This window comes from Pseudomonas parasichuanensis, assembly GCF_021601385.1.
GTDB lineage: Bacteria > Pseudomonadota > Gammaproteobacteria > Pseudomonadales > Pseudomonadaceae > Aquipseudomonas > Aquipseudomonas parasichuanensis.
In genome coordinates, this window is sequence record NZ_BQHO01000038.1 from 1 (window position 1) to 51,576 (window position 51,576).

Below are 51,576 nucleotides of genomic sequence, written 5' to 3' on the forward strand. Positions count from 1 at the left end.
AGGCCCACCCCCAGGAACCGTCGACGATGGAACACCGTGAGGCGCTGAACGCGCTGCGCACCTTTCTCTCTTCCCAGATCCTTGGCCAGGAAAAACTGGTCGAGCGCCTGCTGATCGTGCTGCTGGCCGACGGCCACATGCTGGTTGAAGGGGCTCCGGGCCTGGCCAAGACCAAGGCCATCAAAGAGCTCGCCGAGGGCATCGAAGCCGAGTTCCATCGCATCCAGTTCACCCCCGACCTGCTCCCCGCCGACATCACCGGCACCGAAATCTACCGCCCGGAAACCGGCAGCTTCGTGTTCCAGCAGGGGCCGATCTTCCACAACCTGGTACTGGCCGACGAAATCAACCGGGCCCCGGCCAAGGTCCAGTCGGCACTGCTCGAAGCCATGGCCGAGCGCCAGGTCAGCGTCGGGCGCAGCACCTACGAGCTGTCGCCGCTGTTCCTGGTAATGGCCACGCAGAACCCGATCGAACAGGAAGGCACCTACCCGCTGCCCGAAGCCCAGCTCGACCGCTTCCTGATGCATGTGAAGATCGGCTTCCCCGACGCCGCAGTCGAGCGGCGCATCCTCCAGCAGGCCCGCGGCGAAGCGCTGGGCGGCGAGGTGAAGCCGGAGCGGCGGGTGAGCCAGCAGGCCATCTTCGCCGCGCGCAAGGAAATCCTCGGCCTGTACATGGCCGATGCCGTGGAGGAATACCTGGTGCAACTGGTCATGGCCACGCGCACCCCGGCCAAGTTCGACAGCGAACTGGCCGACTGGATCGCCTATGGCGCCAGCCCGCGCGGCTCGATCGCCCTGGACCGCTGCGCACGCGCCCACGCCTGGCTGGCCGGGCGCGACTTCGTCAGCCCCGAGGACATCCAGGCGGTACTGTTCGATGTACTGCGCCACCGCATCATCCTGTCGTTCGAGGCCGAGGCCGCGGGGGTCGACCAGGACCGCGTGGTGCAGCGCATCCTCGACGTCGTCGCCGTCGCCTGACCCCATGCCCACCCGCTCGCTGGCCGACTCCGGCATCCGCATCGGCCTCGCCGACCTGATCGACATGCGCCACCGCGTGCGCGAGATCCAGCTGTTCTCGCGGCCCGGCCAGCGTAGCCCGCTGGTGGGCCTGCACCACTCGAAACTGCGCGGGCGCGGGGTGGACTTCGACCAGGTGCGCGTCTACCAGGCCGGCGACGATGTGCGCAACATCGACTGGCGCGTCACCGCGCGCACCCAGGAGCCGCACACCAAGCTGTTCCATGAAGAGCGCGAGCGGCCGATCTTCATCATGGTCGAACAGAGCCAGCGGCTGTTCTTCGGCTCCGGGCTGATGTTCAAGTCGGTGCTGGCGGCCCAGGCCGCCGCCCTGTTCGGCTGGGCCGCGCTGGGCCACAACGACCGCATCGGCGGGCTGGTGTTCGGCGACAACGAGCACCTGGAAATCAAGCCACGGCGCAGCAAGCAAAGCCTGCTGCAGTTGCTCAACCGCCTGGCCAAGGTCAACCAGGCCCTGCACACCGAAGCCCTGCCCCAGGCCGACAGCCTGGGCCTGGCCCTGCGCCGGGCACGCGAGGTGCTGCGCCCAGGCAGCCTGGCCATCGTCATTTGCGACGAACGCGCGCTCAGCGCCAGCGTCGAGCAACACCTGGCGATGCTCTCGCGCCATTGCGATGTGCTGCTGTTGCCGGTCAGCGACCCGCTCGACCACGCCCTGCCCGCCGCCGGCCTGCTGCGCTTCGCCCAGCGCAGTGCACAGCTGGAACTCGACACCCTCGACGCCAATTTACGCCAGGCCTACCGCCAGCAGGCCGAGGCACGTATCGAGCGCTGGGAGCTGCTGGCGCAAAAGCTGCGGGTAGTGCTGATGCCGCTGAGCACCCAGAGCGAAATGATTGAACAACTGCGCGAATACCTGAATGCCCAGCGCCCCGGGAGCCGCCAATGAACCCGCTGGATCAGCTGCAACCGCTGATCGCCCCGGCGCCGATCGGCCTGTGGCCACCGGCGCCTGGCTGGTGGCTGCTGCTCGCCCTGCTGCCGCTGCTGGCCTGGGGCGCCTGGCGCCTGCGCCGCTGGCGGCCAGGCAAGCGCAAGGTGGTACGCGCCGAACAACCGCTGGACCCGGTGCGTGTCGAAGCGCTGGCAGAACTGGCGCGCCTGCCGCGTCCCTACGACGGCGTCCCGGCCGGTGCCTGGCTGCAGCAGATCAACGCCCTGCTCAAGCGCCTGTGCCGCAACCACTACCCCGGCGCCAACAGCCATACCCTCAACGGCCGGCAATGGCTGGCCTTCCTCGACAACCGCTGCCCGGCCGCCGGCCTGACGCGCTGGATGGTGCTGGTCGAAGGCGCCTACAAGCCCGAGTGCAAGCTCGACGACAAAGCCATCGCCGGGCTCGCCCAGGCGGTCGAAACCTGGATCCGCAAGCATGTTTGAACTGGCCTGGCCGTGGCTTCTGGCGCTGTTCCCGCTGCCCTGGCTGGCGCGCCTGGTGCTGCCCGCCGCCGACAGTGGCGAGCCGGTGCTCAAGGTGGGCTTTCTCGACGAGCTCGAAGGCCTGGCCGGGCGCCGCGCACGGCTGAACCTGCCGACCTGGCGCCAGCAGGCGCCGTTCATCCTGATCTGGCTGCTGTTGCTGCTGGCCGCCGCCCGCCCGCAATGGCTGGGTGACCCGGTGCCGGTCTCGGCCAGCGGCCGCGACCTGTTGGTGGCGGTGGACGTGTCCGGCTCCATGGACTTCCCCGACATGCAGTGGCAAGGCGATGAGATCAGCCGGCTCGACCTGGTCAAGGCGTTGATGGGCGATTTCCTGCAAGACCGCCAGGGCGACCGGGTCGGGTTGATCCTGTTCGGCAGCCAGGCCTACCTGCAGGCCCCGCTGACCTTCGACCGGCGTACCGTGCGCACCTTCCTCGACGAAGCGCAGATCGGCATCGCCGGCAAGAACACCGCCGTCGGCGACGCCATCGGCCTGGCGGTCAAGCGCCTGCGCCAACGCCCGGCGCAAAGCCGGGTGCTGGTGCTGATCACCGACGGCGCCAACAACGGCGGGCAGATCCACCCACTGACCGCCGCCCGCCTGGCGGCGCAGGAAGGCGTGCGCATCTACACCATCGGCATCGGCGCCAACCCCGAGGCCAGCGGCACCCCAGGCCTGATCGGCCTGAACCCGAGCCTGGACCTGGACGAAGCCTCGCTCAAGGAGATCGCCGACATCACCCACGGCAGCTATTTCCGTGCCCATGACGGCGCTGAGCTCAACGCCATCGGCGACACCCTCGACCAGCTGGAACCGGTGGCCCAGCAACCCACCCAGGCCCGCACCGCCAGCGAACTGTACGCCTGGCCACTGGCCCTGGCCCTGCTGCTCAGCGTGCTGCTGGTGGTGGCCGTGCAGTGGCCGGACAACCGGCTGCAACGCCTGCTGCGCAAGCCACGCTTTTTGCAGCCGCATCCCGAATGGCGCCAGCGCCTCAAGCGCCTGCGCCTGAGGAGGCGGCGATGATCGAACTCTGGCCACAATGGCTGCGCCCACTCTGGCTGCTGGTACTGCCCCTGCTCGGCTGGCTGCTGTTCAAGCTCTGGCACCGGCGCAAGCGTGCCGGGCGCTGGCAACTGATCCTGCCCCAGCAGTTCCACGCTGTGCTGCTCGGAGGCGGCAGCGGCAGCACCAGCAAATTGCCGTGGGTCGCCCTGGGCCTGGCCTGGCTGCTGGTGCTGCTGGCCCTGCTCGGGCCAAGCTGGCAGCGCCTGGAAGAAACCCGCCAGCGCCCCGCCGACCCGCTGGTGATCCTGCTCGAGCTCACCCCGCAGATGCTCGCCGAAGACAGCGCGCCCAACCGTCTGGAGCAGGCCCGGCGCAAGATCCTCGACCTGCTCGAACACCGCCGTGACAGCCAGACCGCACTGGTGGTCTACGCCGGCTCCGCGCACACGCTGGTGCCGCTGTCCGACGACCTGGGCACCACGCGCAACCTGCTCGAATCGGTCGACCCCTCGATCATGCCGCAGCCCGGCCAGCGCGCCGACCTGGCCGTGCAGAAGGGCCTGTCGCTGCTGGCCCAGAGCGGACTGGGCCAGGGCCGCCTGCTGCTGATCGGTTCGGCCCTGAGCGAGCAGGAGCGCGACGGCATCACCAAGGCCCTGGGCCGCCAAGGCCCAAGCCTGCTGATGCTGGGCATCGGCAGCAGCGAGGGCGCGCCCGTGCGCCAGGCCAGCGGCGAATACCTCAAGGACGACCAGGGCGGCATCCTCCTGCCGCGTCTGGACAGTGCCGCGCTCAAGCGCTTCATCAATGGCACCGGCGGGCGCTACCGCCACGCCCGCATCGACGACCTCGACCTGCGCGGCCTCGGTCTGTTCGACAACCCACGCCAACTGCGCAACGACGGCCAGACCGTGCAACTGGACAGCTGGGCCGACCAGGGTTACTGGCTGTTGCTGCCCCTGCTGCTGCTGGCCGCCTGTGCCGGGCGACGCGGCTGGCTGTTCTGCCTGCCGCTGCTGCTGGCGCTGCCGCAGCCGAGCCAGGCCTTCGAGTTCAACGACCTGTGGTTAAGGCCAGACCAGCAGGGCCAGCAGTTGCTCCAGCGCCAACAACCGGCAGCGGCGGCGCGCCGCTTCCAGGACCCGCAATGGCGCGGCATGGCCCTGTACCAGGCCGGTGACTTCGCTGGCGCCGCGGCCGCATTCGCCCAGGGCAGCGACGCTACCGCCCACTACAATCGAGGCAATGCCCTGGCCCGCGCCGGCGAGCTTGAAGCGGCGCTGGACGCCTACGAGCAGGCCCTGGAGCGCCAGCCCGACCTCAAGCCTGCGCTGGACAACCAGGCACTGGTCCAGCAGCTGCTGCAACAGCGCGAGGCCAAGGCGGAGGATCCGCCGACCCATGCCGATGCCCAGGACTCACCTGGCACCGACAACGAAGGCAACAGCAGCTCAGCCAGCGCCCAGGGTACCCCTGGCGCCGAGGAACAGGCCCAGCCCGAGCAGTCCGGCGACAACGCCAATGGCAACCCCAGCCAGACAACGCCAGGTACTGTCGGGGGCGACGACGACAGTGTCACCCAGCCGCCGCAGCGGCCGGTCTCCACCAGCCTTGACGCCGAACAGCGCCAGGCCCTGGAACAATGGCTGCGCGAGATCCCCGACAACCCGGCGGAACTGTTGCGGCGCAAATTCTGGTATGAACAGCAATTGCATCAGGAAACCTCACGATGAGTCGCCTCGGCGTCTTGATTTTCACCCTGCTGTGGGCCCTGGTGGCCCACGCCGAGCTCACCCTCAAGGCCAGTGTCGACCGCACGCGCCTGGAGGCCGGCGAAACCCTCGAGCTCACCCTCGAGAGCCAGGACGTCACCCAGTTCGGCAAACCCGACCTGCACGCCCTCGACGCCGACTTCGAGGTACGTGGCACGCGCCAGCTCAACAGCCTGCACAGCCTTGACGGCGAGACCCGCGCCAGCACCCGCTGGATCATCACCCTGCTGCCCCGGCGCAGTGGCAGCCTGCGCATCCCCGAACTGCAACTGGGGCAGTCCCACAGCCAGGCCATCGACCTGCAGGTGCAGCAGGCTGACAGCCAACGCCCGGACGTGGCCTCACAGGTGTTCGTCGAGACCGCCCTGGACAGCAACGAGGTGTACGTCCAGGCCCAGGCCGTGCTGACCGTGCGCATTTATCACTCGGTGGCGCTGTACGACGACTCAAGCCTCAGCCCACTGCAGCTGGACAACGCCAAGGTCGACCCGCTGGGCGAGTCGCGCACCTATGAAAAAGACATCAACGGCGTGCGCCATGGGGTGATCGAGACGCGCTATGCGGTCTACCCGCAGCAAAGCGGCGAGCTCGAAATTCCACCGCTGCGGTTCACCGCCACCGCGGCCGACAACGGCACGCAACCCGCCGGCGCCCCTCGGGTAGGCCGCCAGGTGCAGGTCAGCTCACTGCCCCTGCGCCTTACCGTAAAGCCGATCCCCGCCAACTACCCGAAAGACCGCCCCTGGCTGCCAGCACGCAACCTGACCCTGGAAGAGCACTGGTACCCTGACCCTGCCAGCCAGCCCACGCAGATCGGCGACTCGCTGACGCGCAACGTCACCCTGCGCGCCGACGGGCTGTCGAGCACCCAGCTGCCGCCACTGCCGGCCACCGAAGCGGTCGGCTTGCGCCGCTACCCGGACCAGCCGCTGCTGCGCAACGAGATCAGCGAACGCGGCATGGTCGCCAACCGCGAAGAGCGCGAGGCGCTGGTGCCCACCCACAGTGGCGAGCTGGCCTTGCCGGCGCTGGAAGTGACCTGGTGGAACACCCTCGAAGACCATCTGCAACAAAGCAGCCTGCCGGCACGCACCCTCAGCGTGTTGGACAACCCGGCACTGAGCGCCGACACCCCGGTGGGCGACAGCAGCAGCGCCAGCCGCCTGCTGTGGCCCTGGCAACTGGCCACGCTGGTCCTGGCCCTGACCACCCTGCTCGGCTTCACCCTGTGGTGGCGTGCCCGCTCGCAGCCGGCGGTGCTGCGTGCCGCACAGACTGGCCCTAGCCCGCGCACCCTGCTCGACGACCTCAAGCGCGCCTGCCAGGCCAACGACCCCCAGGCCACTCGCCAGGCGCTTGACGCCTGGGCGCGGCAGCAGCCGGAGACCCTGGCCGAGATGGCGGCGCGCTTCGTGCCGTTGTCCGATGCGCTGGATGGGTTGAATGGGGCGCTGTACAGCGAGAGTGGCCAGTACTGGCATGGGGATGAGCTGTGGCGGGCGATTGGTGATATTCCCAGGGCTGAGCAAGTGCTGACGCCGACGGGTGAGGTGGGGAGTTTGCCGCCGTTGTATCCGAAGTAGCGGGGGTGGTCTTTCGAGGGCCTTGGGATCAATCGCGTGAGGGCGGCCAGGTGCCAGGCGAAAGCCTTGCAGCGCCCTCAAGATCGAGCGCCGCCCGCGCGGCGCATCGCTGGCAAGCCAGCTCCCACATCTGTTTCGGGCCAATTATTCCTGTGAAGGTACCGCTGCACGCCTTGGTGCATGTCTCAAGTCAGGTGGGGCGCCAGTGGTGCCCACCTCAATATCGAGTCGAACCAACAAGGCGGACAGTGATGACCTTGCAGGAGTAACTGGCCCGAAATAAATGTGGGAGCTGGCTTGCCAGCGATGCGCCGCGCGGGCGGCGCTCGATCTTGTAGGCGCCACAACCCTTCAGGCGAACACATCGCGAGCAAAACCCTGACCCAACCAAGCCCTGAAACCTTCGCACCACACACCTGGCTTCAAGTCCCCCACGATGGGTTACCATACCGCCCTTGCCCTATAGCCCCCTTGCCGCTCATCCAACGGATTTTCCATGCGTCTGTTTCACACCTCCGACTGGCACCTTGGCCAGAGCCTGCATGGCCAGGAACGCGACTTCGAACATGCCTGCTTCCTCGACTGGCTGCTCGGCCAGCTGCACCTGCGCCAGCCCGATGCGCTGTTGATCGCCGGCGACATCTTCGACACCGTCAACCCGCCGGTCAAAGCCCAGGAGCGCCTGTACGACTTCATTGTCCAGGCCCACGAACAGCAGCCCAAGCTGGATATCGTGATGATCGCCGGCAACCACGACTCCGGCTCGCGCATCGAGCTGCCGGCGCCATTGATGCGCCGCCTGCGCACCCACGCCCTGGGCCGGGTGCACTGGCTGGACGAAGGCCAGCTGGACGCCGAGCGCCTGTTGATCCCGCTGACCAACGCCCGCGGCAAGGTGGCGGCCTGGTGCCTGGCCCTGCCCTTCCTGCGCCCGGCCGAAGTCACCGGCCCGGCGCTGGGGGACGACTACCTGCAAGGCATCACCCAGGTGCACGAGCAACTGATCGCGGCAGCGCAGAAAAAACGCAAGAAGGACCAGGCCCTGGTCGCCATCAGCCATGCGCACATGGCCGGCGGCAGCATCTCGGAAGACTCCGAGCGCAGCCTGATCATCGGCAATGCCGAAGCCCTGCCGGCGCGGCTGTTCGACAAGGCCATCGGCTACGTTGCCCTGGGCCACCTGCACAAGCCGCAGAAGGTCAACCGCGAGAACCGCATCCGCTACAGCGGCGCGCCGATCCCGCTATCGTTCGCCGAGATCAACTACCCACACCAGGTGCTGGAAGTGGAGCTCGACGGCAGCGAGCTGGTCAGCGTCGAGCCACGCCTGGTACCGCGCGCAGTGGCCTTGCAGCGGGTCGGCCCGGCCCCGCTGGGCGAACTGCTGGTGCAGCTCGGCGAGCTGCCGGTGATCGACCTGCTCGATGACCCCAACCGCCAGCCCTGGCTTGAAGTGCGGGTGGTGCTGGACGAGCCACAGCCCGACCTGCGCCAGCAGATCGAGGGTGCGCTGCAGGGCAAGGCGGTGCGCCTGGTGCGCATCAGCGCCGAATACGCAGGCGCGGGGCGTGAGGAGGAGGATGAACTCGCGTTCGTCGAACTGGCGCAGATGACCCCGCAGGACCTGTTCGGCCGCGCCTGGCAGCAGGCCTACGGCAACCCCGCCGACGAGCAGGCCCTGGCCGATTTTGCCGAGCTGCTGCAGGACGTCCTGCAGGAAGAGGAGCAGCCATGAAGATTCTTGCCATCCGCCTGAAAAACCTCGCCTCGCTGGCCGGGCCGATCGACATCGACTTCACCGCGGAACCCTTGGCCAGCGCCGGCCTGTTCGCCATCACCGGGCCCACCGGTGCCGGCAAGAGCACCCTGCTCGATGCCCTGTGCCTGGCCCTGTTCGGCACTGTGCCGCGGCTGAACGACATCGCCCGGGAAGCCAAGGTGCCGGATGCCGACGGCGACATCCCTACCTCGGACCCGCGCAACCTGCTACGCCGCGGCACCGGCAGCGGGTTTGCCGAAGTCGACTTCGTTGGCATCGACGGCCGCCGCTACCGCGCCCGCTGGGAGGCCAACCGCGCCCGCGAGAAAGCCAACGGCAAGCTGCAGCACAGCCGCCAGAGCCTGTACGACCTGGACAGCGAGCAGCTGCTGGGCAGCGGCAAGAACGAATACAAGCAGCTGATCGAAGCGCGCCTGGGGCTGAACTTCGAACAGTTCACCCGCGCGGTGATGCTGGCCCAGAGCGAGTTCGGCGCCTTCCTCAAGGCCGACGACAAAGAGCGCAGCGAACTGCTGGAAAAGCTCACCAACACGGCAATCTACACCCGCCTCGGCCAGCGCGCCTTCAGCAAGGCGCGGGAAACCGGCGAACGCCACAACGACCTGAAGAAGCAGGCCGAGCACCTGCTGCCCATGGCCAGCGACGCCCGCGCCCTGCTCGACCAGCAACTGGAACAGGCCCAACAGCAGTTCAAGGCTGACCAGGCCCGCCAGCGCCAACTGGAGCAGCAGCGCACCTGGTTCGACGAACAACGCCAGTTGCAGGCCCAGCACGGCGAAGCCCAGGCAGCCTTGCAAGCCGCCGAGCACAGCTGGCAACAACTGGCCGAACAACGCCTCGACCTGCAGCGCCTGGAACGCCTTGCGCCGCAGCGCCACCAGTTCCATCGCCAGCAGGATCTGGCCGGGCAATTGGCGCCGCTGGCCGTGGCGATTGCCGAACAGCAGCGCCAGCAGGGCGAACTGCTTACCCGAACCAGCGAACTGGAGCAGCTACTGGAGTCGGCGCGCCAGGCCCTGGCCCTGCATCAAGCCCAGCACAGCGATAACGCCCCGCGCCTGCGCCAGGCATTCGCCGCCCAGGGCGATTTGGCCCGCCTTGACAAAGAGCTGGGCGAACAACGCGCAGCCTGTCAGCAGGCCGAGCAGGAAGTCGGTGACGCTCAGCAACACCTGCAGCAACTGGAGGAAAACCAGCTGCGCAGCCAGCAGCAACTGGCGCAGATCGATGCGGCACTGGCCGACAGTGAACACCTGGGCAGCCTGGCCAACGCCTGGCAGGCCTACCTGCCGCAATTGAAACAGGTGATGCTGATCGGCGGCCGGCTGGCCAAGGGCCGCGAGGAGCTGCCCGGCCTGCAGGCCCAGGTGAGCCAGGCCAATGCCCAGTTGCAGGCCCAGCGCGACAGCTTCGAGGTGCTGTTCCGTGAAGCCGGGGCCGAACCCCACGCGCTGGCCGAACAGATCGACCTGCTCGGCGGCATGCTCCAGGACAACCGCAAGCAGCAGCGCGCCGTCGAGGAACTAGCCCGCCTGCATGGCCGTGAGCTGGAACTGCGACAGACCCTCGACGCCCTGCGTGATCGCCAGCAGCAGGCCATGCAGCAGCGCCAGCAACTGATCGGCGCAGGCACCGCGGCCAAGGCCGAGCTGGAAAGCGCCGAACAGGCACTGACCCTGACCCGCCAGTTGCTCGAACGCCAGCGCCTGGCGCGCAACACCAGCGTCGAAGAGCTGCGCGCCCAGTTGCGCGATGGCGAGCCGTGCCCGGTATGCGGCAGCGCCGAGCACCCGTTCCACCAGCCAGAAGCGTTGTTGCACAGCCTGGGTCGCCACGACCAGGCCGAGGAGGCGGCCGCGCAGAAACAGGTCGAACAGCTCAACGCCAGGTTGGTGGAACTGCGTACCGAGCTGGGCGTGGTCAACGCCCAGCTCAAGGACTATCAGCAGCAACAGCTCAAGCTGGGCGAACAGCTGCAGCCATTGCTCGAGCAGGTTCAGGCCCACGCCCTGTGGCCGGCGCTCGCGCCCCAGGACGACAAAGCCCGTAGCGCCTGGCTCGACGGCCAGCTGCGCCGCCTGGGCGAAGAGATCGACCGCGACGAGAAACGCCAGGGCACCCTGCTCGCCTTGCAGAAGGACGCCGCCCGCCTCACCCAGCAGCTACAGGCCGCCAACCAGGCTCAGGAGCAGGCCCAGCGCCATCTTGACCAGCAACACCAGGCCCTGGCCGCCGACCAACAGCAACTGGAGCAGGGCCTGAACGACCTGGCCAGCGTGCTGCCCCAGGATATTCTCCAGGCCCTGCGCGACGACCCGGCCCAGGCCTTCCTCGGCCTTGACCAGCAGATTGCCCTGCGCCGCCAGCAACTCGACCAGCGCAAGGACGAGCAGGAAGAACAACAGGCACGCCAGCAACAGCTGGACAAGCTGCGCGACCAGCAACAGGCCCGCCAGCACAATCAGCAGCAACTGCTGCAGAAAATCACCGCACTGGACGAACAGCGCCAGCAGGCCCAGGCCACCCTCGGCGAACTGCTCGGCGAACAGGCCAGCGCCGAAGCCTGGCAGCAACATATGGAGACGCAGCTGGAACAGGCTCGCGCCGCTGACGCCGACACTGCCCAGCGCTTGCAGGCCTTGCATACCCAAGGCGTGCAACTGGCCGCTGAACTCAATGCCAACAGCCAGCGCCAGCAAGCCCTGGAGCACGAGCACCAGCAACTGCAGGGCGCAATCGCCCAATGGCGCAGCGCCCACCCTGAACTGGACGACGCTGGCCTCGACCGCTTGCTGGCCATCGACGACGCTCAACTCGGTGACTTGCGCCAACACCTGCAGGCAGCGGAAAAGGCCATCGAGCAAGGCCGGGTACTGTTGCAGGAGCGCGAGCAGCGCCTGCAGCAACATGCTGCCCAAGCCCATGGCGAACTACCGGTCGAGACATTGGAGCAGAGCCTCGCCGAGCTGCAGCAGCAGCTTGTCACCCAGGAGCATCAATGCGCCGAACTGCGCGCCCAGCAGGCCGACGATCAACGCCGCCAGCAGGCACACCAGGCCCTGGCCGAGCAGATCGAGCAGGCCTATCAGCAGTGGCAACGCTGGGCACGCCTGAACGCCTTGATCGGCTCCGCCTCGGGCGATGTGTTCCGCAAGATCGCCCAGGGCTACAACCTCGACCTGTTGCTGCACCACGCCAACAGCCAACTGCGCCAACTGGCCCGGCGCTATCGCCTCAAGCGCGGCGGCAGTGCCCTGGGCCTGCTGGTGCTGGACACCGAGATGGGCGACGAACTGCGCTCGGTGCATTCGCTGTCGGGCGGCGAAACCTTCCTGGTCTCGCTGGCACTGGCCCTGGGCCTGGCCTCGATGGCCTCCAGCACCCTGCGCATCGAATCGCTGTTCATCGACGAGGGCTTCGGCAGCCTCGACCCCGAGTCGCTGCAACTGGCCATGGATGCCCTCGGCGGCCTGCAGGCCCAGGGCCGCAAGGTGGCGGTGATTTCCCACGTACAAGAGATGCATGAGCGCATCCCGGTGCAGATCCAGGTGCGCCGCCAAGGTAACGGCCTGAGCGATGTCGAGGTGAGCGGGTGATCCTCTACTCGTTCCGCCGCTGCCCCTGGGCCATGCGCGCACGCCTGGCATTGCGCTACGCGCAGTGCCCGGTGGCAATTGTCGAGGTGGCAATGAAGAACAAGCCGGCCGAGCTGCTGGCCCTGTCGCCCAAGGGCACGGTGCCGGTGCTCGATACCGGGGATGGGGTACTGGAGGAGAGCCTGGATATCATGCGCTGGGCCCTTGCCCGGCATGATCCCGAGGACTGGCGCCTGCTGGCCGACCCGGCGGCGGCGCAACGGGCCGATGCGCTGATCGCGCGCAACGACAGCACGTTCAAGGCCCAGGTGAACCTGTACAAGTATGCCGAGCGCTACCCCGAGCATTCCCGTGAGCACTACCGGCAACAGGCCGAAGCGTGGCTCGTGGAGCTGGAAAGCCTGCTCGAAGGCAGGCCATACCTGCTGGCCGATCACCCGAGCCTGGCCGATGCCGCCTTGCTGCCCTTGATGCGCCAGTTTGCCGGGGTCGAACCGCAGTGGTTCGCCGAGGCGGCTTATCCGCGGGTGCGGAGCTGGTTGCAGGGCTGGCTGGAATCGGACCTGTTCAAGGCCATCATGGCCAAGTGAGGCAGCTTCAAGTAACGAGCCTCAAGCGCCAAGTCGAGCGGTTGACTCGGTTCTTTCTTGTAGCTTGAAACTTTTAGCTTGTAGCTCAGAGCGCCAGGATCGGCGCCGACATCAACAACAGCACTACCGCCGTGATACGCCACATCATGCTCAGCCCCTTTGGTGAGTCAAAAATTTAGCGTCAAATTAAATCACATGGCGTTGTGCTATTACCAATGGCTTTACACACTCAATTGGAGTGCTTGCTCAGGGCAGCGTGGAAGTGCGCGCTCTGTTGCAGGTACTTGTCGGTGTAGCTGTGGGTGGTGGAAGGCTTGCTGCTGTGTTCGGCTTGCGCGTGCGCTGGCAGCACGACCGAGGCGGAAATGGCGGAAGCGGCGATGAGCGAGAAGATGTTGAAGTTCATGTGGGCAGACCTCGACTTCGGTGGTTTGACGTTGGCCCGTCGGGGCCTTGGGTCAAAACTTACGCCGATGGGGGCGCCTGCTGAAATTCATTGCGGCAGTAGCGATTATCACGGCAATCGATAATTGCCTCGCGCCCGCCTGCAGGAGCGGCCTTGGGTCGCGAACGGGCTGCAAGCGGCCCCGGGATCTTGATTCCAACTCAAGATTGCCGGGGCTGCTGCGCAGCCCGTTCGCGGCGCAAGGCCGCTCCTCCAGGGGTGGGCGCGCGTCATTCGAGGAACTTGAGGTCCGAAGGCGCCTGCTGCTCGAGCTTCTGCACGGTGTCACCGAGCTTGCCGCTACGCGGATCGCGGTGCATGACCACGATCTGGTTACTCTTCTGGTTGGCCACCAGCAGGAAGTCGCCGCTGGGGTCGAGGGTGAACTCCCGGGGATGATCGCCCTCCACCGAACGGCGCTGCAGCAGGGTCAGCTGGCCGTCGTCCTTGCCCACCGCATACACCACGATCTCGTTGGCCGTGCCACGGTTGCTGACGTAGAGGAAACGGCCGTCCGCCGACAAGTGCAGCCCGCCGGCGGCCTTGGCGGCAGGGTCCTTGAGGTCGGTCAGCGGCAAGCGCTGGCGTTCGTTTAGCGCGCCATCCTGCACATCGAACACCACCACTTCGGCGCTCATCTCCAGGGTCAGGTAGGCGTGCTTGCCCTTGGCGTCGAACAGCAGGTGACGCGGCCCGCTGCCCGGCGGTAGCTCGACCGAGGGCGGGATCGCCGGGGTCAAGGGGTGCTCCGGGCTGGCGCCGTCGTAGCGGTAGATGAACACCTTGTCCGCGCCCAGGTCGCTGGCGTACAGGTGGCGACCATCAGGCGACAGCACCAGCGAATGCACATGGGCGCCGGCCTGGCGCTCGGGGTTGACCTTGCTCGGCTGATGCCGCGCCTGCTGCACCACCGCCTTGAGCTTGCCGTCCCTGGCCACCGGGATCACCACCAGGCTGCCGCCGGGGTTGGGGGCGACAGCATAGTTGGCGACGAACAGGTAGCGCTGGTCGTGGCTGAGACTGGCATGGGTCGGCTCGTCGCCCTGGCTGGGCACCTGGTTCAGCGGTTTGATCTCGCCCTTGGCGCTCAGCGAAAAGCTGCTGGCATGGCCTTGCGCAGTCTCGTTGACCGCGAACAGCAGGCGCTGGTCGGCGGACAACACCAGCCATGACGGGCTGACGGCCTTGACCACCTGCTGGGGCTTGGCATCGATCTGGCCGTTGCGCTCATCAAAACCGTAACGGTAGATGCCCTGGCTGCCGCCATCGGTGTAGCTGCCCACCAGCAAGGTGGCGGCGTGGGCATTGATTGCAAGGGTCATGAGGCTAGCGGTCAGCAGGCGCGTCCACGTCCGATTCATCGTCTTCTTCATCCGGGGCTCTGAAAGCACTCATACAGACTAGACGATGCTCGCCCTCGGCAGAGGCCAGGCACCAGTCGTCGCCCGCGCCAGTGGCGGCGGCGACTTGTTCGGGGGTGAAGGTCCAGCGGCGCAGTTGGCGGCCGTCCATGCACTCGATGACCAGGCCGGTTTCGTCGAAGGTGAAGTCGAAGGCGTGCAGGCCGTCGATCAGGAGCATGTCGCAGGTGGTCAGGGTGGCGGCGAGGGTCATGGGGGCATCCGGGAAATTGGGCAGCCATTATAGCCATGGGGCTGCTCTGCAGCCCAATCGCCGGCAAGCCGGCTCCCACAGAGATCGCGCCATCTTCAAGGCCAGCGCAATACCTGTGGAAGCCGGCTTGCCGGCGATTCGGCCGCAGAGCGGCCCCTTGCTGAGGATCAGTGGGCGAAGATCGACCCGCCCTCCTTGCCCGCCAGTTTCTCCGGCTTGATCAGGAACCGCGCCAGCGCCGGCAGCAGCCACAGTGCGCCAAACATGTTCCACAGCAGCATGAAGGTCAGCATCAGGCCCATGTCGGCCTGGAACTTGATGGCCGAGAAGATCCAGGTGCACACGCCGATGGCCAGGCACAGGCCGGTGAACAGCACGGCTTTACCGGTGGAGCGCAGCGTCTGGTAGTAGGCCTCCTGCAGGGGCAGGCCGGCACGCAGGAAGCTCTCCAGGCGGCTGTAGATGTAGATGCCGTAATCCACGCCGATCCCTACACCCAGCGCCACCACCGGCAACGTGGCGACTTTCACGCCAATGCCCATGAACGCCATCAGCGCGTTGCCCAGCACCGAGGTGAGCACCAGCGGCAGCACGATGCACAGGGTGGCGGCAAAGGAACGGAAGGTGATCATGCACATCACCCCCACGCACAGGTAGACCAGGATCAGGATGGTCAGCTCGGCCGACTTGATGACCTCGTTGGTGGCGGCCTCGATGCCAGCGTTACCGGCCGCCAGGAGGAACTGCAGGCCGTCCTTGTTGTGGCTGTCGGCGAAGGCCTTGGCCGCGGCGGTGACCCGCTCCAGGGTTTCGGCCTTGTGGTCGTTGAGGAACACCAGCACCGGCGCCAGCGAGCAGTCGCCGTTGTACAGGCCATCGGCGCGGGCGATGGAGTTGTTGAGGATGCCCGGGTTGCGCGACAGCGTCTCCCACTTCAGGCTGCCTTCGTTCATACCCTTGATGACCTGCTTGGACACGGTCACCAGGGAGATGGTCGACTGCACCCCCGGGGTGTTGTCCATGGTCCACATCAGTTCGTCGATGGGCGCCATGGTCGAGTGGATCGAGCAGCGCTCGGCCGGGGTCTTGACCATAATCACCAGCACGTCGGAACTGGTCGAGTAGTTGCTGATGATGAAGCGGTTGTCCTGGTTGTAGCGCGAGTCGGGGCGCAGCTCCGGGGCCCCCTGGTCGAGGTCGCCGATCTTCAGGTTCTGGCTGTACCAGAGGCCGCCGGCGAAGGCCAGCAGTGCCAGCACGATGGACACCGGCGCCACCTTGGGGCTGGCGAAGTTGGCCAGCAGGCGCCAGAACGGGTGCTCGCGGGTGGCGTCCTTCTTGCTGCGGGCAATGGCCTTCTGGCTGATGCCGACATAGCTGATGGCCACGGGCAGCAGGATCAGGTTGGTGAAGACGATCACCGCCACGCCGATCGAGGCGCCGATGGCCAGCTCGCGAATTACCCCGATATCGATGATCAGCAGGGTGATGAAGCCCACGGCGTCGGCGAGGATGGCGATCATCCCCGGCAGGAACAGCTGGCGGAAGGTGCGCCGGGCAGCGGTCAGGGCATTGTCGGCGTCACTGGACTGCAGGGCGATGCCGTTGATCTTCTGCACCCCGTGGGAAATGCCGATGGCGAAGATCAGGAACGGCACCAGCATCGAATACGGGTCGAGCCCGAAGCCCACCGCATGCATCAGCCCCAGCTGCCAGACCACCGCCACCAGGGTGGTGATCAGCACGGCAATGGTGCTGCGGATGCACCAGGTGAACCAGTACAACAGCGCCCAGGTGATCACCAGCGCGATGCCGAAGAACATCGCCACCATCACCAGCCCGTCGATCAGGTCGCCGACCTTCTTGGCAAAGCCGACGATGTGGATCTTGACGTTGGGGTTTTGCGCCTGGAACTTGTCGCGGATCTTTTCTTCCAGCTGATGGGAGAACTGCTGGTAGTCGAGCTTGACCTGCTTGCCCGGGTCCTGGGGGTCGGGGAAGCTCTCCAGCAACGGAATGTCGACGATGCTGGACTTGAAGTTGTTGGCCACCAGGCGCCCGACCTGGCCGGACTTGAGCACGTTGTCGCGCAGGGTGTCGAGGCTGCCCTGCGAGCCGTTGTAGGTGTTGGGGATCACCTCGCCGCCGGAGAAGCCTTCCTCGGTGACTTCGCTCCAGCGCACACTGGGGCTCCACAGCGACTTGAGGCCGGCGCGGTCGACGCCAGGGATGTAGAACACCTCGTCATGGATCTGGCGCAGCGTTTCCATGTAGTCCTTGTCGAAGATGTCACCGTTGACCGCCTCGACCGAGATGCGCACGGTGTTGCCGAGGTTGGCCAGGTCGTTGCGGTGCTCCATCATCTGTTCGATGAAGGGGTGCTGCAGCGGGATCATCTTTTCGAAGCTGGTGGACGGGCGGATCAGCGTGGCCTGCCAGAACAGGAACACACTCACCACCAGGCAGATGGCGATGACCATGGGCCGGTTGTTGAAGATCAGGCGTTCCAGCAGGGTAGCCTTGTCCTTGTGCTGCATGTCGAAGCTCTCCCGGCTGGTCATGGGCGTGCCTCCTGGGTACCGTCGGCCGATGCCAGGTGCACACCGCCCTGCCCTACCAGCAGCAGGCCGCCACCGGCGAGGCCGCTGACCCCGGCCAGGGCGACGCGGTCGGCGCGGTTGCGCACGCTGAAGGTCTGACCGTCGTCATGGCTACGCAGCACGCTGCCGCCGTTACCGACCAGCACCACGCTGCCGTCCTCGAGAAGCGTAGCGCTTGCCAGGCCGAATTCGAGCGGGCCGCGCTCGGCATTCAGTTCAATCGGCTGCCAGCTGTCACCGAAATCGGTGGAACGGAACAGGTTGCCGCGCAGGCCGTAAGCCAGCAGGGTGTTGGGTTGGGCGGTGCCGATCACGCCGAAGAACGAGCCCTCATAGGGGCTTTCGACCTTCGACCAGCTCTGGCCGTTGTCGCTGGAGCGGAACATGCTGCCCTGCTCGCCGACGATGAACAGGCCGGCGTCCTTCACCCAGGTAATGGCGTTGAGGTGCAATTGGTCGGGGTTGTCCAGGCGCTCGCCGACATCCTGCCAGTGCTGGCCACCGTCGAGGGTTTCGAGCACGGTGCCGTAGGCGCCGACGGCAAACCCCTGCTGCGGGTCGAGCATGCGCACATCGAGCAGCGGGGCTTCGCGGGAGCGGTCTTCGAACTGCTTGCTCCAGGTGGCGCCGCCGTCGCTGCTGGCGAGGACCTGTGCGTCATGGCCAACGGCCCAGCCGCGCTTGTCATCGAGGAAGAATACGGCGGTGAGCAGTTGCCGGGTGGGCACCCGGGCCTGGGTCCAGGTCTTGCCCTGGTCGTCGGAGAACAGGATATGGCCGCGATCGCCGACCACCACCAGGCGCTTGCCGGCGTGGGTGGCACCGATCAACAGGCTTTGGCTGGCCTTGGCCGACTCCACCGAGTATTCCTCGGCGGCCACCGCCGCATCGACGCTGCCCGCCCATGCCGCCAGTGCCAGCGCCAGCATCGCGCTGGCCGCCAATGGCCAGGCGCCGTACCGGCCCCGTGCCGTAATCCGCTCTCTCATGACTGCCCCCTGTTGTGTTCTTGTGCTGGGTCAATCTATTGCCAGGTGCCGAGAAACCCTGTTCCAGAGCCCTGGAATAGCTTCGGGCCATCCTATCGGGGTACTCCGGCAGAAAACAACGAGCGGGACGTTATGTTTTGTTAACCGCTGAAAACGACTGGGGCCGCTTTGCGGCCCTTTCGCGGCACGAGGCTGCTCCTACAGGAAATCGCGGTCTCCTGTAGGAGCGGCCTCGTGCCGCGAAAGGGCTGCGCAGCAGCCCCAAGGGTCTCAAGCGAGACTTTTACTCACCACCTCATACACATCACTCGACAGCGCACCCGAAGCCAGGATCCGCTCCAGCTCGCCCTTCATCAGCGCCTGACGCTTGTGGTCATACTTGCGCCAACGGGTCAGCGGCGCCAGCTGGCGCGAAGCGATCTGCGGGTTCAGTGCATTGAGCTCGATCACCAGGTCCGCCAGGAAGCGATACCCCGAACCGTCAGCGGCATGGAAGTTGACCAGGTTCTGCCCGGCAAACGCACCGACCAACGCCCGCACCTTGTTCGGGTTCTTCAGGGTGAAGGCCGGGTGCTGCATCAGTGCCTTGACCCGCGCCAGCCCACCCGGCAAGGCACTTGCCGCCTGCACGCTGAACCACTGGTCCATGACCAGCGGGTTGTCCTTGAAGTGCTCGGCAAAGGTTTCCAGGGCCTTGGCCCGCTCGGCCTCGAACGGCGAGTTGACCAGCACCGCCAGGGCGGTGAGGCGCTCGGTCATGTTGTCGCACTGGTCGAACTGCTCCAAGGTCGCTTCCACCACCTGCGGCTTGCCGCTGAGCATCAGGTACGACAGCGCAATGTTCTGCAGGCTGCGGCGGGCGAAGTGCTCGGCAGAGGCCACGTACGCGGTCTTGCGCGACACGTCACGGTTGGCCTGGTAACGGGCCCACAGCGCGTCGAACAGCTGCTCGGCGATCTGCCGGCGGGCAAACTCGCGGGCAGCGTGGATGGCGTCCACATCGGCCACCTGGCTGATCTCGGTGAGGTAGGCCTCGCCCGGCAGCGAAAGCATCTCGGCGACCATGGCAGGGTCCAGCGACGCATTGCCAACCACAGTGCCCAGTGCGGTGATCAGGCGCTGGTCGAGCTTGAGTGCTTCGCCACGCTGGTGCTGGCCGATCAGCTCCTGGAGCACCTGCACCGACAACTGCTGCCCCGCTTCCCAGCGGTTGAAGCCATCGCTGTCGTGCTGCATCAGGAACATCAGCTGGTCGCGGTCGTAGGGGAAGCTCAGCTTGACCGGGGCACTGAAGCCGCGCAGCAACGACGGCAGCGGTTTGCTGGCGATACCTTCAAAGGTGAAGGTCTGCTCGGCCTCTGTCACCGACAGCACGCGGCTGGTGCCAACGGCGGCGCTTTCGCCGGCCAGGCGCAGCGGCAGGTCATTGCCTTCGGCGTCCAGCAGGCCCAGTGCCACCGGGATCACGAACGGCAGTTTCTCGACCTGCCCCGGGGTCGGCGGGCAGCTCTGGCGGAAGGTCAGGCTGTAGCGCTGCGCGGCGGCGTCAAAGGCCTCGCTGACCTCCAGGCGCGGGGTGCCGGCCTGGCTGTACCAGCGCTTGAACTGGGTCAGGTCGACGCCGTTGGCGTCCTCCATGGCCTTGATGAAGTCGTCGGTGGTCACCGCCTGGCCATCATGGCGCTCGAAGTACAGGTCGCTGCCCTTGCGGAAGCCCTCGGCCCCCAGCAGGGTGTGGACCATGCCGACCACCTCGGCGCCCTTCTCGTACACCGTCAGGGTGTAGAAGTTGGAGATCTCGATGAAGCTGTCCGGGCGGATCGGGTGGGCCATGGGGCCGGCGTCTTCGGCGAACTGGTGGGTGCGCAGGTAGGCGACGTCCTCGATGCGCTTGACCGTGCGCGAGTTCATGTCGGCGCTGAACTCGGCATCGCGGTACACCGTGAAGCCTTCCTTGAGCGACAGCTGGAACCAGTCGCGGCAGGTCACGCGGTTGCCCGACCAGTTGTGGAAGTACTCGTGGGCGACCACGCCTTCGACGCGCTGGTGGGCGGCGTCGGTGGCAGTCTCGGCACGGGCCAGCACACAGCTGGAGTTGAAGATGTTCAGGCCCTTGTTTTCCATGGCGCCCATGTTGAAGTCGTTGACTGCGACGATCATGAAGATGTCCAAGTCGTATTCACGGCCGTAGACCTCTTCGTCCCAGCGCATGGACTTCTTCAGGCTGACCATGGCGTGGTCGCACTTGTCGAGGTTCTCTTCCTCGACATAGATACGCAGGGTCACGTCACGGCCGGACTGGCGCTTGAATTCGCTTTCGACACACCACAGGTCACCCGCCACCAGCGCGAACAGGTAGGCCGGCTTCTTGAACGGATCTTCCCAGGTTGCCCAGTGGCGGCCGTCTTCAGCCGGCCCGCTGCCGACCGGGTTGCCGTTGGACAGCAGCACCGGGTAGCGGTGCTGTTCGGCGATCACCGTGGTGGTGAAGACGCTCATCACATCCGGGCGGTCGAGGTAGTAGGTGATCTTGCGAAAGCCCTCGGCCTCGCACTGGGTGCAGAACATCTTGCCGGACTTGTACAGGCCTTCCAGCGCGGTGTTGCTCTCCGGGTGGATCTTCACGCTGGTGTCGAGGGTGAAGCGCTCGGTTTTCGGGTGCAGGGTCAGGCTGCTGTCGTCGAGCTGGTAATCGCCCGATTGCAGCTCCTGGTCATCCAGCGAAGCGCGCAGCAGCTCCAGCTGCTGGCCGTCGAGCACCAGCGGCGGCAGGCCGGCGCCACGCTCGGGGTTGCGGCGCATGACCAACTGCGCATGCACCAGCGTGTGGTCCTCGAACAGCTCGAAGGTCAGGTGGGTCTCTTCGATCAGGTACTCGGGGGCCTGATAGTCCTTGAGGTAGATCACTTGCGGTTGTTCGGTACGCATGGTGACGATCCTTTACTGGAGCACGGCCAGTTGATAGGCCGTGTACTTGCGAATGTTGATCACACCGGTGTCGAAGATCAGGTACTGGCCCTTGATGCCCAGCAGCGTGCCTTCCACGACCGGATCCTTGTCGAGGTTGAAGCTGACGATCTTTTTCGGGTAGGCCTCGACCGGGTAGCGCATCTGCACCACCTCGGCGTCGGGCAGCGGCTGGATGGCTTGCAGGCCAAAGCGCTCTTGCAGCCCACGGATACCGTCGGCGCAGGCGTCGAAGATCTGTTCGCGGATGGCCACCAGGTCGAGCACTTCGGCATCGCCCTTGAGCAATGCGCGCCAGTTGGTGCGGTCCGGCACCTGGCTGCGCAGGATGTCTTCGACCAGCCCGGATTGCTGGCGGGTGGCCACGCGCATGATCGGCAGCGCCTGGCTGGCACCCTGGTCGAGCCAGCGGGTGGGCAGTTGGGTGGCACGGGTGATGCCGACCTTGATGCCCGACGAGTTGGCCAGGTACACCACGTGGTCGGTCATGCAGAACTGCTCGCCCCACGACGGCTCGCGGCAGGTGCCGGCGTCGTAGTGGCAGCGTTCCGGGGCCATGATGCAGACGTCGCACTGGGCCAGCTTGGTCATGCAGGGGTAGCAGTAACCCTGGCTGAAGCTGGTCTTGGTGCGCTTGCCGCAGTGGGTGCAGTGGATGGCGCCGAGGTACTCCAGGCGGATCGACTGGCCGATCAGCGGGTTCACCGGCACCTGGGCGTCGTCCAGGCGAAAACTGTATTGAACGACCGGCGCTTCCAGACGCACCGCCATCTTGCTCAAAGAGCCACGAGCGAGTTCGATCAATGTACCGAGTCCGACTTGAACAGGATGTTGGCGATCGGCGCGGATTTCGACGCGCACTCTTGCGGGCCCATGTAGCCGGTGCGCTGGTCTTCGGGCAGGTTCTGGATTTCCCAGGCGATCACGGCCTGCAGCGACAGTTCTTTCTGCTCGGCGGTGAGCTTGCGGCCATCGGACCATTTGCCGATTTCAACGGCCGTTTTCAGGCTTTCGTAGATCTCGGGGGTGATGTTTTCGATCATTTGGGCGAACGTGGACATGGTGTCTCCTCAGTCAGGCGGACAGTTTACGCCGGGCGAGCCATCCACCCAAGAGCCCCGTCAGGCAACCGATGAGCAACCCGCCCACGTGCGCGGCGTTGGCGATCTGACCGAAGCCAAGCTGCCCCACCACACCGCTCAGGCACACCAGCAGCCAGATCAGCATCATCGCCAGCACACCCCGGGGCAGGCTGAACTGCGGGTTCGGTGCCAGCTTCTGATACAGCCACACATGCCCGAGCAAACCGTACAGCACACCGGACAGGCCACCGAACAGGCTTGGGCCGCTGGTGAAGTGCTGGGCCAGGTTGGACACCAGGCTGAACAGCAGGGTCAAGGACAGCAGCATCCATGGGCCCTGGCGCAGTTCGATGCGTTTGCCCAGCTCCCAGTACCACATACCGTTCATCGCCAGGTGCAGCACACCGAAGTGCAGCAGCATCGGCGACACCAGCCGCCACCACTGGCCTTCGCCGAGTGCTTGCAGCAGCGGGGTGAAATACAGGTACTCACCCTGCACCTGGAAGGGCAGGAAGGTAAACCAGGCGATGGTGGTCAGGTTGTCGCCCAGGCCGGTCAGGCCAGCGACCACCAGGCTCAGGAACAGCACCGTGGCGGTGACCTTGCAGGCGATGGCCTGTTCCTTCAGCGTCGGGGCTTTCGCCGGCAAGCCGGCTTCCACAGGCTCAGGGTTGGGCTCGAGGTCGGCGTTGCCGTCGGGGTAGCGCGTGTACAACTCGCGAACATCCTCGGCAACGGCCGGCGGTACCCACAGCACCTGCTCCTCGCCCTCCTCGACCACCCGGTGCGGCACCTGCAGGCGCCGCAGCAGGGCGACGAAACCGCTGAGGTCGACCGCCAGCGGCAGGCGCAGCACTTCGATCACGTTCATTGACTGGCCTGCGGGCGTTCGACATCGACCCAGACGAACTTGTGCGGGTCGATGCGGGTTTCGTCATCCAGCCGGTAGGCGGCCAGCTTGCCGTACAGCACGGCACTGTAGTCCAGGCAGGCCAGGTTGCCGCGGATCGGCGCCGGGCGGCCGCTGCGCCAGTAGTGGCCGACAAACAGCAGCGGCTCATCTTCGGTATAACGCAACAGGGCGTTCTTCTGGGTATGGCTGAGGGGCGCGCGCGCCACCTCATCGGGCAAGGCGTCGGGCTGGAAGACGATATCGCCGTAGGTTTGCGGATCCTCTTCCCAGAACTTGGTGCGGAAGAAAGCACGGGTCAGGCCATCACCGCCGGTCAGTGTCAGGCCGTCAGGCAGACGCATGTCGGTGCCGCGCAGCAGGCGGTTGCACACGGTGGCGGCAAAGCTTCCGGACACCGCCGAGGCCTGCACGAAGTGCTCGTCGATGCAGCCTTTGGGGTACTGCTGGCGCAGCGGCTCGATCAGTTGCGGGTCCCAGCAGGCATGCACCAGGCGGAAACGCCCGGCGTCGACAAACAGCGGCAGCTCGTAGAACCACTGGATGAAGTCGTGCCAGTCGCCGGGGTGCTGGGCGAACTGGGTGAGGGTTTCGTCGATCAACCGGGCATGCCGTGGCGTGTGCTCGCGTACATAGGCCTTGCCAGTGCCCGGCAGGGCCGGCGTGACCCAGCCCAGGGCGTTGTATTCGTGGTTGCCCATGATGCAGAAGGCCTGGCCGGCCTCGACCATGTCGTGGACGATGTGCAGCGCTTCGCGAATGCGCGGGCCGCGGTCGACAATATCGCCGAGGAACAGCGCCTGGCGCCGTGGGTGCCGCCAGACACCGCCGACACGTTTATAACCGAGGGCGTCGAGCAGGCGCTCGAGGGTAAGCGCACAACCGTGCACGTCACCGATGATGTCGAAACTGCGCGCCGGATCGAGCATCAGTCGTCCCTGCCCCCCAGGCGGCTGCCCCAGCCTAGCTTGGTGCGGCAGACTTCGTAGTAGTTGTGGTCCAGCGGATGGATCAGGCGCAGCTTCTGCGGTTTCTTGCTCACCGTGATGGTGTCGCCGGGGGCGCAGGTGAAGTGGTTCTGGCCGTCACAGGAAACCTGCGGGTAGATCTGCAGGTCGCTGGACACCACGATCTTCAGCTCGCTGTTGCCGTCGACCACGATCGGCCGGCCCGACAGGGTGTGCGGGTACATCGGCACGATGACGATGGCGTCGAGCTTGGGGTGCATGATCGGCCCGCCGGCTGACAGCGCATAGGCCGTGGAACCCGTGGGGGTGGCGACGATCAGGCCGTCGGCCTTCTGGCTGCAGACGAACTGGCCGTCGATGTAGATCTCGAACTCGATCATCCGCGTCGATTTACCCGGGTGCAGCACCACGTCGTTGAGCGCATCGCCCTGGCCAATGGCCTCGTGGTGACGGCGCACCTCGGCCTGCAGCAGGAAGCGGTTTTCCACCAGGTAGTGGCCGTCGAGCACTTCGGCGACTTTCTGCTCCAGCTCATCGGGGCGGATATCGGTGAGGAAGCCCAGGTTGCCACGGTTTATGCCCAGCACCGGGATGTTGTGCCGGGCCAGGGCGCGGGCGGCGCCGAGCAGGCTGCCGTCGCCACCGACCACGATGACCAGGTCGCACACCTCGCCCAGCAGCTTGCGGGTGGAGGTTTGCAGGCCGTGGCCGGGCAGCACTTCAGCGATGGTGTCCTCGAGGATCACGTGCAGGTGGCGCTCGAGGAGGAATTTTTTCAGTCGGCGAATGGTGTCGAGCACCTGGGAGCTGCCAAGGCGTCCGATGATACCGATATTGCGAAATTGCTCCATGGTGCTCCTGCAAGGCTCTGCGGCGGGGTGACTATGCCGGGATTATGGGCGAAAGCACCGGGCAGCGGCAAACCGGCTATGCTCGCGGGATGATGCCCTTCGCCGACCTTGAGCCCCTGCCCCGCCAGTTGCGCCACCCCGCGGTGCGCGACCTGGCCTGGACGATTCTGTCGCCCCCCTTGCTGCAAGACACTCCGCAGCCACAGCGCCACCCGCTCCACGCCAGCGGCTGGGCCGACGACCCCGCGCGCCTGGCCGACTGGCTGCGCGCACTCGACCAGGCACCGGCGCCGTTGCTCGAAGGGCTGGCACGTCTGAGCAGCCGTCGTCTGGGCCTGTATTACGAAGCGCTGTGGCAGTTCGCCTTGCGCCAGGCACCGGGCATCGAGCTGCTGGCAGCCAACCTGGCGATCCGCGATGGCGGACACACCCTGGGCGAGCTGGATATCCTGCTGCGTGACCGCGAAGGCGATCATCACCTGGAGCTGGCGATCAAACTGTACCTGGGGCCCAGTACGGGTGAGGGCAGCAACCCGGCCGACTGGCTCGGGCCTGGCTGTCATGACCGGCTGGGGCAGAAACTGGCGCACCTGGCGCAGCACCAGTTGCCCATGTCGAGTGGGCCGCACAGTCGTCAGGTGCTGGACGCGCTGGGCGTGGACAAGGTGCAGGCACACCTGTGGCTCGGCGGTTACCTGTTCTATCCCCTGGCAGGCCCGGCAGCCCGACCGCCCACCGGCAGCAACCCCGAACACCTGCGTGGCGGCTGGCTGCACCGGCGAGACTGGGCCAGCGACGCGCAACAGCGCTGGCAGCCCCTGCCCCGGCATGCCTGGCTGGCACCGGCACGGCTGGCAGCTGACGATTGCTTGGACGCCGCGCACTTCGATGCGTGGCTGGAGGGGCTGGACACCCACGCTCCCGCGCAACTGCTGGCCAGAATGGCGCAACAGGCAGACGGGGCGTGGGAGGAAGTCGAGCGGGTATTCCTGGTGGCCGACAGCTGGCCGCACCTGCCCGCTCGATGAACCGCCAGTCCCCCCACTGGTTTACCGGTGAAAGGCCTGGCAGGCATCAGCGAGGATCAGGACGCGTCAGCAACCGGCTCAGGCGCCGGGCAGTGTGCCTGGGCATCTTGCGGCCACAGCACCTTGCCCTTGCCGTCCACTACCTGCTCCGCACCGCACGGCAGACGGTTGGTGTCAAACACCACGGTGCCGTCCAGGCGGTACAGGGCACGCAGGGTGCGGACTGCATCGTCGCCATTGCCCTCGACCCGGTAGCCGAAGATTGCACCCCTTGCTTGGTCAACCTGCAGGTCTTGCCATTTGGCCGGCACCAGCAGCTTGCCGTCGAGGTCGTACAGCGCCCGCGAAGCATCCGAAGTGCTGCCCTCGGCAGCCAACAGGTGGTGCCCGTCCGCCGTCAGCTTGAGCATCACGAATTGCTCAGGCTTGATCAGCACCTTGCCCTGCTCGTCCATCAGGCCCACGGTGGCTGTCTCGCTCGGCATGCCGAGGAACACCACGGTCTTGCGCGGCGACTTCAGTTCGGTGAAGGCAAAGCGCTTGGGGGTGATCACGCCGACCTGCTGGTAGGTGGGCTGGACCACCACTTTGCCCTGGTCCAGGTCGATGGTGCCGTAGGTCGCCAGGAAAGCGTTCTGCAGCTTGCCGATATGGTTGAAGCCCGGACGATGGCCGCTGATACCCAGCAGGCCCAGGCCAGCGTCACCGACCGAATCGTATTCGGGCTGGATCAGCCACTTGCCGTCGTGACCGATCATGCCGGCCTTGCCACGGTCCTCCTCGGTGCGTGGCACCTGCACCATGGCGCCGGTCTTGCCGAAGGTTTCGCAGTTCTGGTACTGCGCCTCGATGATCACCTTGCCTTGGTAGTCGAGGTAACCGCAGGGTTTGTCGCTACCCTCGCGGTAGCCCACCAGGCCAGCGCCCGGGGTGCCCAGCCAGTATTTGCCGAGCGGGATCACCAGGTCGCCTGCGGCATTGGCCAGGCCGACGCCGGTTTGCCCTTCGCGGGAGACCACCAGGAAACCATCCGCCGCGCTGGTAATCGTGTCGAAATCGAGCTTGCGCAGCGCCTTGGTCTGAAGGTTGTAGCCCCAGTTTTCATTGCCTTGCTGGCCGAGCACCCAGTTGCCGCGCTTGGCGAAATCGTCGCGCACGTACAACGAGTCGAACACTGCTTCGCTGACCTTCTCGCCCTTGGCCGTGAGAATGCCGCGCAGCTCATCCACTTCGTAGACGATGAAGTCATTCTCGCCACCGACATAAACGCTGTCGAACACGGCCGGCTGGACTTCCTTGCCCTGCTCGTCCATCACCCCGACCTTGCCCTCACGCACGAAGCCGAACAGGCCCGGCGTCAAGGTGTACACCTCATCGGTGAGTTCGGCGCGCAGCACCTGCTTGCCGTCGCCACTGGCCAGGTTCCAGTAATCGCCTTTGCCAAAAATGAAGGCATTGGTGAAGGGCTGGGTGTAAATCAGGTCGTAGTCGTTGTCGGGGCCGACGCGAAAGGCGCCATTTTGATCCAGTACCGCGCACTGGTCGTTGACGCACAACGGTATGGTCATCTCGGCAACCGGCGGCGTCTTGACTGCCGGAGCTTGCTCGCATCCGGCAAGCAGCAGGGAAAGGGAAGCGAACAGCGCCGCCCGAGGGGCGGTAATCAGAGGTTTCATTGAACACATCATCCTTGTGCGATAGAAAACAGGTGCAGGCTCATGGCCACCACCCGATTCGCTATGTCGGCCGCAACTAGTAGATCTGAAGCAAGCCGTTTTCCACGCCAGCGATTAGAGTTGAAGGCAGGCGCCAACAAGAGCGCCCTTCCAGACCTGATGACGAGGACCCACCATGGTTTCATCCACCCCCGCAGCCCATTACTCACGGCTGTCGATTACCCTGCACTGGCTGATGCTGGTGCTGCTGGCCGCCGTCTATGCCTGCATCGAATTGCGTGGCCTGTTCCCCAAGGGCAGCGCCGAACGCGATGTGATGAAGGATCTGCACTTCATGCTTGGCCTGAGTGTGTTCGTGCTGGTGTGGCTGCGCCTGGCCGTGCGCCTGTCGCGCCGCACCCCGCCGATCGTGCCCAAGCCACCGGCCTGGCAGACCGGGTTGTCGCATCTGGTGCACCTGCTGCTGTACCTGATGATGATCGGCCTGCCGCTGGCCGGTTGGGCGATCCTCAGCGCCGCCGACAAGCCGATCCCGTTCTATGGCCTGGAGCTGCCGGCCATCGTCGCGCCCGACCCGGACCTGGCCAAGTTCATCAAAGGCTGGCATGAGCGCATCGGCAGCTGGGGCTACTGGCTGATCGGCCTGCACGCGCTGGCTGGGCTGTATCACCACTACGTGCGCCGCGATAACACCCTGCTGCGCATGCTGCCCTACAAGTAACCGCGTCGCCCCTGCAGGCCACCGCTGTGCAGGAACACCAGGCGGGTGCCGGGCCTGAAAAGCCCGGCCACCACCTGCTCACGCAGGGCCATCAGCGCCTTGCCGGTGTACAAGGCTTCCAGCGGCAAGCCGGCCTGCTGTTCGCTATCGGCGACGAACGCCAGCAGTTCGTCGTCGAGCCGGGCAAAGCCCCCACGGCTTGCTTCATGCAGCGTGTAACCGTGCGGGCCAGCCAGGGCCGCGACGGTTTGCGGCACGCCATGATCCAGGGGCACGGCCAGCGCGCCATGCACCGCATGCTTGCCCTGCTCCGCCAGCACCAGCCCCGCCAGGGTGGTGCCGGTACCGGCGGCCAGCCACCAGGCGTCGTAATCCTGCCAACCCAGCACGGCCAGTTGCGCCCGGCACTGCTCGACGATCAGCGCGCAGCCCTGGGCACCGGCGGGGCCGCCACCGCCTTCGGGGATGCAGTGCCAGCCCGGATAACGGGCCTGCCAGGGCTGCCAGAATCCCGCCTGGTGCCGCTCTCGGTAGCCAGCGAAACCCAGCCAGTGCAGCTGCATGCCCAACGCCCGAAGGTCGCGCACGGTCGGCGTGTCCTGCTCATGGCCACGCAACAGCCCGGCGGTGGCGAAGCCGAAGCGCTTGCCGGCAGCAGCCAGGGCATGCAGGTGGTTGGAGTGGTTGCCGCCCAGGCTGATCAGGCCCGGTGACCCGGCCTGCCGGGCTTCGAGCAGGTGGTGGCGCAGCTTGAACCATTTGTTGCCGCTGATCAGTGGGTCGATCAGGTCAAGGCGCAGGACGGCGGCCTCTATGCCGGCGTGGTGGAGCCAGGGCAGGTCGAGGCGTTGCAGGGGGGCTTGGGGGAGGGAGAACTCGGGCATGGCGCGAGTCTATCAGTTGCCCGGGAGACCCTGGGGCTGCTGTGCAGCCCGCTCCGGCCGGTCCGGCGCCCCGGCAAGGCCGCTCCTCAAGGACCGCGATCTCCCGTAGGAGCGGCCTTGTGTCGCGAAAGGGGCGCGAAGCGCCCCCAGCAATACATCAGCCGATCACAGCTCGGCAGCCAGCCTCGACCCTTGGTTTATCGCACGCTTGGCATCCAGCTCGGCGGCCACGTCGGCACCGCCGATCAAGTGCACCGACTGCCCCGCCGCCAGCAACCCTTCATGCAATTCGCGCAGCGGGTCCTGGCCTGCGCAGACCACGATGTTGTCCACCGCCAGCAACTGCGGCTCGCCGTCACCGACGCGCAGGTGCAGGCCGGCGTCGTCCACGCTCAGGTATTCGACGCTGTTGAGCATCTGCACCTGCTTGTTCTTCAAGCCCGTACGGTGAATCCAGCCGGTGGTCTTGCCCAGGCCGTCGCCAACCTTGGTTTTCTTGCGCTGCAGCAGGTACACCTGGCGCGCCGGGGCATGCGGCTCGGCCTTGATGCCGGCCACACCGCCACGGGCCTGAAGCTCGCCGTCGATGCCCCACTCCTTCCAGAACGCCTCGCGGTCCTGGCTGGTGGCCACGCCCTTGTGCACCAGGTACTCGGACACATCGAAACCGATGCCACCGGCCCCGATCACTGCCACCCGCTCGCCCACCGGCTTGCGCTCCAACAGCACGTCCAGGTAGCTGAGCACCTTGGCGTTGTCGATGCCGGGGATGGCCGGGGTGCGCGGTGCGATGCCGGTGGCCAGGATGATTTCGTCGAAACCACCCGCCACCAGCGCCGCCACATCGACCCGCGTATCGAGCCGCAGGTCGACACCGGTGCTCTTCACCTTGTTGCGGAAGTAGCGCAGGGTCTCGAAAAATTCCTCCTTGCCCGGCACACGCTTGGCCACATTGAACTGCCCGCCGATTTCGCTGGCGGCATCGAACAGCGTCACCTGGTGCCCACGCTCGGCGGCCACGGTGGCGGCAGCCAGGCCGGCAGGGCCGGCGCCGACCACGGCGATGCGCTTGACGTTGAGTACGGGCAGGTAGTTGAGCTCGGTCTCGTGGCAGGCACGTGGGTTGACCAGGCAACTGGTCAGCTTGCCGCCGAAGGTGTGGTCCAGGCAGGCCTGGTTGCAGCCGATGCAGGTGTTGATCTCGTCGCCGCGGCCTTGCGCGGCCTTGTTGACGAAGTCCGGGTCGGCCAGGAACGGCCGGGCCATCGACACCATGTCGGCGTCGCCTTCAGCCAGCACGGCCTCGGCCACCTCGGGGGTGTTGATGCGGTTGGTGGTGATCAGCGGAATGCTCACTGCGCCGCGCAGCTTGGCGGTGACCTTGCTGAATGCCGCGCGCGGCACTTTGGTGGCGATGGTCGGGATACGCGCCTCGTGCCAGCCGATACCGGTGTTGATCAGGGTGGCGCCGGCCTGCTCGATGGCCTTGGCCAGCAGCACGATCTCTTCCCAGTTGCTGCCGCCTTCGACCAGGTCGAGCATCGACAGGCGGAAGATGATGATGAAGTTCGGCCCGACCGCCTCGCGTACCCGGCGCACGATCTCCACGGCCAGGCGCATGCGGTTCTCGTAGCTGCCGCCCCAGCGGTCGTTGCGGTGGTTGGTGTGGGCCGCCAGGAACTGATTGATGAAGTAACCTTCAGAACCCATGATTTCGACACCGTCGTAGCCGGCGCGCTGGGCCAGGCTTGCACAGGTGACGAAGTCGGCAATCTGCTTCTCGATGCCCTCCTCGTCCAGTTCCTTGGGCTTGAACGGGTTGATCGGCGCCTGGATGGCGCTGGGCGCCACTTGCCTGGGGCTGTAGGCATAGCGGCCGGCGTGAAGGATCTGCAGGCAGATCTTGCCACCGGCTGCATGCACGGCCTCGGTGACGATCCGGTGCTTGTCGGCCTCGGCTTCGGTGTTCAGCTTGGCCGCGCCGGAATACACCCCGCCCTCGTCATTGGGGGCGATGCCGCCGGTGACCATCAGGCCGACGCCACCACGGGCACGCTCGGCGAAGTAGGCCGCCATGCGCTCGAAGCCGCCTGGGCGCTCTTCGAGGCCAGTGTGCATCGAGCCCATCAGGGTACGGTTGCGCAAGGTGGTGAAGCCCAGGTCGAGTGGGGCCAGCAGGTGCGGGTAGGGGGTGTTGGCCATGGATAAGCTCCACAGGTGGCGTGATCACGGAATGCGGAACCTCGAAGGCGGGCCCCGTCGTTTGTCTGTGGCCGACATTAAACAGGCGTTTGAATGCGCTCAATGATCGAAACTGACAACTTATTGATCCTGCTGCACAGCAGGCTTACCCTAACCTCCTCTTTCCCCACTGCGCTGAACCGCTCCATGCGAAAACTGCTAGCCGGCGCCCTGGCGCTGGTCATCATCGCCGGCCTTTGCGGCTACGGCTTCTGGACCCTGCAGCGGCCGGAAGGCCATTACCTGTCCGACCTGCGTATCGAGCTGGCGCTCAACCAGGGGGTGCCGGGCGAGCACGGCAACCTCCTGGGTGTTGAGCCGCTGCTGTACCCAGGCGACTACCAGAACCTTGCGCGCCTGCATCGCAAGCTGTCGGCGTACCTGCAGCAGGCCCGCGACCAGGGCCTGGTGAATGCCCGTACCGTGGTGGTGCTGCCCGAGCATATCGGCACCTGGCTGTGGGCCCGTGGTGAGAAAAACGAGCTGTACCAGGCCACCCGCGACCGCGAGGCCTGGCAATGGCTGGAGCTGAGCAACCCGCTGCGCTATGGCCTGGCGATGCTGTCGGCCAGCGGCGACGACCGCCGCAGTGACGCGCGGCTGCGCATGAAGGCGGCGCAGATGGCCGCCGACTACCAGCAGCTGTTCGGCGGCCTGGCGCGGGAATTCGGGGTCACCCTGGTGGCCGGCTCGATCGTCCTGCCCGCCCCTTATGTGAATAACGGCGTGCTGCATGCCGGCAACGGCCCGCTGTTCAACAGCAGCCTGGTGTTCGCCGCTGACGGCAGCGTACTGGGGCAGCCGCAATACCAGCGCTACCCGGACAGCGAAACCCGCCGCTACATCCACCATGGCCGCCAGCAGCCGCTGCAGGTGCTGGAGACGCCCGCCGGGCGCCTGGGCGTGCTGGTGGGCAGTGACAGCTGGTACCCGGACAACTATCGGCTACTGGCCGGGCAGTCGGTGCAGCTGATCGCCAACCCGGTGTTTCTCAGTGGCAAACAGCGCTGGCAACTGCCCTGGCGCGGCAACCGCCACCAGGCCGCGGCGGCCGAACTGCCGTTGCAGCGTGGCGAGGTCAGCGAGCAGGAGGCCTGGCAACGGCTGACCCAGGCGGCCAGCGACGGCGCCGCCAGCATGAGCGTGTTCATGCGCGGGCAGTTCTGGGAGCAGAGCGGTGGCGGCCAGGGCTTTGCCAGCGAGGCCGGCACCTTGTGGGCGGGCAGCGCCAGCCAGGGCGCCCGCTTGCTCAACCTGTGGCTGTAACGCCATGCCCCGTCCGCGCGTGCGCCTGGGAGACCTGTCTGTAGGTTTTGTCCAGCCCCTGGCCGAAGCGCTCATCCAGCTTGGCCACGACCCGCAACCGCTGCTGCTGCGCTATGGGCTGGATAACCGGCGCCTGGCCGAACCCGGGGCTCGCCTGTCGATCCCGCGCTACATGCACCTGGGCCATGCCGCCATCGACTTGAGTGCAGAGCCTGCCCTCGGTTTGCGCATGGGCCACCTCAGCCGCCTGGCCCAGGCTGGGCTGGCCGGCGTCACCGCCGCCCAGGCACCGACCCTCGGCGAGGCCGCTCGCACGCTGCTGCGATTCGAACCACTGTATGCCGCCAACTACCGTGGCCAGTCGAGCTTTCACGAAGACCCGCAAGGTGCCTGGCTGCGCTTTTACTCCATCAGCCCGTACAACGCCTACAACCGCTTCGTGGTCGACTCGCTGCTCGGCGGCTGGCTGGAGCAGCTGTCAAGCCTGGCCGGCCGGCCGATCCAGGCCGAGCGCCTGGAGATCGAATTCGAAGCGCCGGCTTATGCCGATCAATACCAGCGCCTGTGCAGCACCAGCGTGCAGTTTGGCGCCCCGGCCAACCAGCTGCGCCTGGGCCATGCCACCCTGGCCCTGGCCAACCCGCATCACTGCCCGAGCACCTGGCAGCACCTGTTGCAGCTGTGCGAAACGGAACTGGCCCAGCGCACCCGGGTGCGCAGCCTGGGCGAACGCATCACCCACCTGCTGGGGCCGTTGCTCAATGGCGGTCGCGAACCGGATCTGGAGGAAGTGGCCCAGCACCTGCAGATGCCCACCTGGACGCTGCGGCGCAAGCTCGCTGAAGAAGGGACGCGCTATCGCAACCTGCTCAACGACACACGGCGCGACCTGGCCGAGACCTACATCCGCGACACGGAGCTGGCCTTCGGCGAAATCGCCTATCTGCTGGGCTTTGCATCGGCCGAAGCCTTCCAGCGCGCATTCAAGCGCTGGACGGGCGTAACGCCGGGGGAGTATCGCCGCCATCAGCGGCAGGTGGGTTAGAGCTCGGTGGCGTCGTCCGCAGGCTCTGGCACATCCAGTTCATAGGCCTGGAATTCGAGCAATTCTTCCTGGTAGTCGTCCATCTGCGTGCTTCCTCGTTCTTCGTTCATGGGTTCCACCGTCACCCTAAGCGGGGCGGATGACGGAACCATTACAGCCCCATGAACGGTAAACGTAGCAGGCCACCGGGAAGTTAGCGACAGCTCACAACGAAGACGGTGTCGCTTCGCTTTGCGCAGGCTGTTGCTGGACCTGGATCGGGGCCGCCTCGACGGGCGGTGCGACCGGTTGCGAACCCTGGCTGTCGTCCACCAGCGGTGCTGCTGGCGCCTCGTGGGCGGGCACGGCAGCGGCTGGAGCAGGGGCTGCAGGTGTGCTGGCCTCGGTTGCGGCAGGCACGGTCACAGGGGCGCTGGCTGCCAGTGGAGCCGCACCTGGCTGGGCAGGTGCCAGCGAGGTTGGCGCAGGTTCGGGCAGCCCCAGGTCAGGCGCTGGCTTGTCCACCTTCGGCGGCTCGGCAGGGGTATCGGCCTTCACCACCTTTTTCGGTTTCGGCAGATAGCCTTCCACCAGGGCGAAATAACGCTCGTAGAACTGTGGCGCGGCCACTGTCTCGCTGGCGACCTTGACCATCGAGTCGTCGCTGGAACCGATCGGCATCGACACCGAACCCAGCACCCCGACCCCCAGGCTGGCGGAGGTATTGGATTTTTTCAGGGTGTAGCGGTCCTGCAGGGCGTTGGCGAACATGGTCGAACGCTGCTTGTCGCTCATGTCCGGCACACAGGTGATGTTGAAGCTGATCTGCATGTGGTTTTCGGCGTTCTGCTGAAAACTCTTGTTGCCGGCCACCTGGTTGGCATCGCTGCTGGTGATGATGTAGCCCTGGCTGAGCAGGGCGCGACGGGCAGCTTCGCAGGAGCCCGCTTCGCTGACCGGGAAGCTGCGCGAAAAGGTGCCCGAGTCGTCGAAGTTCTCGTGCTCGTACACGGTAGCCTTCTTCGAGGAGCAACCCGATACGCCCGCCAGCACAAGGGCCAGCCCGAGCGCACCGTAGACGGATGATCTGGACATCGTGAATTCCGGGTAAATCGAACGGTGCCTATTGTGCAACACATCCACGAGCCACCGAAACCTTGAAAGGGCGAACATTGCGCAAGGTTCATGTAAAGGCGCGGATAACGCTCGCCGGGGCACTTAGAACCTTCGCGCAATCAATAGCGATTTTTCATACATCACTCACAAAAGCCCCCTAACCAGAAAAGTGAATTGCCTCGCTAGACTCGATCGCCTGCCTGAATGCCCAAGGAAATCGCTGGTGACAAATCTACCGGTCCGTCTGAAACTACTGCTAAGCCTAACCCCGCTGGTCTTGCTGGTTGCCCTCCTCGTCCTGACGGCAATCAGTAGCATCGGCACCATGACACACCGGGCTGAACGCCTTGTATCTTTGGGCTATGTTCTCGACAACCTCAACGACATCCGCGCCACACAGATGGCCCTTGCGCTGAGCGGCGAACACGCGGAGCTGGAAAACCTGCGCCAGGCCCACCGAAGAATGAACGGGCTGATTGACGAGAATCTGGCGCTGATGCCTTCTCCCCAATCGCAGGCCCTTCTCTACGCCACGCGCAAGATCATGAGCGGCTACAAGAGAGACCTGCAGCACAGCCTCGAAGCGGGCACCGAGACACTGGCCGGCCCCACGGGCAAACGGCTCCTAACAGAAGTGCTTGCGGCCATCGAACAGATCGACCAGCTCATCACCTGGCAGAACCAGCTCAGTGCCGCAGATCGCGGCCAGCGCATGAGCCTCATGCTTTCTGTGTTCTGCGGCACCTTGCTGCTGGCCTGCCTGGCGGCATGGCTGCTGATCCGGCAGATCTGCACGCCCTTGCAGCAGGCCCTGGGCATGGCCCGGCGAATGGGTGAAGGCGACCTGAGCGCAAGTAACCATAGCGAGCGCCACGACGAGTTCGGCCAGTTGCTCCAGGCCCTTGAGCGCAGCAGCGCCAACCTGCGCGACACCCTGTGCCGGATCGGCCAGGCCTGCGCAAAGCTGTCACAAGCCTCGACGGCCCTGGTTGGCGTGATCGAACGTAACAGCAGCGGCGCCGCCAGCCAGCAGTGCGAAACCCGCCAGGTAGCGGTGGCCATGAACCAGATGGCCTGCGCCGTGCAGGAGGTGGCACACAACAGCTCGCGGGCCAGCGAGGCGACCCGCCAGGCCACCGACAAGGCCGAACTCAGCCAGCAGGTGGTCTGCGATACCCAGCGCCAGGTTGCCCAGTTGGCCCACGACATCACCGGCAGCACCGAGGCCGTTCAACAGTTGTCCGCCTCTGCCGAGCAGATCAGCGGCATCATGACCGTTATCAAGTCGGTGGCCGAGCAGACCAACCTGCTGGCCCTGAACGCGGCCATCGAGGCTGCGCGCACAGGCGAAGCGGGGCGTGGATTCGCGGTGGTGGCTGACGAAGTGCGCGGTCTTGCCCTGCGCACTCAGCGCTCCACTGCCGAGATTGAAATACTGGCCGCCAGCCTGCAGGACGGTGCCCGCCACGCAGTGCAAAGCATGCAGGGCAACCGCCACGCAGCCAGCACTGCCGTCGAGCTGGCCAATCAGGCGAGCAAGGCCCTGCAGGTCATTACCGCCAGCGTTGACGATATTCAGGGCATGAACCAGCAGATTGCCGCCAGTACCGTGCAGCAAAGTACAGTCGTGGTGTCGATTCGCCGAAATGTGGAGCGTTTGGGTGATATCGCCGAGCACTCGCTCGATGCCACCCGGCAAATCGGGGAGGCCGCTCAGGAACTTGAGCGGTTGAGCATTGAGCTGAAGGGGTTTATTGGCAATTTCAGGCTCTGAACCAGAAGCCTAGCCCATCGCAGAAACGAAAAAAGCGACCTTAAGGTCGCTTTTTTGTTGTTCCGAGCTGTTCAAGGGGCTCAGAACTTAAGATGGCGCAGCGGACGGGACTCGAACCCGCGACCCCCGGCGTGACAGGCCGGTATTCTAACCGACTGAACTACCGCTGCGTATCGCTCGGGCTTGCACCCGATTGAAACTGGGATCCAGGCTTTCAAGCATCTTGGACGCGAAAGCCAGGCACAAAAAAAGCGATGCGAGATCGCCTTTTCTGTTTTGCTTCGAACTGTTCAAGGAGTTCAAAACGTAAGATGGCGCAGCGGACGGGACTCGAACCCGCGACCCCCGGCGTGACAGGCCGGTATTCTAACCGACTGAACTACCGCTGCGTATCGTTCAAGCTTGCGCCTGATTGAAACTGGGATCAGCCTCAGGCATATTTGCCTTCGGCCTCAGACCGGTGCCAGGCACCCATCTGTTACTGAAAAATGGCGCGGCGGACGGGACTCGAACCCGCGACCCCCGGCGTGACAGGCCGGTATTCTAACCGACTGAACTACCGCCGCGCATAGCTGGACTTGCGTCCTGTTCCTCTCTGCCAGCTGCTTCTTTCGAAGCTTGCTGAACCAGGAACGTTCTCAGGAAGTGGTGGGTGATGACGGGATCGAACCGCCGACCCTCTGCTTGTAAGGCAGATGCTCTCCCGGCTGAGCTAATCACCCCCGCGATGTTGCTTGTTGCGTTTGCTTCGCTGAGGCCGTGAAATTTACGCAGGTACCGATGCTAAGTCAATAGCCCCATTGAATTTTTTTCAAAAAAGATGAAAAAGCAGCGGCAAGCTACAAGCGGCAAGCGTCAAGAAAAAGCGCAGCCATTGCCTGGCCCATTTTCAGCCCTGACAAACAACGAAGGGACCTTGCGGTCCCTTCTTGCAGCTTGAAGCTAAAAGCTTGTCGCTCAGGTGTAGATCATCTTGCGGGTCATGCCGCCATCGACCACGAACTCCTGGCCGGTGACGAACCCTGCCTGGCGCGACAACAACCATGCCACCAAGGCCGCCACATCCTCCACCGTCCCTACCCTGCCCGCCGGGTGCTGGGCATGGTCGGCCTCAGTCAAGGGCTCGGCTCGACGCTGCGACGGGTCACGGGCATCGATCCAGCCGGGGCTGACGGCGTTGACGCGGATTTCCGGCCCCAGGCTCATCGCCAGGGCGTGGGTCAATGCCATCAGCCCACCTTTGCTTGCCGCATAGGCCTCTGTATCCGGCTCGGACTGCCGGGCACGGGTCGAGGTCAGGTTGACGATGGCACCACCATGGGCGCGCAGGTACGGTGCGCAATGCTTGGCCAGCAGCATCGGGCCATTGAGGTTGACCGCCAGCACACGGTTCCACTGGCTGAGCGACAGGCTTTCCAGCGTCTGGTTGTGCGGGTTGGCGATGGCCGCGTTGCTGACCAGCGCATCCAGCCGGCCGAACTGCCCGAGCACTTCGGACACCCCGGCACTGACCTGGGCTTCATCAGCCACATCCATGCTGATGAACCAGGCATTGTCGCCCAGCGCCTTGGCCACCCGGGCGCCACGCTGGCGGTCCAGGTCACTGAGGACGACTTGCCAACCTTCGCAGATCAGCCAGGCGGCGATACCCAGGCCGATGCCGCGCGCGGCACCGGTGACCAGGGCCACCCGGCCATTATGGCCAGGCTCGCCACCCTTCCAGTCGATCACAGCGCCGCCAGACCGCGGGCAAGATCGGCTTGCAGGTCGGCCACGTCTTCCAGGCCGACAGCCACGCGGATCAGGCTGTCACGGATACCCGCCGCTTCACGCTCCTGCGGCGACAGACGACCGTGGGAGGTGGTGGCCGGGTGGGCGATGGTGGTCTTGCTGTCACCCAGGTTGGTGGTGATCGAGATCACCCGGGTCGCATCGATGAAGCGCCAGGCGCCCTCTTTGCCACCCTTGACCTCGAAGCTGACCACCGCGCCGAAACCACTCATCTGGCGCTTGGCCAGTTCGTGCTGCGGATGGCTCGGCAACCCGGCGTAGTGCACCTTCTCCACACCGTCCTGCTGCTCGAGCCACTCGGCCAGGCGCTGTGCACTCTCGCAATGGGCACGCATGCGCAGCTTGAGCGTCTCCAAGCCCTTGGTGAAGATCCAGGCATTGAACGGGCTGAGGGTCGGCCCGGCAGTGCGCAGGAAGCCCACCACTTCTTTCATCTGTTCGCTGCGCCCGGCAACCACACCCCCCATGCAACGGCCCTGGCCGTCGATGAACTTGGTAGCCGAATGGAACACGATGTCGGCACCGAGCTTGAGCGGCTGCTGCAATGCCGGAGTGCTGAAGCAGTTGTCCACCACCAGCATGGCACCACGGGCATGGGCGATCTCGGCCAGCGCGGTGATGTCCACTAGCTCCGCCAGTGGGTTGGACGGCGACTCGACGATCAACAGCTTGGTGTTGGCCTTGATAGCCTTCTCCCAACCGTTCAGATCGACCAGCGGCACATAGTCAACCTGCACGCCGAAGCGCTTGAAGTACTTTTCGAACAGGCTGATGGTCGAGCCGAACACGCTCTGCGACACCAGCACGTGGTCACCGGCACTGCACAGCGACATGACCACGGCGAGAATCGCCGCCATGCCGGTGGAAGTACCCACAGCCTGCTCGGCGCCTTCCATTGCCGCCAAGCGCTCCTCGAAGGCACGCACGGACGGGTTGGTGTAGCGCGAATAGACGTTGCCCGGTGTCTCACCGGCAAAGCGCGCGGCGGCATCGGCGGCCGTGCGGAAGACATAACTGGAGGTCAGGAACAGCGCTTCGCTGTGCTCGCCCTCCGGTGTGCGGTGCTGACCGGCGCGGACCGCCAGGGTGTCGAAGCCGACACCCTCGAGGTCACTGTCCAGTCGCCCGGCATCCCATTGATCCGTCATGCCGTCGCTCCCAAAGTCAGTTGTTGTACAGGTCGATGATCGCGCTGACCGCCTGGGTCTTCACCTTGGCCAGGTCGTTACGGGCCTGCTCGATGCGCTCGAGGTAGGCGTCGTCGATGTCGCCGGTGACGTACTCACCGTTGAACACCGCGCAATCGAAGTGCTCGATCTTGATCTTGCCGCCACCGACCGATTCGATCAGGTCCGGCAGGTCCTGGTAAATCAGCCAGTCGGCGCCGATCAACTCGGCCACCTGTTCGGTGGTGCGGTTGTGGGCGATCAATTCGTGAGCGCTCGGCATGTCGATGCCGTAGACGTTGGGGTAGCGCACCGCGGGGGCCGCGGAGCAGAAGTAGACGTTCTTGGCGCCGGCTTCGCGGGCCATCTGGATGATCTGCTTGCAGGTGGTGCCACGCACGATCGAGTCGTCCACCAGCATCACGTTCTTGCCGCGGAACTCCAGCTCGATGGCGTTGAGCTTCTGGCGCACCGATTTCTTGCGCGCGGCCTGGCCGGGCATGATGAAGGTACGGCCGATGTAGCGGTTCTTGACGAAGCCTTCGCGGAACTTCACGCCCAGGTGGTTGGCCAGCTCCAGCGCAGCGGTGCGGCTGGTGTCCGGGATCGGGATGACCACGTCGATGTCATGGTCCGGGCGCTCGCGCTGGATCTTCTCGGCCAGTTTCTCGCCCATGCGCAGGCGGGCCTTGTACACCGAGACGCCATCGATGATCGAGTCCGGGCGGGCCAGGTAGACGTGCTCGAAGATGCACGGCTGCAGCTTGGGGTTGTTCGCGCACTGCTGGGTGAACAGTTGGCCTTCTTCGGTGATGTACACCGCTTCGCCCGGCGCCAGGTCTCGGATCAGGGTGAAGCCGAGCACGTCGAGCGCGACGCTTTCCGAGGCGATCATGTATTCGACGCCTTCGTCGGTGTGACGCTGGCCGAACACCACTGGGCGAATGCCGTTGGGGTCACGGAAGCCGACGATGCCGTAGCCGGTGATCATCGCCACCACCGCATAACCACCAACGCAGCGGCTGTGCACGTGGGAGACCGCGGCGAACACGTCTTCCTGGGTAGGCTGCAGCTTGCCGCGCACCGCCAGCTCATGGGCGAACACGTTCAGCAGCACTTCGGAGTCGGAGTTGGTGTTGACGTGGCGCAGGTCGGACTCGTAGATCTCTTTGGCCAGCTGCTCGACGTTGGTCAGGTTGCCGTTGTGCGCCAGGGTGATGCCATACGGCGAGTTGACGTAGAACGGCTGGGCCTCGGCCGAGGTGGAGCTGCCAGCAGTCGGGTAACGCACGTGACCGATGCCGATGTTGCCGACCAGGCGCTGCATGTGGCGCTGCTGGAAGACGTCGCGCACCAGGCCATTATCCTTGCGCAGGAACAACCGGCCGTCATGGCTGGTCACGATACCGGCAGCGTCCTGGCCGCGGTGCTGGAGGACCGTAAGCGCGTCATACAGCGCCTGATTGACGTTCGACTTACCGACGATACCGACGATGCCACACATGCGACGCAACCCCTACTTTGATGAAACTTGAGTGAATAGCGCTCAGGGCTTTGCCGGCCCGAGCAACTGTTCCTTGAACGGAAGGTCAACGGGTGCGCTGACCCCACTGGACATCCACTGGCCGGTGAACCCGAGAATCAGGTTTTTCGACCAATCGGCTACCAATAGAAATTGTGGTATCAGGCGTGATTCCTGCCACCACGGATCCTGTTGTACCGGCCCCAGGCTGAGCAGCCCGACAGCCACCACCACCAGCAAGGCCCCGCGCGCGGCGCCGAAGGCCGTGCCGAGGAAACGATCGGTGCCGGACAGCCCGGTCACGCGGATCAGCTCGCCAATGAGGAAGTTGAGCATGGCCCCCACCAGCAAGGTGGCGACGAAAAGAATGGCGCAGCCGGCGATGGTGCGCATCGAGGGCGTCTGGATGTAGCTTTCGAGATAGACCGAGAGCGAGCCCCCGAACATCCAGGCCAGCGCCCCGGCGACAATCCAGATGACCAGAGACAAGGCTTCCTTGACGAAGCCGCGCTTGAGACTGATCAGTGAGGAAATGGCGATGATCGCGATGATCGCCCAATCAACCCAGGTAAATGCCACGGTGCTGCCTGCCGACGTTTGAGGCGGCGCATTTTACCAGAGCAGCGGGCTTGGGGTAAGCGGAATGTCAGGAGTTTGAAGGGCTGCAGGCTGACTCCAGGGACAGCTTTGCGCCTTGCAGGGCGGGCCGTAACGCCTGTGCTGGCCCTATTGCAGGCAAGTCCGAAGCCATGCGCTGCCTGGGGGAGCAACTGTCCTTCTGCAGGAGCGGCCTTGTGCCGCGAAAGGGTCGCAGCGCGGCCCCGGGTTTTCAGCACGCAAGCAGAAATCGCCAGGGCTGCTCTGCAGCCCTTTCCGGCCGGTCCGGCGCCCCGACAAGGCCGCTCCTGCAGGGATTGCACAATCATCAATACCCGTGGGAGCGGCGGTGCGCCGCTGCGATCTGCCCCGCGATGGCTTCAGCCGCGTTCTGGCTGGAAGCGCACGACAATGCCTTTGAGGCTCTGCTGGCGATTGATCACGTCACGCACGCGCTCGGCCTCGGCGCGCTCGATCAATGGCCCCACATACACCCGGTTCATGCCACCGGCCGAACGGATGTAGGCGTTATAGCCCTGGCTGCGCAGGGTATTTTGCAGTTTTTCGGCACCGGCGCGGTTGGACAGGCTGGCCAACTGGATCGACCAGCTCACCGGCAGGCCGTTGACATCGATCTTGTCTGGCGCGGCCGGCTTGGTCGCCGCCGCCGTGACTGCCGGGGCTGGCGCAGGCGCAGTTGCTGGACGGGCTTCAACCTTAGGCGTCGGCACTGGCGTCTGCGGCTTGGGGGCAACAGCCACCTGGGCCTGGGGCGCTGGCGCGATGGGCTGGCTTGGCGTGGTCACTGGCGCAGTCGACTCATTGATGACCACCGGCGCCGGATCAGCCTGCTCCGGCAATGGCTGCGGCTCCGGCACCTGTACCGGCTCAACCTGTACCTGAGGCAGGCTCGGCATGGCTGGCGCTTCCGGCGCCTCGACGCGCACCTGGCGCATCTCGTCTTCGCGGGTGAACAGCATGGGCAGGAAAATCACCGCCAGCGCCACCAGCACCAGCGCACCCACCATGCGCTGTTTCATCCCTTTATCCAGCACTGCCATCTACTCCATCCTCTGGGGCCTGCCGCTCAAGCCAGGCCAGGGCCTCGCCGACGCAAAAAAACGAACCGAACAGCAGGATCTGGTCATCCGCCGTCGCCTGGGCGCACTGCCCTTCGAGGGCATCATCGACGCTAGGGTGAGACTTCACTGTCGCACCGAGGTTCGTCAAGGCCTTGACCAGTTCCTCAGCCGGGCGGCTGCGTGGCGTATCCAGCGGCGCCACTGCCCAATCCCCGACCAAACCCTGCAAGGGTTCGATCACACCTTGCAGATCCTTGTCGGCCAACAGGCCAAACACAGCCAGGCGCCGACCTTTCGGCGGGCGGGCCGCCAGGCGGCGCGCCAAATACTCGGCCGCATGCGGGTTGTGGCCCACATCCAACAGCAACTCAACGCGCTTGCCCTTGAATACCAGCGACCGTCGATCCAGCCGACCGGTGATGCGGGTATCCAGCAGCGCCTGCCTCACCCGCGCCTCATCCCATGGCAAATCCATCAGCGCAAAGGCCTGCAGGGCCAACGCAGCGTTCTCCATGGGCAGGTCGAGCAGCGGCAGGTCGCGCAGCTCCAACGGTGTGCCGTCGGCCTTGCGCCCATGCCACTGCCAGTGGCTTTCGGTACTGGCCAGGTCGAAGTCGCGCCCACGCAGGAACAACGGGCATGCCAGCTCGCTCGCCTTGTCCAAGAGGGGTTGCGGCGGATCCAGGTCACCGCACAGGGCCGGCTTGCCCTGGCGCAAGATCCCGGCCTTCTCGAAGGCCACCAGTTCGCGGGTGTCCCCCAGGTAGTCGACATGATCGACACCGATGCTGGTGACCAGCGAAAGGTCGGCATCCACCACATTGACCGTATCGAGCCGGCCGCCCAGGCCCACCTCGAGCACCACGGCATCCAGCTGCGACCGGCTGAACAGCCAGAACGCCGCCAGGGTGCCCATCTCGAAATAGGTCAGCGAGGTATCGCCGCGCGCCGCTTCGACAGCGACAAAAGCTTCGCACAGCTGCTCATCGCTGGCTTCGACGCCATCGATGAGCACGCGCTCGTTGTAGCGCAACAGGTGCGGCGAACTGTAGACCCCGACCTTGAGCCCCTGGGCGCGCAGCAACGAGGCCACGAAAGCACAGGTGGAGCCTTTGCCGTTGGTGCCGGTGACCGTCACTACCCGAGGCGCCAGCTTGCCCAACTGCAGGCGCGCCAGCACCTGCTGGGAACGCGCCAGGCCCATGTCGATGGCCGTAGGGTGCAACTGTTCGAGGTAGGCGAGCCACTCGCCCAGGTTGCGCTGGCTCATCACGCTACCGCAGCCGCCTCGCGGGCTTCTGCCGGGGTTGCCTGGCCGGTCATCTGGGCCAGCAGGCGGGCCAGGCGCGGACGCAGCTCGTCACGGGAGATGATCAGGTCGATGGCGCCATGCTCCAGCAGGAACTCGCTGCGCTGGAAGCCTTCTGGCAGTTTCTCGCGCACGGTCTGCTCGATGACCCGCGGGCCGGCGAAGCCTATCAGCGCCTTCGGCTCGCCGACGATCACGTCGCCGAGCATTGCCAGGCTGGCGGATACGCCGCCATAGACAGGGTCGGTCAGCACCGAGATGAACGGAATGCCTTCTTCACGCAGGCGCGCCAGCACCGCCGAGGTCTTGGCCATCTGCATCAGCGAGATCAGCGCTTCCTGCATGCGCGCACCACCGGAGGCGGAGAAGCACACCATCGGGCAGCGGTTTTCCAGAGCGTAGTTGGCGGCGCGCACGAAGCGCTCGCCAACGATGGCACCCATCGAACCACCCATGAAGGAGAATTCGAAGGCGCTGACCACGATCGGCATGCCCATCAGGGTACCGCTCATGGAGATCAGTGCGTCTTTCTCGCCGGTCTGCTTCTGGGCAGCGGTCAGGCGGTCCTTGTACTTTTTGCCGTCACGGAACTTCAGGCGGTCGACCGGCTCCAGGTCGGCGCCCAGTTCGGCACGGCCGTCCTGGTCGAGGAAGATGTCGATGCGCGCACGTGCGCCGATGCGCATGTGGTGGTTGCACTTGGGGCAGACATCGAGGGTTTTTTCCAGCTCCGGACGGTACAGCACGGCCTCGCAGGACGGGCACTTGTGCCACAGCCCTTCGGGCACCGAGCTCTTCTTCACCTCGGAACGCATGATCGAAGGGATCAGTTTGTCTACCAACCAGTTGCTCATGCTTTCTTTCTCCAGTAGTGGCTGGCGGGAGGCGTTGCCTGCCCCGCCCTGCCCTTGAGCTCAAATTCTGCTTTGAAACGACGATGGGCCGGCCATGACTGCGCCATGTACCGCCCCACCTCCAATAATTACGCCGATGGCCTGGGCCGCTGCCTTGCAGGCGCAGCCTGGCAACACCGGGCTGCGAAACCTATGGACGATGGCGCGCGGCCAGCCGTCACATCCGCCATCACGCCTGGCGCACCGCCCGCATGAAGGCCTCGATCTTTGCGGCATCCTTGATGCCCTTGGCCTGCTCCACGCCACCACTGACATCCACCGCGTACGGGCGCACCTGGCGGATGGCCTGGGCGACATTATCGGCCGATAGGCCGCCGGCCAGGATGATCGGCTTGCTCAGGTGCTGCGGTATCAATGACCAGTCGAATGCTTCGCCGGTTCCGCCGGGGATACCCGGTACGTAAGCGTCCAGCAAAATGCCGCGGGCGCCGGCGTAGTGCTTGCAGGCAGCCTCGAGGTCATCGCCAGGGCGCACACGCAGGGCTTTGATCCAGGGGCGGTGGTAACCCTCGCAGTCAGCCGGGCTTTCATCGCCGTGGAACTGTAGCAGGTCCAGCTGAACGACTTCGAGGATCTCGTTGAGCTCGCAACGCGAGGCATTGACGAACAAGCCCACGGTGGTCACGAACGGCGGCAACGCCTCGACTATTGCCCGGGCCTGGCACACGTCCACGGCCCGCGGGCTTTTTTCATAGAACACCAGGCCTATGGCATCGGCGCCGGCCTCGACAGCGTCGAGGGCGTCCTCGATGCGGGTAATCCCGCAGATCTTGCTGCGAACGTTGCTCATGGACAGCCAACCTTGAGTGATCGATGAAAGCGCCGATGGTAGCAAATGACCTTTGCCCCGTCAGTCCAGCAACGCCTCGAAACCGGTGAGAAAGTGTGGGCCGATGTAACGCTGCGGGAGCTCGTACTCAGGCGGGTATTCCACCTTCACCAAATACAACCCATAAGGGTGCGCGGTCACCCCGGCCGCGCGGCGATCACGCCCTTCGAGCACTTCGCGGGCCCATTCCACCGGGCGCTCGCCGGTACCGATGGCCATCAGCACGCCGGCGATATTGCGCACCATGTGGTGGAGGAACGCGGTGGCACGTACATCGATCACGATCATCTGGCCATGGCGGGTGACGCGCAGGTGATGGATGTGCTTGACCGGCGACTTGGCCTGGCACTGGCTGGCGCGGAAGGCGCTGAAGTCATGGGTGCCGAGCAGGTGTTGCGCGGCCTCGGCCATGCGCGTGACATCCAGCGGCCGGTGGTTCCAGGTCACTTCTTCGGCGAGGTGGGCCGGTCGGATCGGGTCGTTGTAGATGACATAGCGGTAACGCCGCGCATTGGCCTTGAAGCGGGCATGGAAATCCGCCGGCATCGGCCTGGACCAGACCACGCTGATGTCGTGGGGCAGGTTGAAGTTGGTGCCCAGGGTCCAGGCGCGCTCGTCGCGCACCGCCTGGGTATCGAAATGCACGATCTGCCCACAGCCATGCACCCCAGCGTCGGTACGCCCGGCACAGACCACGCTGATCGGCTCGTTGGCCACCTTCGACAGCGCCTGCTCGAGCGCCTGCTGGACACTGGGCACGCCACTGGCCTGGCGCTGCCAGCCGCGGTAGCGCGAACCTTTGTATTCCACGCCCAGGGCGATGCGGGAGAAGCCTTCGGCCGCGGATTCGGAGGCGGCGTTATCGATGATGTCCAAGAACCTGAAACCTGATGATGGAACGAAAAGGCGGGCAGTATAGCGGTAAACCGCAGGGTGGCCGAAACGATCGCGGGGCAAGCCCGCTCCCACATGCCCCTCAATACCGGGCTGTCATGAGAGCGGGATTGCCCCGCGATCGTTTAAGCGGTCAAACCAGGCGCGAGAGCATCTCGTTGGCTTCCTGGCGCTGGCCGTCATCGCCATCCTTGACCACTTCGTCGAGGATGTCGCGGGCGCCGTCATGGTCGCCCATGTCGATATAGGCACGCGCCAGGTCCAGTTTGGTGGCCACTTCGTCGGTACCGGAGAAGAAGTCGAAGTCCAGGTCGTCCAGCGGTTCCAGCTCCTGGGCTGCGTCTTCGGCGGTGAAGCGTGGCGCATTGTCTGGCGCATCGAGGCTTTGCGACAGCTTGTCGAGCTCGGCGTTGACATCGTCCAGCTCGGAGGCGAAGTTCTGCGCCGCTGGCGAGTCGTCATCCAGCGACAGCGACAGGTCGAAGTCGTCCGGCAGCTCCAGCTCGGAGATCGGGTCGAACTCGGGCATGGCTTCGAACGCGGCCAACTCGGCAGCCACATCCACTGCTGGCTCCTCGCTGCTGGTCGGGGCCTCTGGCTCACCCACATCCAGGTCGAAATCTGCCAGGTCATCGACAGCCTCCGGCTGCGCCGGGGCCTGAGCTTGGGCCAGCAGGGCTTCGAAATCATCGTCGGCATCGGTTTCGCCGACAGCAGGCGCAGCATCGGCCTGTGGCAGCGCGGCAGCCGATACCGCCTCTTCCAGCCCAGTCAGATCGAGAGGATCTTCTTCAGGCAGGTCATCGCCCAGGCTCAAGTCGAAGGCACTGTCCATGTCGTCTTCAGTGACTGGGGCCGGCTCGGGCTCGGGCTCGGACTCCGGGAAGGCCTCGGCAACAGTCTCGGGCGCAACGGTCGGTTCAGGCTCTGGCTCGACGACAGCCGGTGCCGGGTCCTGCAACAGGTCCTGGACGTATTGCTCGTCCAGCTCGGCAGCCAGGGCCGCGGCACCAACCGCCACGGCGGCGACGCCGAGCATGGCCGGATAGCGTTCCTTGAGCGAGGCGACCTCGGCCTGGTTCTGCTCGCCGGGCGCCAGCTTGCGCTCCTGGCCAGCAAAGGCATCCTGGTCACCCTGACGGGCATAGACTTCCATCAGTTTCAGGCGCAGGTCGCTGCGCTGCGGCTCGGAAGCGACGGCGGCTTCCAGCAGGTCTGCGGCATGGTTCAGGCGGCCGCGGGCGAGGCTTTCGTCAACCTCGGCGAACAGCGCGGCGCGCGGGTCCACCGCGGGCGCGGCAGGCGCTGGCGCAGGTGCCGGCATCTCGGCAGCCGTTGCAGCCGCCGCCGAGGCGGCGACCACCGCAGGCGACAGGGTGACGCTGGGTGCAGAAACGTCCAGGCCGTCGAAGCTGCCTGGCGGCAGGTCCAGGTCCGGGCCGCGGTCACCTTCTTCAGACAGGGCGCGGGCCATGCGCAGGTGTTTTTCAGCTTCCTGCTGGGCTTTGCGCTTGCGTGCCAGGAGCAGCAGCAACAGCAACAGGGCGAGGAACGCCGAGCCTGCGATCAGCCCTAGCAATAGTGGGTTGGCCAGCAGTTCGTCGAGCGCGCCCTGCTCTTGGGCAGCAGGCGCTTCGCTGGTGGTCGGTGTGGCTGGCGGCGCGGTATCGACCGCAGCAGGTGCAGGCGCCACCACGGGCTCGGCGGGTGTCAACTGGGCATTGACCGCTGGCTGCGCGGGAGCAGGCTCTGCGGGCTGCGCCTGCGGCTCGGCGCCTTGTGCTTCGAGGCGCGCCAGCTGGTCATTCTTCAGTTGGATCAGGCGCTGCAGCTTGTCCAGCTGGCTCTGCAGGTCGGCCATGCGGCTCTTGAGCTCGTCGTTGTCGCGACGGCTGGTGTCCAGGCTTTCCTGGGCCACGGCAAGCTTGTCGTTCAGGGCCTTGGCCTGGCCTGCCGCACCCTTGCCGCCGGGTGCCACCAGGCGCAGGTTGTCGCCCTGGGCGATACGCGCCGGCGCCTCGCCAGCCTGGCCACGGCGGGTGGCGTCCAGCTGGCGGGCGCGCGGCCCCAGGCGTCGGCCTTCACGCCAGGCGGCGTACTGCTCGGCCACCTCGCGATTGGCTTCGCCTTGGGCAATGCTCTGGACCTGCTGTTGATCGGGCAAACGCAGCACCTGCCCGGTCTTGAGCTGGTTGATGTTGTTGCCGATGAACGCATCCGGGTTCAACGCCTGGATCGCCAGCATGGCCTGCTGGACCGAGCCGCCCTGGGCATTGCGCGCAGCAATCTGCCACAGCGTGTCACGACGCTTGGTGGTGTAGCTGCCGGTGCTTTGCGCGGGGTTGATGTTGGCCTGGGACGGCTGGCTGCCTTGAGCCTTGGCCTGGTCGAGCAGCACGCTGTAGTCGCGCAACAGACGCCCCTGCGGCCACATCACCTGGACCAGGAACTTGACCACCGGCTCCGGCAACGCCTTGCTGGAGGTGACGCGCAGCACACTGCGGCCATTGGGGTTGATCACGGGAGTGAAGGTCAGGTCTTCGAGGTAGGTCGGGTATGCCACCCCGGCCTTGGCGAACTCTTCCGGCGACGCCAGGCTCGGCGCCATCTCGGTTGCGGTGAGGTCGCGCACGTCGAGCAGTTCGATCTCGGCATCCAGCGGCTGGTTCTGCGCCGACTTGAGGGTCAGCTCCCCCAGGCCCAGGGCATTTGCCACACCGGACGACAGCGCCGAGGCTGCCGCGATGGCCAGTACCAGTTTGCGAATTCGAAGCATGAACTCTTCCCTTGTAAGAACCGTCCCAAAAACCCTGTTGCGGTGCAGGACAAAATTGCTGATCAGTATCTTTTACGCCATGTGTTTAATCAACAATTGCGCCACCTGCACGGCGTTGAGCGCCGCGCCCTTGCGCGCATTGTCGGTGGTCAGCCAGAGGTTGAGCTGTTCATCCTCATCTATCCCATGGCGTACACGACCAACATAGACCACGTCCTGGCCCACTGCGTCACCTACCGGCGTCGGATAATCGCCCGGCTCGACCAATTCGATGCTCTCGGCCGCCTCAAGTGCGGCGTTCACAGCGCCCAGGTCGACCGGGCGACGGCTCTGCACCGCCACACTGAAGCTATCGCCGAAAAACACCGGGACTTGAATGCAGGACACGGAAATCTTCAATTGAGGCAGGCCCAGCAGCTGGCGCAGCTCGCTGACCAGGCGCCGTTCCACGGCGGTGTGGCCCTGCTCGTCGGGGGTGCCGACCTGCGGCAACAGGTTGAAGGCCACCTGGCGGTCGAAGAAGCGCGGCTCCAATGGGCGTGCGTTGAGCAGCTCGGCGGTTTGCCGGGCCAGCTCGCTGACGGCTTCCTTGCCCTGGGCCGAGACGGCCAGACAGGCATTGACCTGAACACGCTCGATGTCGAGCAGGCCCTTGAGGGGTGCCAGCGCCACGGCCAGTGCCACCGCGCCTGCGCAGGGGCTGGTGATGAGAGCGGGCTGCGGCAGGTCGGCGATGCGCTCGGGGTTGGCTTCCGGCACCAGGGGCACGGCCTCGTCCAGCACGCCAGACAGATCGATCACGGTGCAGCCGGCTTTCTGCGCTTTTGGAGCGAAGCTGCGGCTGACGGCGGGGCTGGCGGCGAAGAACACCAGTTTCACTTGCTTGAAGTCGAAGCTGTCGACTTCGCGGACCTTGAGCTTCTTGCCGGCGAACATGACGCTGCTGCCCGCCGATTCCATGCTGGCCAGCAGGTGCAGGGTGGCCACCGGGAAGGACAGCTCCTCGAGGATCTGCACGAGGGTTTCACCGACTGCGCCGGTGGCGCCTACTACGGCGATATCTACGGGGGTGGTCATGGCTTGGGTTCCTTCTGTGTTCAGCGGGTACGGCGGGGAGCGGCACTTTACTTGGATTGTGGGGTGGGAGATAGGTTTGGCTTCGGCTTCGGCTTCGGCTTCGGCTTCGGCTTCGGCTTCGGCTTCGGCTTCGGCTTCGGCTTCGGCTTCGGCTTTCAGAGTTTTGGTTTTGATAGATGTATGCGCATTCATTGGCAATGGCGACGCGTAGTCACCTTTCCGCCCTTACGGCGGCCTACTTTGGTCTTGGCCAAAGTAGGCAAAGCCGCCCGCTCCCATCATACGGCCCCTGCGCTGCGCTCCGGGGTCCCCTCGACTCCGGCGCCTTCCGGGCCCGCGCGGCCTACGACTTGCTGCGCAAGTCTACATCTCGCGCCTTCGGCTTACGCCGAAGGGTGCTGCGCACCAGGGCCCTCCAGTCACCTCCGCTCGGCCTCCTGAAGTCGCAATTTGTGTTGCCTGAACTATCGCGCGCTTAGAAGCAAAAGCAAAAGCAGATCAAGAGCAGATCAAGAGCAGATCAAGAGCAGATCAAGAGCAGATCAAGAGCAGATCAAGAGCAGATCAAGAGCAGATCAAGAGCAGATCAAGAGCAGATCAAGAGCAGTGATGTTGCTATCTAAGTTTGGCTGTTGTTGATGTGTTGCTTGTTTCGGCCCTATCGC

The 51,576-nt window shown here is 65.4% G+C and carries 40 protein-coding genes, 4 tRNA genes and 1 pseudogene; 15 read left to right on the forward strand and 30 right to left on the reverse strand.

Going from position 1 to position 51,576, the window contains the following annotated elements:
• Nucleotides 1-26: 26 nt before the first annotated feature.
• The 9 genes from L6D77_RS23250 (at nucleotide 27) to L6D77_RS23290 (ending at nucleotide 12,798) form a co-directional block, all read left to right on the forward strand.
• Nucleotides 27-986 carry an AAA family ATPase gene (locus L6D77_RS23250; RefSeq protein WP_110995264.1) on the forward strand — a complete coding sequence of 320 codons (960 nt, stop codon included), beginning with the start codon at nucleotides 27-29 and terminating at the stop codon, nucleotides 984-986.
• Between the two features lie 4 nt (nucleotides 987-990).
• A complete protein-coding gene (locus L6D77_RS23255; protein ID WP_232880108.1) occupies nucleotides 991-1,935 on the forward strand; it encodes a DUF58 domain-containing protein in 945 nt (314 codons plus the stop codon).
• Complete coding sequence (locus L6D77_RS23260; protein WP_232880109.1) at nucleotides 1,932-2,426, forward strand: DUF4381 domain-containing protein; 495 nt, start codon at nucleotides 1,932-1,934, stop codon at nucleotides 2,424-2,426. Before L6D77_RS23255 ends, L6D77_RS23260 begins: the two co-directional genes overlap by 4 nt.
• Nucleotides 2,419-3,495, forward strand: a complete 1,077-nt coding sequence (locus L6D77_RS23265; protein WP_232880110.1) for a vWA domain-containing protein — start codon at nucleotides 2,419-2,421, stop codon at nucleotides 3,493-3,495. Before L6D77_RS23260 ends, L6D77_RS23265 begins: the two co-directional genes overlap by 8 nt.
• The gene (locus tag L6D77_RS23270) at nucleotides 3,492-5,210 is read left to right on the forward strand and encodes a VWA domain-containing protein (RefSeq protein WP_232880111.1); all 1,719 of its coding nucleotides are present in this window, start codon (nucleotides 3,492-3,494) and stop codon (nucleotides 5,208-5,210) included. The genes L6D77_RS23265 and L6D77_RS23270 overlap by 4 nt, the downstream gene beginning before the upstream one ends.
• A complete protein-coding gene (locus tag L6D77_RS23275) occupies nucleotides 5,207-6,832 on the forward strand; it encodes a BatD family protein (protein WP_232880112.1) in 1,626 nt (541 codons plus the stop codon). The genes L6D77_RS23270 and L6D77_RS23275 overlap by 4 nt, the downstream gene beginning before the upstream one ends.
• A 496-nt stretch (nucleotides 6,833-7,328) precedes the next feature.
• Nucleotides 7,329-8,567, forward strand: a complete 1,239-nt coding sequence (locus L6D77_RS23280) for an exonuclease SbcCD subunit D C-terminal domain-containing protein (RefSeq protein WP_232880113.1) — start codon at nucleotides 7,329-7,331, stop codon at nucleotides 8,565-8,567.
• Nucleotides 8,564-12,208 (forward strand): AAA family ATPase, encoded by a 3,645-nt coding sequence (locus L6D77_RS23285; RefSeq protein ID WP_232880114.1) that lies wholly within the window; start codon nucleotides 8,564-8,566, stop codon nucleotides 12,206-12,208. Before L6D77_RS23280 ends, L6D77_RS23285 begins: the two co-directional genes overlap by 4 nt.
• Nucleotides 12,205-12,798: a glutathione S-transferase gene (locus L6D77_RS23290; protein ID WP_232880115.1), complete on the forward strand. Its 594-nt coding sequence runs from the start codon at nucleotides 12,205-12,207 to the stop codon at nucleotides 12,796-12,798. The genes L6D77_RS23285 and L6D77_RS23290 overlap by 4 nt, the downstream gene beginning before the upstream one ends.
• 229 nt (nucleotides 12,799-13,027) lie before the next feature.
• Here the strand turns inward: L6D77_RS23290 and L6D77_RS23295 are convergent, their stop codons facing one another.
• From L6D77_RS23295 to L6D77_RS23345, 11 genes are all read right to left on the reverse strand, one after another.
• Nucleotides 13,028-13,204 carry a hypothetical protein gene (locus tag L6D77_RS23295; RefSeq protein ID WP_232880116.1) on the reverse strand — a complete coding sequence of 59 codons (177 nt, stop codon included), beginning with the start codon at nucleotides 13,202-13,204 and terminating at the stop codon, nucleotides 13,028-13,030.
• A gap of 269 nt (nucleotides 13,205-13,473) precedes the next feature.
• Complete coding sequence (locus L6D77_RS23300; protein ID WP_232880117.1) at nucleotides 13,474-14,604, reverse strand: lactonase family protein; 1,131 nt, start codon at nucleotides 14,602-14,604, stop codon at nucleotides 13,474-13,476.
• The gene (locus tag L6D77_RS23305; RefSeq protein WP_232880118.1) at nucleotides 14,570-14,857 is read right to left on the reverse strand and encodes a DUF5629 family protein; all 288 of its coding nucleotides are present in this window, start codon (nucleotides 14,855-14,857) and stop codon (nucleotides 14,570-14,572) included. The genes L6D77_RS23300 and L6D77_RS23305 overlap by 35 nt, the downstream gene beginning before the upstream one ends.
• 167 nt (nucleotides 14,858-15,024) lie before the next feature.
• On the reverse strand, nucleotides 15,025-17,418 hold the full coding sequence (locus tag L6D77_RS23310) for an efflux RND transporter permease subunit (protein WP_232880119.1): 2,394 nt from the start codon (nucleotides 17,416-17,418) through the stop codon (nucleotides 15,025-15,027).
• Nucleotides 17,415-18,446, reverse strand: a complete 1,032-nt coding sequence (locus L6D77_RS23315) for a WD40/YVTN/BNR-like repeat-containing protein (RefSeq protein ID WP_232880120.1) — start codon at nucleotides 18,444-18,446, stop codon at nucleotides 17,415-17,417. The genes L6D77_RS23310 and L6D77_RS23315 overlap by 4 nt, the downstream gene beginning before the upstream one ends.
• 270 nt (nucleotides 18,447-18,716) lie before the next feature.
• Entirely contained in the window at nucleotides 18,717-21,374 is a 2,658-nt protein-coding gene (gene pepN / locus L6D77_RS23320) for an aminopeptidase N (protein WP_232880121.1), read from the reverse strand.
• A gap of 12 nt (nucleotides 21,375-21,386) precedes the next feature.
• Entirely contained in the window at nucleotides 21,387-22,217 is an 831-nt protein-coding gene (locus L6D77_RS23325) for a DUF2797 domain-containing protein (protein WP_232880122.1), read from the reverse strand.
• Nucleotides 22,214-22,474, reverse strand: a complete 261-nt coding sequence (locus L6D77_RS23330) for a YeaC family protein (protein WP_110995859.1) — start codon at nucleotides 22,472-22,474, stop codon at nucleotides 22,214-22,216. The genes L6D77_RS23325 and L6D77_RS23330 overlap by 4 nt, the downstream gene beginning before the upstream one ends.
• Nucleotides 22,475-22,487: 13 nt before the next feature.
• Entirely contained in the window at nucleotides 22,488-23,366 is an 879-nt protein-coding gene (locus L6D77_RS23335) for a rhomboid family intramembrane serine protease (RefSeq protein WP_232880123.1), read from the reverse strand.
• Complete coding sequence (locus tag L6D77_RS23340) at nucleotides 23,363-24,334, reverse strand: metallophosphoesterase (RefSeq protein WP_232880124.1); 972 nt, start codon at nucleotides 24,332-24,334, stop codon at nucleotides 23,363-23,365. Before L6D77_RS23340 ends, L6D77_RS23335 begins: the two co-directional genes overlap by 4 nt.
• Nucleotides 24,334-25,224 carry an NAD(+) kinase gene (locus tag L6D77_RS23345; RefSeq protein ID WP_232880125.1) on the reverse strand — a complete coding sequence of 297 codons (891 nt, stop codon included), beginning with the start codon at nucleotides 25,222-25,224 and terminating at the stop codon, nucleotides 24,334-24,336. The genes L6D77_RS23340 and L6D77_RS23345 overlap by 1 nt, the downstream gene beginning before the upstream one ends.
• A 44-nt stretch (nucleotides 25,225-25,268) precedes the next feature.
• Between L6D77_RS23345 and L6D77_RS23350 the strand changes: the two genes are divergently transcribed.
• Nucleotides 25,269-26,252 (forward strand): DUF1853 family protein, encoded by a 984-nt coding sequence (locus L6D77_RS23350; RefSeq protein WP_232880126.1) that lies wholly within the window; start codon nucleotides 25,269-25,271, stop codon nucleotides 26,250-26,252.
• 56 nt (nucleotides 26,253-26,308) lie between these two features.
• Here the strand turns inward: L6D77_RS23350 and L6D77_RS23355 are convergent, their stop codons facing one another.
• Nucleotides 26,309-27,928: a WG repeat-containing protein gene (locus tag L6D77_RS23355; protein ID WP_232880127.1), complete on the reverse strand. Its 1,620-nt coding sequence runs from the start codon at nucleotides 27,926-27,928 to the stop codon at nucleotides 26,309-26,311.
• Nucleotides 27,929-28,103: 175 nt separating this feature from the next.
• Between L6D77_RS23355 and L6D77_RS23360 the strand changes: the two genes are divergently transcribed.
• Nucleotides 28,104-28,649, forward strand: a complete 546-nt coding sequence (locus L6D77_RS23360; RefSeq protein ID WP_232880128.1) for a cytochrome b — start codon at nucleotides 28,104-28,106, stop codon at nucleotides 28,647-28,649.
• Here L6D77_RS23360 and L6D77_RS23365 read toward each other — a convergent pair.
• Nucleotides 28,640-29,533, reverse strand: coding sequence for a 1-aminocyclopropane-1-carboxylate deaminase/D-cysteine desulfhydrase (locus L6D77_RS23365; RefSeq protein ID WP_232880129.1), 894 nt, complete (start codon nucleotides 29,531-29,533; stop codon nucleotides 28,640-28,642). The two genes, L6D77_RS23360 and L6D77_RS23365, sit on opposite strands and share 10 nt — an antisense overlap.
• A gap of 165 nt (nucleotides 29,534-29,698) precedes the next feature.
• Nucleotides 29,699-31,735, reverse strand: coding sequence for an NADPH-dependent 2,4-dienoyl-CoA reductase (locus L6D77_RS23370; RefSeq protein WP_232880130.1), 2,037 nt, complete (start codon nucleotides 31,733-31,735; stop codon nucleotides 29,699-29,701).
• Between the two features lie 186 nt (nucleotides 31,736-31,921).
• On the opposite strand from L6D77_RS23370, the gene L6D77_RS23375 reads away from it, so the two are divergent.
• On the forward strand, nucleotides 31,922-33,040 hold the full coding sequence (locus L6D77_RS23375) for a nitrilase-related carbon-nitrogen hydrolase (RefSeq protein WP_232880131.1): 1,119 nt from the start codon (nucleotides 31,922-31,924) through the stop codon (nucleotides 33,038-33,040).
• Nucleotides 33,041-33,044: 4 nt separating this feature from the next.
• Nucleotides 33,045-34,085: an AraC family transcriptional regulator gene (locus L6D77_RS23380; RefSeq protein ID WP_232880132.1), complete on the forward strand. Its 1,041-nt coding sequence runs from the start codon at nucleotides 33,045-33,047 to the stop codon at nucleotides 34,083-34,085.
• A gap of 204 nt (nucleotides 34,086-34,289) precedes the next feature.
• Here the strand turns inward: L6D77_RS23380 and L6D77_RS23385 are convergent, their stop codons facing one another.
• Nucleotides 34,290-35,159, reverse strand: coding sequence for a DUF2242 domain-containing protein (locus L6D77_RS23385; protein ID WP_232880133.1), 870 nt, complete (start codon nucleotides 35,157-35,159; stop codon nucleotides 34,290-34,292).
• 742 nt (nucleotides 35,160-35,901) lie between these two features.
• Between L6D77_RS23385 and L6D77_RS27615 the strand changes: the two are divergent.
• Together L6D77_RS27615 and L6D77_RS27620 are read left to right on the forward strand one after the other, a co-directional pair.
• Nucleotides 35,902-36,099, forward strand: a pseudogene (locus L6D77_RS27615) (HAMP domain-containing protein); the annotation flags it as partial.
• A 135-nt stretch (nucleotides 36,100-36,234) separates the two neighbouring features.
• Nucleotides 36,235-36,954, forward strand: a complete 720-nt coding sequence (locus L6D77_RS27620; protein ID WP_373870632.1) for a methyl-accepting chemotaxis protein — start codon at nucleotides 36,235-36,237, stop codon at nucleotides 36,952-36,954.
• Nucleotides 36,955-37,047: 93 nt separating this feature from the next.
• Here the strand turns inward: L6D77_RS27620 and L6D77_RS23395 are convergent.
• The 15 genes from L6D77_RS23395 to L6D77_RS23465 all read right to left on the reverse strand — a co-directional run bounded on the left by L6D77_RS23395 (nucleotide 37,048) and on the right by L6D77_RS23465 (nucleotide 50,911).
• A tRNA-Asp gene (locus L6D77_RS23395) sits at nucleotides 37,048-37,124 on the reverse strand.
• Nucleotides 37,125-37,266: 142 nt separating this feature from the next.
• Nucleotides 37,267-37,343, reverse strand: a tRNA-Asp gene (locus L6D77_RS23400).
• Between the two features lie 100 nt (nucleotides 37,344-37,443).
• Nucleotides 37,444-37,520, reverse strand: a tRNA-Asp gene (locus L6D77_RS23405).
• An 80-nt stretch (nucleotides 37,521-37,600) separates the two neighbouring features.
• Nucleotides 37,601-37,676, reverse strand: a tRNA-Val gene (locus L6D77_RS23410).
• A 235-nt stretch (nucleotides 37,677-37,911) separates the two neighbouring features.
• Nucleotides 37,912-38,685, reverse strand: coding sequence for an SDR family oxidoreductase (locus L6D77_RS23415; protein WP_110995846.1), 774 nt, complete (start codon nucleotides 38,683-38,685; stop codon nucleotides 37,912-37,914).
• Nucleotides 38,682-39,893: an O-succinylhomoserine sulfhydrylase gene (locus tag L6D77_RS23420; RefSeq protein WP_232880135.1), complete on the reverse strand. Its 1,212-nt coding sequence runs from the start codon at nucleotides 39,891-39,893 to the stop codon at nucleotides 38,682-38,684. The genes L6D77_RS23415 and L6D77_RS23420 overlap by 4 nt, the downstream gene beginning before the upstream one ends.
• 16 nt (nucleotides 39,894-39,909) lie before the next feature.
• Nucleotides 39,910-41,415, reverse strand: coding sequence for an amidophosphoribosyltransferase (gene purF / locus L6D77_RS23425; protein WP_232880136.1), 1,506 nt, complete (start codon nucleotides 41,413-41,415; stop codon nucleotides 39,910-39,912).
• A gap of 42 nt (nucleotides 41,416-41,457) precedes the next feature.
• Nucleotides 41,458-42,012 (reverse strand): CvpA family protein, encoded by a 555-nt coding sequence (locus tag L6D77_RS23430; RefSeq protein WP_110995843.1) that lies wholly within the window; start codon nucleotides 42,010-42,012, stop codon nucleotides 41,458-41,460.
• A gap of 398 nt (nucleotides 42,013-42,410) precedes the next feature.
• A complete protein-coding gene (locus L6D77_RS23435; protein WP_232880137.1) occupies nucleotides 42,411-43,091 on the reverse strand; it encodes an SPOR domain-containing protein in 681 nt (226 codons plus the stop codon).
• Entirely contained in the window at nucleotides 43,075-44,382 is a 1,308-nt protein-coding gene (gene folC, locus L6D77_RS23440; RefSeq protein ID WP_232880138.1) for a bifunctional tetrahydrofolate synthase/dihydrofolate synthase, read from the reverse strand. Before folC ends, L6D77_RS23435 begins: the two co-directional genes overlap by 17 nt.
• On the reverse strand, nucleotides 44,382-45,275 hold the full coding sequence (gene accD, locus L6D77_RS23445) for an acetyl-CoA carboxylase, carboxyltransferase subunit beta (RefSeq protein WP_110995840.1): 894 nt from the start codon (nucleotides 45,273-45,275) through the stop codon (nucleotides 44,382-44,384). The genes folC and accD overlap by 1 nt, the downstream gene beginning before the upstream one ends.
• Nucleotides 45,276-45,504: 229 nt before the next feature.
• Nucleotides 45,505-46,125, reverse strand: coding sequence for a phosphoribosylanthranilate isomerase (locus L6D77_RS23450; protein WP_232880139.1), 621 nt, complete (start codon nucleotides 46,123-46,125; stop codon nucleotides 45,505-45,507).
• A gap of 60 nt (nucleotides 46,126-46,185) precedes the next feature.
• Entirely contained in the window at nucleotides 46,186-47,040 is an 855-nt protein-coding gene (gene truA / locus L6D77_RS23455; protein WP_232880140.1) for a tRNA pseudouridine(38-40) synthase TruA, read from the reverse strand.
• Nucleotides 47,041-47,191: 151 nt separating this feature from the next.
• Nucleotides 47,192-49,834 carry a motility hub landmark protein FimV gene (locus L6D77_RS23460; protein ID WP_232880142.1) on the reverse strand — a complete coding sequence of 881 codons (2,643 nt, stop codon included), beginning with the start codon at nucleotides 49,832-49,834 and terminating at the stop codon, nucleotides 47,192-47,194.
• Nucleotides 49,835-49,906: 72 nt separating this feature from the next.
• On the reverse strand, nucleotides 49,907-50,911 hold the full coding sequence (locus L6D77_RS23465) for an aspartate-semialdehyde dehydrogenase (RefSeq protein ID WP_232880144.1): 1,005 nt from the start codon (nucleotides 50,909-50,911) through the stop codon (nucleotides 49,907-49,909).
• Nucleotides 50,912-51,576: the final 665 nt, after the last annotated feature.

Bases quoted from the DNA above. Each gene is read 5' to 3' on its own strand.
- L6D77_RS23250 (WP_110995264.1), top strand. From the start codon at position 27: ATGGAACACCGTGAGGCGCTGAACGCGCTGCGCACCTTTCTCTCTTCC.
- L6D77_RS23255 (WP_232880108.1), top strand. From the start codon at position 991: ATGCCCACCCGCTCGCTGGCCGACTCCGGCATCCGCATCGGCCTCGCC.
- L6D77_RS23260 (WP_232880109.1), top strand. From the start codon at position 1,932: ATGAACCCGCTGGATCAGCTGCAACCGCTGATCGCCCCGGCGCCGATC.
- L6D77_RS23265 (WP_232880110.1), top strand. From the start codon at position 2,419: ATGTTTGAACTGGCCTGGCCGTGGCTTCTGGCGCTGTTCCCGCTGCCC.
- L6D77_RS23270 (WP_232880111.1), top strand. From the start codon at position 3,492: ATGATCGAACTCTGGCCACAATGGCTGCGCCCACTCTGGCTGCTGGTA.
- L6D77_RS23275 (WP_232880112.1), top strand. From the start codon at position 5,207: ATGAGTCGCCTCGGCGTCTTGATTTTCACCCTGCTGTGGGCCCTGGTG.
- L6D77_RS23280 (WP_232880113.1), top strand. From the start codon at position 7,329: ATGCGTCTGTTTCACACCTCCGACTGGCACCTTGGCCAGAGCCTGCAT.
- L6D77_RS23285 (WP_232880114.1), top strand. From the start codon at position 8,564: ATGAAGATTCTTGCCATCCGCCTGAAAAACCTCGCCTCGCTGGCCGGG.
- L6D77_RS23295 (WP_232880116.1), bottom strand. From the start codon at position 13,204: ATGAACTTCAACATCTTCTCGCTCATCGCCGCTTCCGCCATTTCCGCC.
- L6D77_RS23300 (WP_232880117.1), bottom strand. From the start codon at position 14,604: ATGAATCGGACGTGGACGCGCCTGCTGACCGCTAGCCTCATGACCCTT.
- L6D77_RS23305 (WP_232880118.1), bottom strand. From the start codon at position 14,857: ATGACCCTCGCCGCCACCCTGACCACCTGCGACATGCTCCTGATCGAC.
- L6D77_RS23310 (WP_232880119.1), bottom strand. From the start codon at position 17,418: ATGACCAGCCGGGAGAGCTTCGACATGCAGCACAAGGACAAGGCTACC.
- L6D77_RS23315 (WP_232880120.1), bottom strand. From the start codon at position 18,446: ATGAGAGAGCGGATTACGGCACGGGGCCGGTACGGCGCCTGGCCATTG.
- pepN (WP_232880121.1), bottom strand. From the start codon at position 21,374: ATGCGTACCGAACAACCGCAAGTGATCTACCTCAAGGACTATCAGGCC.
- L6D77_RS23330 (WP_110995859.1), bottom strand. From the start codon at position 22,474: ATGTCCACGTTCGCCCAAATGATCGAAAACATCACCCCCGAGATCTAC.
- L6D77_RS23335 (WP_232880123.1), bottom strand. From the start codon at position 23,366: ATGAACGTGATCGAAGTGCTGCGCCTGCCGCTGGCGGTCGACCTCAGC.
- L6D77_RS23340 (WP_232880124.1), bottom strand. From the start codon at position 24,334: ATGCTCGATCCGGCGCGCAGTTTCGACATCATCGGTGACGTGCACGGT.
- L6D77_RS23345 (WP_232880125.1), bottom strand. From the start codon at position 25,224: ATGGAGCAATTTCGCAATATCGGTATCATCGGACGCCTTGGCAGCTCC.
- L6D77_RS23350 (WP_232880126.1), top strand. From the start codon at position 25,269: ATGGGCGAAAGCACCGGGCAGCGGCAAACCGGCTATGCTCGCGGGATG.
- L6D77_RS23355 (WP_232880127.1), bottom strand. From the start codon at position 27,928: ATGAAACCTCTGATTACCGCCCCTCGGGCGGCGCTGTTCGCTTCCCTT.
- L6D77_RS23360 (WP_232880128.1), top strand. From the start codon at position 28,104: ATGGTTTCATCCACCCCCGCAGCCCATTACTCACGGCTGTCGATTACC.
- L6D77_RS23365 (WP_232880129.1), bottom strand. From the start codon at position 29,533: ATGCCCGAGTTCTCCCTCCCCCAAGCCCCCCTGCAACGCCTCGACCTG.
- L6D77_RS23370 (WP_232880130.1), bottom strand. From the start codon at position 31,735: ATGGCCAACACCCCCTACCCGCACCTGCTGGCCCCACTCGACCTGGGC.
- L6D77_RS23375 (WP_232880131.1), top strand. From the start codon at position 31,922: ATGCGAAAACTGCTAGCCGGCGCCCTGGCGCTGGTCATCATCGCCGGC.
- L6D77_RS23380 (WP_232880132.1), top strand. From the start codon at position 33,045: ATGCCCCGTCCGCGCGTGCGCCTGGGAGACCTGTCTGTAGGTTTTGTC.
- L6D77_RS23385 (WP_232880133.1), bottom strand. From the start codon at position 35,159: ATGTCCAGATCATCCGTCTACGGTGCGCTCGGGCTGGCCCTTGTGCTG.
- L6D77_RS23420 (WP_232880135.1), bottom strand. From the start codon at position 39,893: ATGACGGATCAATGGGATGCCGGGCGACTGGACAGTGACCTCGAGGGT.
- purF (WP_232880136.1), bottom strand. From the start codon at position 41,415: ATGTGTGGCATCGTCGGTATCGTCGGTAAGTCGAACGTCAATCAGGCG.
- L6D77_RS23435 (WP_232880137.1), bottom strand. From the start codon at position 43,091: ATGGCAGTGCTGGATAAAGGGATGAAACAGCGCATGGTGGGTGCGCTG.
- folC (WP_232880138.1), bottom strand. From the start codon at position 44,382: ATGAGCCAGCGCAACCTGGGCGAGTGGCTCGCCTACCTCGAACAGTTG.
- accD (WP_110995840.1), bottom strand. From the start codon at position 45,275: ATGAGCAACTGGTTGGTAGACAAACTGATCCCTTCGATCATGCGTTCC.
- L6D77_RS23450 (WP_232880139.1), bottom strand. From the start codon at position 46,125: ATGAGCAACGTTCGCAGCAAGATCTGCGGGATTACCCGCATCGAGGAC.
- L6D77_RS23460 (WP_232880142.1), bottom strand. From the start codon at position 49,834: ATGCTTCGAATTCGCAAACTGGTACTGGCCATCGCGGCAGCCTCGGCG.
- L6D77_RS23465 (WP_232880144.1), bottom strand. From the start codon at position 50,911: ATGACCACCCCCGTAGATATCGCCGTAGTAGGCGCCACCGGCGCAGTC.